This window comes from Dyadobacter sp. AC419 (assembly GCF_979253085.1).
This window is the reverse complement of sequence record NZ_CEEDCD010000020.1, coordinates 230,687-288,357: the sequence shown is the minus strand read 5'-3', so window position 1 is coordinate 288,357 and position 57,671 is coordinate 230,687. Positions and strand designations below refer to the sequence as shown.

48 protein-coding genes and 5 pseudogenes (1 of these 53 cut by a window edge) are annotated in these 57,671 nt (G+C 45.1%); 26 read left to right on the top strand and 27 right to left on the bottom strand.

The features are described 5' to 3' along the window. Positions 1 to 2,988, bottom strand: the 5' portion of a protein-coding gene (locus AC0IYG_RS18310) for a PAS domain-containing hybrid sensor histidine kinase/response regulator (protein ID WP_471712569.1). It extends 516 nt beyond the left edge of the window; only the first 2,988 of its 3,504 coding nucleotides appear in the window; the start codon lies at positions 2,986 to 2,988; its stop codon lies beyond the left edge, outside the window. Between the two features lie 244 nt (positions 2,989 to 3,232). Next, positions 3,233 to 3,409: a DUF6496 domain-containing protein gene (locus AC0IYG_RS18305; protein ID WP_471712568.1), complete on the bottom strand. Its 177-nt coding sequence runs from the start codon at positions 3,407 to 3,409 to the stop codon at positions 3,233 to 3,235. Between the two features lie 79 nt (positions 3,410 to 3,488). Here AC0IYG_RS18305 and AC0IYG_RS18300 point away from each other — a divergent pair, with 79 nt between their 5' ends. From AC0IYG_RS18300 to AC0IYG_RS18255, 10 genes are all read left to right on the top strand, one after another. Beyond that, complete coding sequence (locus AC0IYG_RS18300) at positions 3,489 to 4,835, top strand: amidohydrolase family protein (RefSeq protein WP_471712567.1); 1,347 nt, start codon at positions 3,489 to 3,491, stop codon at positions 4,833 to 4,835. A 23-nt stretch (positions 4,836 to 4,858) separates the two neighbouring features. Continuing rightward, entirely contained in the window at positions 4,859 to 5,236 is a 378-nt protein-coding gene (locus tag AC0IYG_RS18295; RefSeq protein WP_471712566.1) for a VOC family protein, read from the top strand. A 26-nt stretch (positions 5,237 to 5,262) separates the two neighbouring features. After that, positions 5,263 to 6,339: a hypothetical protein gene (locus AC0IYG_RS18290; RefSeq protein ID WP_471712565.1), complete on the top strand. Its 1,077-nt coding sequence runs from the start codon at positions 5,263 to 5,265 to the stop codon at positions 6,337 to 6,339. Continuing rightward, complete coding sequence (locus AC0IYG_RS18285) at positions 6,339 to 7,475, top strand: glycosyltransferase family 4 protein (RefSeq protein ID WP_471712564.1); 1,137 nt, start codon at positions 6,339 to 6,341, stop codon at positions 7,473 to 7,475. Before AC0IYG_RS18290 ends, AC0IYG_RS18285 begins: the two co-directional genes overlap by 1 nt. A gap of 36 nt (positions 7,476 to 7,511) precedes the next feature. Beyond that, positions 7,512 to 8,660: a glycosyltransferase gene (locus AC0IYG_RS18280; protein WP_471712563.1), complete on the top strand. Its 1,149-nt coding sequence runs from the start codon at positions 7,512 to 7,514 to the stop codon at positions 8,658 to 8,660. Positions 8,661 to 8,723: 63 nt separating this feature from the next. Next, entirely contained in the window at positions 8,724 to 9,650 is a 927-nt protein-coding gene (locus AC0IYG_RS18275) for a glycosyltransferase family 2 protein (protein ID WP_471712562.1), read from the top strand. Further along, positions 9,607 to 10,173, top strand: coding sequence for a WcaF family extracellular polysaccharide biosynthesis acetyltransferase (locus AC0IYG_RS18270; RefSeq protein WP_471712561.1), 567 nt, complete (start codon positions 9,607 to 9,609; stop codon positions 10,171 to 10,173). The genes AC0IYG_RS18275 and AC0IYG_RS18270 overlap by 44 nt, the downstream gene beginning before the upstream one ends. Further along, positions 10,170 to 10,913, top strand: coding sequence for a glycosyltransferase family 2 protein (locus AC0IYG_RS18265; protein WP_471712560.1), 744 nt, complete (start codon positions 10,170 to 10,172; stop codon positions 10,911 to 10,913). The genes AC0IYG_RS18270 and AC0IYG_RS18265 overlap by 4 nt, the downstream gene beginning before the upstream one ends. Positions 10,914 to 11,273: 360 nt before the next feature. Continuing rightward, positions 11,274 to 12,275 carry an MraY family glycosyltransferase gene (locus AC0IYG_RS18260; protein WP_471712559.1) on the top strand — a complete coding sequence of 334 codons (1,002 nt, stop codon included), beginning with the start codon at positions 11,274 to 11,276 and terminating at the stop codon, positions 12,273 to 12,275. A 94-nt stretch (positions 12,276 to 12,369) separates the two neighbouring features. Beyond that, entirely contained in the window at positions 12,370 to 14,640 is a 2,271-nt protein-coding gene (locus AC0IYG_RS18255; protein WP_471712558.1) for an NADP-dependent malic enzyme, read from the top strand. A gap of 60 nt (positions 14,641 to 14,700) precedes the next feature. Here the strand turns inward: AC0IYG_RS18255 and AC0IYG_RS18250 are convergent. Then, positions 14,701 to 16,576, bottom strand: a pseudogene (locus AC0IYG_RS18250) (glycoside hydrolase family 2 protein). A gap of 144 nt (positions 16,577 to 16,720) precedes the next feature. Here AC0IYG_RS18250 and AC0IYG_RS18245 point away from each other — a divergent pair. The 3 genes from AC0IYG_RS18245 to AC0IYG_RS18235 all read left to right on the top strand — a co-directional run bounded on the left by AC0IYG_RS18245 (position 16,721) and on the right by AC0IYG_RS18235 (position 19,002). Then, entirely contained in the window at positions 16,721 to 17,758 is a 1,038-nt protein-coding gene (locus tag AC0IYG_RS18245) for an isoaspartyl peptidase/L-asparaginase family protein (RefSeq protein ID WP_471712591.1), read from the top strand. A gap of 139 nt (positions 17,759 to 17,897) precedes the next feature. Beyond that, entirely contained in the window at positions 17,898 to 18,539 is a 642-nt protein-coding gene (locus tag AC0IYG_RS18240) for a hypothetical protein (protein WP_471712557.1), read from the top strand. 46 nt (positions 18,540 to 18,585) lie between these two features. Next, on the top strand, positions 18,586 to 19,002 hold the full coding sequence (locus tag AC0IYG_RS18235; RefSeq protein WP_471712556.1) for a T9SS type A sorting domain-containing protein: 417 nt from the start codon (positions 18,586 to 18,588) through the stop codon (positions 19,000 to 19,002). Between the two features lie 4 nt (positions 19,003 to 19,006). Here the strand turns inward: AC0IYG_RS18235 and AC0IYG_RS18230 are convergent, their stop codons facing one another. Continuing rightward, positions 19,007 to 19,930: an alpha/beta fold hydrolase gene (locus AC0IYG_RS18230; RefSeq protein ID WP_471712555.1), complete on the bottom strand. Its 924-nt coding sequence runs from the start codon at positions 19,928 to 19,930 to the stop codon at positions 19,007 to 19,009. 193 nt (positions 19,931 to 20,123) lie between these two features. Here AC0IYG_RS18230 and epsC point away from each other — a divergent pair, with 193 nt between their 5' ends. Continuing rightward, positions 20,124 to 20,954 (top strand): serine O-acetyltransferase EpsC, encoded by an 831-nt coding sequence (gene epsC, locus AC0IYG_RS18225; protein ID WP_471712554.1) that lies wholly within the window; start codon positions 20,124 to 20,126, stop codon positions 20,952 to 20,954. Here the strand turns inward: epsC and AC0IYG_RS18220 are convergent. Continuing rightward, positions 20,947 to 21,456, bottom strand: coding sequence for a TetR/AcrR family transcriptional regulator (locus tag AC0IYG_RS18220; protein WP_471712553.1), 510 nt, complete (start codon positions 21,454 to 21,456; stop codon positions 20,947 to 20,949). The genes epsC and AC0IYG_RS18220 overlap by 8 nt on opposite strands. A gap of 292 nt (positions 21,457 to 21,748) precedes the next feature. Next, positions 21,749 to 23,845, bottom strand: a complete 2,097-nt coding sequence (gene ppk1 / locus AC0IYG_RS18215; RefSeq protein ID WP_471712552.1) for a polyphosphate kinase 1 — start codon at positions 23,843 to 23,845, stop codon at positions 21,749 to 21,751. Positions 23,846 to 23,988: 143 nt separating this feature from the next. On the opposite strand from ppk1, the gene AC0IYG_RS18210 reads away from it, so the two are divergent. Further along, positions 23,989 to 25,011 (top strand): aldo/keto reductase, encoded by a 1,023-nt coding sequence (locus tag AC0IYG_RS18210; protein WP_471712551.1) that lies wholly within the window; start codon positions 23,989 to 23,991, stop codon positions 25,009 to 25,011. A 95-nt stretch (positions 25,012 to 25,106) separates the two neighbouring features. Here AC0IYG_RS18210 and pyrE read toward each other — a convergent pair whose 3' ends face one another. Beyond that, the gene (gene pyrE, locus AC0IYG_RS18205; protein ID WP_471712550.1) at positions 25,107 to 25,748 is read right to left on the bottom strand and encodes an orotate phosphoribosyltransferase; all 642 of its coding nucleotides are present in this window, start codon (positions 25,746 to 25,748) and stop codon (positions 25,107 to 25,109) included. A 2-nt stretch (positions 25,749 to 25,750) separates the two neighbouring features. Continuing rightward, positions 25,751 to 27,055: a hemolysin family protein gene (locus AC0IYG_RS18200; protein ID WP_471712549.1), complete on the bottom strand. Its 1,305-nt coding sequence runs from the start codon at positions 27,053 to 27,055 to the stop codon at positions 25,751 to 25,753. A gap of 101 nt (positions 27,056 to 27,156) precedes the next feature. Between AC0IYG_RS18200 and AC0IYG_RS18195 the strand changes: the two genes are divergently transcribed. After that, complete coding sequence (locus AC0IYG_RS18195; protein WP_471712548.1) at positions 27,157 to 27,846, top strand: NUDIX hydrolase; 690 nt, start codon at positions 27,157 to 27,159, stop codon at positions 27,844 to 27,846. Positions 27,847 to 27,872: 26 nt separating this feature from the next. Here the strand turns inward: AC0IYG_RS18195 and coaD are convergent, their stop codons facing one another. The 4 genes and pseudogenes from coaD to AC0IYG_RS18175 all read right to left on the bottom strand — a co-directional run bounded on the left by coaD (position 27,873) and on the right by AC0IYG_RS18175 (position 30,293). Further along, positions 27,873 to 28,355: a pantetheine-phosphate adenylyltransferase gene (coaD, locus tag AC0IYG_RS18190; protein WP_471712547.1), complete on the bottom strand. Its 483-nt coding sequence runs from the start codon at positions 28,353 to 28,355 to the stop codon at positions 27,873 to 27,875. Between the two features lie 19 nt (positions 28,356 to 28,374). Then, positions 28,375 to 29,280: a DUF3822 family protein gene (locus AC0IYG_RS18185; protein ID WP_471712546.1), complete on the bottom strand. Its 906-nt coding sequence runs from the start codon at positions 29,278 to 29,280 to the stop codon at positions 28,375 to 28,377. A 23-nt stretch (positions 29,281 to 29,303) separates the two neighbouring features. Further along, a complete protein-coding gene (locus tag AC0IYG_RS18180) occupies positions 29,304 to 29,804 on the bottom strand; it encodes an NUDIX domain-containing protein (RefSeq protein WP_471712545.1) in 501 nt (166 codons plus the stop codon). Positions 29,805 to 29,871: 67 nt separating this feature from the next. Further along, positions 29,872 to 30,293: pseudogene (locus AC0IYG_RS18175) on the bottom strand (CBS domain-containing protein). A gap of 163 nt (positions 30,294 to 30,456) precedes the next feature. On the opposite strand from AC0IYG_RS18175, the pseudogene AC0IYG_RS18170 reads away from it, so the two are divergent. Then, a pseudogene (locus AC0IYG_RS18170) lies at positions 30,457 to 31,966 on the top strand (ATP-dependent DNA helicase). 359 nt (positions 31,967 to 32,325) lie between these two features. On the opposite strand, the gene AC0IYG_RS18165 reads toward AC0IYG_RS18170, so the two are convergent. Continuing rightward, positions 32,326 to 33,309 carry an L-threonylcarbamoyladenylate synthase gene (locus tag AC0IYG_RS18165; RefSeq protein WP_471712590.1) on the bottom strand — a complete coding sequence of 328 codons (984 nt, stop codon included), beginning with the start codon at positions 33,307 to 33,309 and terminating at the stop codon, positions 32,326 to 32,328. Between the two features lie 151 nt (positions 33,310 to 33,460). Between AC0IYG_RS18165 and AC0IYG_RS18160 the strand changes: the two genes are divergently transcribed. The 3 genes from AC0IYG_RS18160 (at position 33,461) to AC0IYG_RS18150 (ending at position 37,705) form a co-directional block, all read left to right on the top strand. Further along, complete coding sequence (locus AC0IYG_RS18160) at positions 33,461 to 35,200, top strand: GMC family oxidoreductase (protein ID WP_471712544.1); 1,740 nt, start codon at positions 33,461 to 33,463, stop codon at positions 35,198 to 35,200. Positions 35,201 to 35,229: 29 nt separating this feature from the next. Continuing rightward, the gene (locus tag AC0IYG_RS18155; protein WP_471712543.1) at positions 35,230 to 35,865 is read left to right on the top strand and encodes a gluconate 2-dehydrogenase subunit 3 family protein; all 636 of its coding nucleotides are present in this window, start codon (positions 35,230 to 35,232) and stop codon (positions 35,863 to 35,865) included. Positions 35,866 to 36,034: 169 nt separating this feature from the next. Beyond that, complete coding sequence (locus AC0IYG_RS18150) at positions 36,035 to 37,705, top strand: hypothetical protein (protein WP_471712542.1); 1,671 nt, start codon at positions 36,035 to 36,037, stop codon at positions 37,703 to 37,705. Between the two features lie 61 nt (positions 37,706 to 37,766). On the opposite strand, the gene AC0IYG_RS18145 is transcribed toward AC0IYG_RS18150, so the two are convergent. From AC0IYG_RS18145 to folP, 5 genes are all read right to left on the bottom strand, one after another. Beyond that, positions 37,767 to 39,380 carry an ABC-F family ATP-binding cassette domain-containing protein gene (locus tag AC0IYG_RS18145; RefSeq protein WP_471712541.1) on the bottom strand — a complete coding sequence of 538 codons (1,614 nt, stop codon included), beginning with the start codon at positions 39,378 to 39,380 and terminating at the stop codon, positions 37,767 to 37,769. 132 nt (positions 39,381 to 39,512) lie between these two features. After that, positions 39,513 to 40,793 carry a lactonase family protein gene (locus tag AC0IYG_RS18140; protein ID WP_471712540.1) on the bottom strand — a complete coding sequence of 427 codons (1,281 nt, stop codon included), beginning with the start codon at positions 40,791 to 40,793 and terminating at the stop codon, positions 39,513 to 39,515. 172 nt (positions 40,794 to 40,965) lie between these two features. Next, positions 40,966 to 41,229 (bottom strand): 30S ribosomal protein S20, encoded by a 264-nt coding sequence (gene rpsT / locus AC0IYG_RS18135; protein ID WP_234602193.1) that lies wholly within the window; start codon positions 41,227 to 41,229, stop codon positions 40,966 to 40,968. Between the two features lie 107 nt (positions 41,230 to 41,336). After that, complete coding sequence (gene cdaA, locus AC0IYG_RS18130; protein ID WP_471712539.1) at positions 41,337 to 42,140, bottom strand: diadenylate cyclase CdaA; 804 nt, start codon at positions 42,138 to 42,140, stop codon at positions 41,337 to 41,339. A gap of 38 nt (positions 42,141 to 42,178) precedes the next feature. Then, complete coding sequence (gene folP, locus AC0IYG_RS18125) at positions 42,179 to 43,027, bottom strand: dihydropteroate synthase (protein WP_471712538.1); 849 nt, start codon at positions 43,025 to 43,027, stop codon at positions 42,179 to 42,181. Positions 43,028 to 43,111: 84 nt separating this feature from the next. Between folP and AC0IYG_RS18120 the strand changes: the two genes are divergently transcribed. From AC0IYG_RS18120 to AC0IYG_RS18110, 3 genes are read left to right on the top strand one after another with little or no spacing between them, the layout of a single operon-like run. Next, positions 43,112 to 43,657 (top strand): DUF1599 domain-containing protein, encoded by a 546-nt coding sequence (locus AC0IYG_RS18120; RefSeq protein ID WP_471712537.1) that lies wholly within the window; start codon positions 43,112 to 43,114, stop codon positions 43,655 to 43,657. A gap of 39 nt (positions 43,658 to 43,696) precedes the next feature. Beyond that, a complete protein-coding gene (locus tag AC0IYG_RS18115) occupies positions 43,697 to 44,788 on the top strand; it encodes a BT_3928 family protein (protein WP_471712536.1) in 1,092 nt (363 codons plus the stop codon). Between the two features lie 5 nt (positions 44,789 to 44,793). Then, positions 44,794 to 45,300, top strand: coding sequence for a shikimate kinase (locus AC0IYG_RS18110; RefSeq protein WP_471712535.1), 507 nt, complete (start codon positions 44,794 to 44,796; stop codon positions 45,298 to 45,300). 46 nt (positions 45,301 to 45,346) lie between these two features. Here the strand turns inward: AC0IYG_RS18110 and AC0IYG_RS18105 are convergent, their stop codons facing one another. From AC0IYG_RS18105 to AC0IYG_RS18095, 3 genes are all read right to left on the bottom strand, one after another. After that, positions 45,347 to 46,903 (bottom strand): hypothetical protein, encoded by a 1,557-nt coding sequence (locus AC0IYG_RS18105; protein WP_471712534.1) that lies wholly within the window; start codon positions 46,901 to 46,903, stop codon positions 45,347 to 45,349. Positions 46,904 to 47,011: 108 nt separating this feature from the next. Continuing rightward, a complete protein-coding gene (locus tag AC0IYG_RS18100) occupies positions 47,012 to 47,482 on the bottom strand; it encodes a hypothetical protein (RefSeq protein ID WP_471712533.1) in 471 nt (156 codons plus the stop codon). Then, positions 47,418 to 48,284: a hypothetical protein gene (locus AC0IYG_RS18095; RefSeq protein WP_471712532.1), complete on the bottom strand. Its 867-nt coding sequence runs from the start codon at positions 48,282 to 48,284 to the stop codon at positions 47,418 to 47,420. Before AC0IYG_RS18095 ends, AC0IYG_RS18100 begins: the two co-directional genes overlap by 65 nt. Positions 48,285 to 48,467: 183 nt before the next feature. On the opposite strand from AC0IYG_RS18095, the gene proS reads away from it, so the two are divergent. Continuing rightward, entirely contained in the window at positions 48,468 to 49,943 is a 1,476-nt protein-coding gene (proS, locus tag AC0IYG_RS18090; RefSeq protein WP_471712531.1) for a proline--tRNA ligase, read from the top strand. A 69-nt stretch (positions 49,944 to 50,012) separates the two neighbouring features. Next, a complete protein-coding gene (locus AC0IYG_RS18085; RefSeq protein WP_471712530.1) occupies positions 50,013 to 50,441 on the top strand; it encodes an FKBP-type peptidyl-prolyl cis-trans isomerase in 429 nt (142 codons plus the stop codon). A gap of 58 nt (positions 50,442 to 50,499) precedes the next feature. On the opposite strand, the gene AC0IYG_RS18080 is transcribed toward AC0IYG_RS18085, so the two are convergent. Next, positions 50,500 to 51,129: an AlbA family DNA-binding domain-containing protein gene (locus AC0IYG_RS18080; protein WP_471712529.1), complete on the bottom strand. Its 630-nt coding sequence runs from the start codon at positions 51,127 to 51,129 to the stop codon at positions 50,500 to 50,502. Positions 51,130 to 51,133: 4 nt separating this feature from the next. After that, complete coding sequence (gene dprA, locus AC0IYG_RS18075) at positions 51,134 to 52,258, bottom strand: DNA-processing protein DprA (protein ID WP_471712528.1); 1,125 nt, start codon at positions 52,256 to 52,258, stop codon at positions 51,134 to 51,136. A gap of 83 nt (positions 52,259 to 52,341) precedes the next feature. Here dprA and AC0IYG_RS18070 point away from each other — a divergent pair, with 83 nt between their 5' ends. Next, a complete protein-coding gene (locus tag AC0IYG_RS18070; protein WP_471712527.1) occupies positions 52,342 to 54,165 on the top strand; it encodes an alpha-amylase family glycosyl hydrolase in 1,824 nt (607 codons plus the stop codon). Between the two features lie 57 nt (positions 54,166 to 54,222). Here AC0IYG_RS18070 and lepB (AC0IYG_RS18065) read toward each other — a convergent pair whose 3' ends face one another. From lepB (AC0IYG_RS18065) to AC0IYG_RS18050, 4 genes and pseudogenes are all read right to left on the bottom strand, one after another. Then, on the bottom strand, positions 54,223 to 55,401 hold the full coding sequence (lepB, locus tag AC0IYG_RS18065) for a signal peptidase I (RefSeq protein ID WP_471712526.1): 1,179 nt from the start codon (positions 55,399 to 55,401) through the stop codon (positions 54,223 to 54,225). 139 nt (positions 55,402 to 55,540) lie between these two features. Beyond that, positions 55,541 to 56,678: pseudogene (lepB, locus tag AC0IYG_RS18060) on the bottom strand (signal peptidase I). A 27-nt stretch (positions 56,679 to 56,705) separates the two neighbouring features. Continuing rightward, positions 56,706 to 57,430, bottom strand: a pseudogene (dapB, locus tag AC0IYG_RS18055) (4-hydroxy-tetrahydrodipicolinate reductase). A 53-nt stretch (positions 57,431 to 57,483) separates the two neighbouring features. Then, the gene (locus AC0IYG_RS18050; RefSeq protein ID WP_471712589.1) at positions 57,484 to 57,609 is read right to left on the bottom strand and encodes a DUF5683 domain-containing protein; all 126 of its coding nucleotides are present in this window, start codon (positions 57,607 to 57,609) and stop codon (positions 57,484 to 57,486) included. Positions 57,610 to 57,671 lie beyond the last annotated feature (62 nt).

Here is a 57,671-nt window from a genome sequence, read left to right as displayed (position 1 = left end):
CAGAAAATGAGATACATTCAATCTTTCGGATGCGGTGGAGCGCACTTCCTCGTCAAAAGAATCATTTAACAAAACGACCGGCAGATTAGCGCCATTTCGATTTGATTCGCGAATCCGGCGAATCGTTTCTATGCCATTCAGTTCGGGCATTTCGCAGTCCATCAGTGCAAGATCGTAGGATTGTCCTGTCGCCAGTTTTTCCAAAGCAGCTGCCCCTCCCGAAACAAAATCGGACAGAATTCCTTTGTTTTCAAGCATTTCGGAAAGGATAATGCCATTATTCACATTGTCGTCAACAATCAGTATCCGTTTGATGTCATTTGTATTTTCCCAAATAAATTGTTCGCCGTCGGGGATAAGCTTGAATGTTACGTCAAAGAAGAATGTGCTGCCCGTTTCAGTTCTGCTGGTGAGCTGCAATTTGCTGTCCATCAATTCCAGCAGACTGTTTGAAATGGTAAGTCCAAGTCCCGTGCCTCCGAAACGCTTGGTGGTGGAGGAATCTTCCTGTGAGAATGCATCGAAAATCTTGCGCTGATTTCTTGGTTCGATGCCTATGCCGGTGTCCCGGACGGAAAATCTGAAAGTCGTTTCCTGCTCGCTAGGGCGTTCCAGAACGGCAATTTTGAGCTCGATTTCGCCATGCATTGTAAATTTGACAGCATTGCTCAGCAAGTTTGCCAAGATCTGTTTCAATCGCACCGAATCCGCCCAGACATAATGCGGAATGTCAGCCGGAATGTTCAGGAGCATTTCAAGATGTTTTTGCTGGGCCTGATAAGTGAGCATATCCGCCACTTGCCCGCATATGCTCAGCAAATCCGTCTTTTCGTAGCGAAGCTCTAATTTCCCAGCTTCTATTTTTGAAAAATCAAGAATGTCGTTGATGATTTCGAGCAGCGAATTGGCCGATTGGTAAACCATGGACATATATTGCTGCTGCGTTTCATCTAGGCCCGTTTTCATCAAAAGATCCGTGAAGCCGATCACACCATTCAGTGGCGTGCGGATTTCGTGGCTCATATTGGCCAAAAATTCAGATTTCAACTTGCTCGCCGATTCGGCTTGCTGGCGTGCTGTGAGCAGTTCAAGTTCGGCTTGCTTGCGCAATGTAATGTCCCGGATAACAGCCTGAATGATCTGAGAATCATTGATATTAATAAGATTCAAAAGCACTTCGGCCACAAAGCTTTCCCTTTTTTCTCCAAAGCGTTTGAAAACCCACTCAAAATTATGGCTTCCTTTTTCGTAAACAGCTTCTAAATTTTCTTTCGCCAGATCCCTCAGCTCCTCATAAGACGAGTAAGTTGCGGCCGCAAGATCTTCGTGCGTTTTGCCCACCAGCACATTCACCGAGTCCAGTCCGAACATTTTCAGTGCTGCCCGGTTGCAGTCCAGATAACCTTCGCGGTCAAAAAGCACAACTGCATCGCTTGTCGAATCATACAGGCTCCGAAACTTGGCTTCCGAGTTCATAATGGCTTCCTCGAAACGCTTGCTCCGCGTTATATCCTGGAAAGCACCGTAAATCCGCACACATTTGCCATGAACCATCTCCGCTTTTCCAATGGTCCGGATCCAGATCTCGTTTCCTTTTGCCGTGATAAGCTGTAATTCATGGTCCCAGGGCGTGCCGTTGCTCACCCCTTCCCTAACCGCCTCACGGATCAATTCTCTGCTGGCACCTTCTTTATAAAACGCAATGGCCTGGTCCACAATCGGCTGAAAATCCTCACTAACCTCATGAATTTCCCTTGTTATGGACGTCCATTGCAGATTTCCCGTTTCCAGATCATATTCCCACCCACCAATCCTGGCAGCGCTGTTCGTCTGTTCCAGCATGGCTTTCATGCGCTGGAGATCTTCGTCAGATTTCCGGCGCGATGTAATGTCACGCTCAATGGCTACGAAATTGGTGCACTGCCCTTTTTCATTGAAAACAGGCGTGATTTTCAAATCAACCCAATAGCGCTCGCCATTCTTTTTGTAACATAGCACTTCCGCTTGCACAAACCGATGTGCCCTGCATTCTTCATATATATGTGCAACGGTGGCCATATCCGTTTCCGGGCCGCATAACAGCTCAGTCGGATTCAATCCTTTTACTTCGCCACGCTTATGACCCGTTTGGTTTTCATAAGCCTTATTAACCCATGTGATCAGCCCTTTGCTGTCTGTAATAACAATGTAATCCGTAGTATTGGAGGCTACAATGGCCAGTTCTTTCAAGCGCTCGCGCGAGCGACGAAGTTCCGTAATGTTATGGCTTGTAAGAATTATATCTTTGCTTCCCGGATCAATGCTAGCGTTGGTGTTGCTCCACGACCATGTGCCGTTCCGGTGCAGGATGCGGTGTTCAATTCCGCCTTTTACCGGAATGTTCGTTTGCACCAACTGCATTAATGCGGCAGTGCAACCCGGCAGGTCATCGGGATGCACGTAATCTGTGAAGGAGCGGCCGAGCGTTTCCTGGATCGTATATCCATATACTTTTGACCAGCTCGGGGAAACGTACGTGAATATAAGCTGCGGCGTAAGTGTAAACAGAATGTCCTGCACATTGGAAACGAGCACGGACAAATCCTCTTCTGTTTTTAATTTTTGCGTAATATCATATCCAATGCAAAAAATCTCCTTTACACCGCCCATTCCGTCTGGCAGGCCTGTAAATTCCCAATGCGTTGTCTTGATTCCGGCGTGTTTGGACGTTTTTCGAAGAATTACGGCATTGGGCTTGCCTGGATTGGCAAAGCACATGTTGCCGACATTCACACACTTTTCAATGTCTTCAGGAACAACACCCATCAAGGACGACCTGCCAATTACCTCATGCCGTTCAATGCCATAAAAGTCGCAAAAGTGATCATTAACAAATGTATAGTTGCCAGCAAGGTCCGTTCGGACGACATACATGGCATTGCTGCTCATAAAACTCTGGAAAAGTTGAGAGTCGCTAGGGTAATTGTGTTCTGCTTTTTCCTCAGACATCTCTTTTCGTAAGGGATTGATGACCGAATTGATCCAATTTAAAGGTCAGCTTATCAGTAAATTATAACCGTACAAGATAGCTTTTATTTAATTATATCAAGACTTGAAATGAGCATGTTTGTATTACTTTTATTCTACGGCGCGAACAAGTTCTACAATTAGAAACAAATTTTAGGGGGATGATTGAACATAGTCCTTTTCCACATTGTGCCGTGGAAAAGGACTGATCATGATTACGAGGCACTTAGCTCTTTTTTTTCGGGACTTTGGCTCCTTCCTTTCTCGCTTCTGACAAACCGATTGCCACCGCTTGCTTCTTGGACGTTACTTTTTTGCCGGAACCTGTTTTGAGCGTGCCTTCTTTCTGCTCATGCATTGCTTCCTCAACCTTTTCACCAGCCTTTTTTGAATACTTTGCCATGTTTGAAAAATTTATGGGTGAAAACTTATATTTTGACCTCCAAAATTTGTTTTGTCATTGATACAAATCCTATTCCAATATGCTTACCAAATATGCCGTCGCATTAATGCTTTTTTTTCTTGGAATAGTCACTGGTTATCAGGCAAAAGCACAGCCGAAAGCGATTATTCTCAAAAATGCGACTGTTATAGACGGCACAGGCGCAGATCCGGTGCAAGGAACCGACATTCTGATTATGGACGGCCGCGTGGTTGCTGTGGAGACAAACATCATTTTAAAGGGCGCTGAGGAAATAGACCTGACCGGAAAAACGGTGATGCCTTCGCTGATCTGCGCGCACGCGCACGTGGGCACATTGAAAGGAACCACTTCTTCGGCAGACAATTATACAAGAGAAAACATTCTGAGGCAGCTTGTGAAATACCAGGATTACGGCGTGACGGCCGTGCTAGGAATGGGAACCGACCGTCCGCTTATTTTTAATGGTTTACGCGATTCAACGCTTGCGGGCCTGCTTCCGGGCGCAAGAATGTTTTCCGCAGGTTATGGTTTCAACACGCCCGATCCGAATCCCGGCTCGTGGATGAACTTACTTTTGCGTCCCGAAACGGCCGACGAAGTGCCCGCCATGCTGGACAAGCTCGTTCCACTCAAACCAACTGTTGTCAAAATTTGGGTCGATGACCATGGCGGCAATGCGCAAAAAATGAAACCGGAGATTTATCAGGCGATCGTTAAAGAGGCGCATAAGCGGAATATCCGGGTTGCCGCACATTTGTTTTATGTGGAAGATGCAAAGCTGCTCGTGGACGCCGGGCTGGACATTATCGCCCACAGCATTCGCGACAAGGAAGTGGACGAAGCCCTTTTGAACAAAATGAAAGAGAAAAATGTGATCTACATTCCGACCCTTTCGCTGGATGAATATCAGTTTGCATATGCGGGACAGCCGGCTTGGCTAAATGATGCTTTTTTCAAAAATTCACTCGAACCGGGTGTTTATGAAATGATCACCGATCCTGCTTACAACGAAAAGATCAAAAGTTCGCCGGATTATGAGCGCAATTTGGCAGCATTCAAAACGGCAACGGCGAACCTGAAAAAAATCTTTGATGCTGGCATAACAGTGGCATTAGGAACAGATTCCGGCGCTTTTCCGATCAGAACCCAAGGTTTTACGGAGCATTTGGAAATGGAATTAATGGTGCAGGCAGGACTGACTCCGATGCAGGCCATTGCAGTCTCCACGCAAAATGCTGCAAAGGCTTTGCTTCTAGACAGGGAATCGGGCACGCTGGCTCGTGGAAAAAAGGCAGATCTGATCATATTAGGCGCCAATCCGGCGGATGACATTACAAACACACGAAAAATTGAGGCTGTGTGGCGAAACGGGAAAAAAGTGAGCGCCGGCCCTCTTGCTAAATGATAAAAACAAACACTCCTTTACTTATGAAAATTGAATTTGAAAAATTGAACCACATTATGCTCTGCATTCCAGAAGGCAAGGAGGAAGACGCAAGGCATTTTTATGGACAAGTGCTGGGACTGCCGGAGTTGAAAGACCAGGGTTATGCACTTCCGAATGGCGCTATTTGGTTTCAAATGGGCGATATTGAGCTGCACATCCGGGCTGAAAAAGCAATGGAAACCTCGCAGCGACATCCAGCATTTGAAGTTAAAAACCTCGATGTAGCGCGGCAGCTTCTTGAAGAAAATGGCATCGAAATCCGGAACGACAGCCCTATCCCCGACCGCAAACGCTTCTCCTTCCGCGACCCGTTCGGCAACCGCATTGAGCTTATTGAAATGCTGCAACGCGACAAATAGGATTGCGTATAAATTGCAACTCCGCTTTGGAAAAAATCGAATTTGGAAAAAGTAATCCTAAATTTGCCTTGCATTTGCAGCGGACACAGCGTTTCTCCTTGATGTTAAAATATTTTTATAGGTTCTTAATCCTCGTTATTCTTCTGGCGGCGACAGCGGAAGTGGTTTTAAGATACAAATTTGGATTCTGTAATTCTCCGCTCTACGTTTCGGACCCTGATTTTGAGTATATCTATGCACCAAACCAGGATGTAAAAAGGTTTGGTTATGTGCTGCGTACCAACAGCTTATCCATGCGCAGCGAAGAAGTGCTTCCTTCCGACAGCATTGTAATCCTGCTCATTGGTGACTCGGTTGTAAACGGCGGGAGCCTCACGGACCAGGACAGCATTGCATCCACTTTGCTTGAAAAACGCTTCCTGAAAGATTACAACCAGCGCGTCCGTGTGCTTAACATTTCAGCGGGTTCGTGGGGGCCGGATAATATGGCGGCCTTTCTTAAAAGATACGGGACCTTCAAGGCGAGATTGCTTTGTTTGGTAACCAGCAGCCATGACGCGCACGATATTATGTCGCACCAAAGTCCGGTCGGGATTGATCCCGGGTGGCCGGATAAGCAATATAAGGTTGCACTTTACGAGCTTTGGGACCGTTATCGCTGGATTTTCTTTTATTATGTAAACACCTGGTTCTTCGCGCCGACTGTTGAGGAAAATCCTGAAAAAGCGCTTTTGGATTCAATCAAGAAGGATTCGGTGAAGAAAGAAAATTTGAATGATGCGGGAATCCGGAAGCCGGGACTGGTGTTTAATCCGGGTTACGAGCAGATTTACGACATTGCCAAAAAGGATTCGATTCCAATGTTCATTTACCTGCATCCGGAAACTTCCGAGCTTGAACTGGGCCATTTTAATGATCAGGGTGATGAAATAATGGCGTTTGCAAAGCAGCGCAATATCCGGCTCATCAACGAATTTAGTCTGGGCATCGATGCCAAATATTACAGAAAAATGGATGTTGTGCATTACAACAGCCAGGGTCAGCTTTTTTTGGCCAATAATCTTTATCCTTTGTTTCAGGAATATTTAAATCTTAAAAAGTAATGCGTGTCCTTGTTGTACACAATCAATTGTGGGCGCATTATAAGTCGCGGCTTTTCAGTGAAATACATGCTGCTTTCCAGGAAAAATACCCTGAAAGTGAGTTTTTGGTCTTGCAAATTGCGCTTTACGAAGCCAGCCGCAGCGTCATGCAAAGTGATGATACGATCACTTACGATTATCCTTACAAAGTCCTTTTCAACACGAGCCTCGATAAAGTGGACTGGAAAAGCAGTCGCAAAGCATTGTTTGCGGCTTTCGACGAGTTCAAACCAAATGTGCTCAATATCACTGGCTTCTACGATCCGGCACAAGTGCTTTTGATGTTTTACGCCAGGTTCAAAGGTGTAAAAGTGGTGCTTTCTTCTGAGTCATCTTCTGCTGATAACAGCCGATCTGCAGTTAAAGAATTCATTAAGAAAATCATCCTTAGCCGGGCAAATGCATTCTTTTGTTTTGGCAAAACATCTGCTGAATATCTGGAAACGCTGGGTGCGAGACAATCTGAAATTGCGGTCCGCAACGCAGCGGTGATCGACGAAGAAGTGATCCGGACGCAATACGACCTGGCTGAGCAAATTCATGTCGGTGCCACGCGGAAATTCGTTTACGTCGGCCGCCTTGCGCAGGAAAAAAACCTGCAAATGCTGATCAACGCATTTGCGAATATTGAAAGCGCAAAAACGGACCAGGAACCGTGGCAGCTGCTTCTGGTGGGCGATGGCCCGGAGCGGCCTTTGCTGGAAAAATTGGTCGCTGATAAAGGGTTAGGTGAACAAATAATATTTGCTGGCGGCCTGCCCTGGTATAAAGTGCCTCAATTTCTGGCGCAGAGCGACGTGCTGGTTTTGCCAAGCAAATCGGAGCCGTGGGGATTGGTGGTGAATGAAGCAATGGTTTGCGGAATGCCTGTTATTGTTTCAAAAACCTGCGGCTGCGTGGCGGATTTAGTAAAAAACGAGGTAAATGGTTTTACTTTTGACCCGAACCGGCAAGACGAACTGGAAGCGGCCATGCAGTTTTTTATACAAAATCCTGAAAATATATCGGCAATGGGAAAAGCGTCACTGAAATTGATTGCGCCTTTCTCGTCCAAGCAAGTTGCACGGCAAATGGCGGATTGTTACCATAACCTGTAACATGTTGGCCATAAACTTTATACACGAATCATCTGCATGCGAATCCTGAATATCTGCGCTTACACATGGGCCATAGGCGGTCCCGCGAGAATCATTTACGACCACACCACAGAAGTCCTCAGCCGCGGACACGAGGTTGATATTCTGAGTCCGATGACGCCGGGAGAGAAAATGTATCCGGTGCCGCAAGGCGCAAGGCTTATCGAATGTGCGCGGACGACGCCTGTCAGCAATGTATACAGGGAATTTTCCATCGATATGTATCGCTATTTGAAGCATCATGTTCACGAATATGACGTGGTGCATATGCATGGAATCTGGCATTTTGGAAGCCTGGCGCCGTTTTTAATTCCTAATAAGGCTGTGAAAGTGATCACCATTCACGGACTCCTGGACAAATGGGCCGTAGCGCACCACAAATGGAAAAAGGACATTGTGACGCTGCTTTACCAAAAACGCATTCTTGGTCAGGCCGATCTGATTCAGATTAACAATACGGACGAGGAAGCCGATGTGATCCGTTATCTGGGCCACCGGCCGAAAAATATGGTGATTGTTCCGAACGGAATGAAGCTGGATGAATATTCTAATCTGCCTGCAAAAGGAATTTTCCGCGCAAAACATAACATTACAGCCGATCAGCAGCTGGTGCTTTTTATGGGTCGGCTCAACATTAAAAAAGGACTTGATCTGCTTTTGCCCGCATTCAAAAAAGTTGAGCAGCAACTGCCGAATGCAATCCTGATCCTAGCCGGGCCGGATGACGGTTACCAACAGGAAACGGAAGCTTTTATCCGCAAAAACAACCTGGAAAAGCGGATTAAGCTCGTAGGAATGCTCACGGACACGGTGAAAAAAGAAGCTCTTTCCGACGCGGATCTCTTTGTGCTGCCCTCCTACTCAGAAGGTTTTTCCATAGCCGTGCTGGAAGCAATGACTTCGCGCGTGCCGACCATCGTATCCGATCGTGTGGGCTTTGGAGATTACATTAAGCGCTACGATGCGGCGTTTTTGACGCCGCTGAACAGCGATGGCGTTGCAAAAGGGCTTCTTAAAATATTACAAGATCGGTCATATGGCCAGGATATCGCAAATCGCGCCCACAAGATGGTAACTGAAAATTTTGACATCCGAGTGGTGGCCAATCAGTTATTGGAAGAATACAAGAAAGTTAAAAAAAAGTAATTATCTTTGGCCGGTTACATTAACCGAATTTTGGTAAGTCTCTGACTGTTTGCACACCCGGGTATGATTGATTTGTCCGTCATCATTTTAACACACAACGAATCCAAGCATATTGCGCGTTGCATCAAGAGCTTGCTTCTGGTGACTGATAAGATTTTCATTGTCGATTCATTTTCCACTGACGACACGGTTGCCATTGCGCAGAATCTCGGCGCAACTGTTATCCAGAATCCCTGGGTTTCGTATTCATTTCAATTCAATCACGGCATTCAGAACAATCCATTTAAAACCAAATGGCTGATGCGCATGGACGCCGACGAATACATTACGGCTGAACTTGCTGCGGAACTGCAAAGCAACCTGCAACAGACGGCAGAAGAAATTTCCGGCTTATATGTGAAGCGCCGCGTGATGTTCATGGACAAATGGATCCATCGGGGCGGCTATTATCCTATCTGGCTACTGCGGATCTGGCGTAACGGGCTTGGCGTTTGCGAAGAATTGTGGATGGACGAGCACATTAAGCTGAGCAGCGGAAAAACCGCACAACTGCAACACGATATTGTTGATCATAACCTTAATAATCTTACCTGGTGGACGCAAAAGCATAACAATTATGCAATACGCGAAGTCATTGATCTATTGAATATTAAATATAATTTTGATAGTAAGGAAACAGTTATTCCGAGCTTTTGGGGAAGTCAGGAACAGCGGACAAGGTTTTTAAAAATCAAGTATGCAAGCCTTCCTTTATTTTCGCGCCCGTTCATCTATTTTAGTTACCGCTATTTTTTCAAATTAGGTTTTCTGGATGGCATGAAAGGGCTGATATGGCATTTTTTGCAAGGCTTCTGGTATCGCTTCCTGGTGGACGCCAAGATCTACGAAGTTTACCACCGGGCGGGAAGAAATAAAGAGGATATTATTACACATTTCAGGACAGAATATGGAAAAGACGTTAAAAACCCAAACCGATCTGTCCCGGTATGACAACAGCTGGTACAAGCCAGGGAGTTTCTTGAAACAGTTGCTCTGGTATTTTACCAATCGTTTGTTCATCAATACATATTTGCCTTATCCAATGGCAGTTAAGCGTTTTGCCTTAACATTATTTGGTGCAAAAATTGGAAAAGGAACGGTGATTAAGCCGAAGGTTAACATTAAATATCCGTGGTTTTTGGAAATCGGAGCGCATACGTGGGTCGGTGAAAATGTGTGGATTGACAACCTCACTATGGTGAGAATAGAATCAAACGTTTGCCTTTCACAAGGGTGTCTGTTACTGACCGGCAACCACAACTTTACCACCAGCACGTTTGACCTGATCGTCAAGCCGATAACCATTGAGAACGGAGCGTGGATCGGCGCGCGGGCCACGGTTTGTCCTGGCGTCACAGTCCGGTCGCATGCGGTGCTGACCGTGGAATCGGTGGCGACGGGAGATCTGGAAGCCTTCGGGATTTACCAGGGAAATCCGGCTAAATTTGCTAAAACAAGAATTTTAACCCGTTGAAAGTAACAATCATCACCGTCGTCTACAATGGCGCCAAAACGATAAGGCATTGCATAGAGTCTGTGCTGAGCCAGGATTTCCCGGAAGTCGAGTACATTATTATTGATGGAAATTCGTCGGACGGAACGCAGGACATCGTGGAAGGTTACGGCAGTAAAATCAGCCGGTTTGTCAGCGAACGAGATGGCGGAATTTACGACGCGATGAACAAAGGCATACAATTAGCAACAGGTGATATAATAGGCATTCTGAATGCAGATGATTATTACGCTTACAATTCGGTGCTGAGCGACGTGGCTTTTGCGATGCAGGCGGATGACATTAAAGGTTGCTATGGAGATCTGGTTTATGTGGACGCTGACAATGAAGCGATTGTCAAACGACAGTGGATTTCCGGAAATTACAAGGCGGGTGCCTTTTTGAATGGCTGGATGCCTCCGCATCCTGCGTTTTTCGTCAAAAAGGAACTTTATGAGGAGTATGGGACGTTTCGCTTGGATTTAGGAAGTGCAGCTGATTACGAACTGATGCTGCGGTTCATTCATAAGGCGGGAATCAAAATCGCTTACGTTCCGAAGGTGTTGGTGAAGATGAGAACAGGAGGCGTGAGCAACAGCAACATTAAGAACAGGATTGCAGCGAACAGAAACGATCTGCGGGCGTGGAAGGAAAACAACTTAAAGCCTAGATTTTACACATTGTGGCTGAAACCGTTGCGGAAGATTTTACAGTTTCGATAAAATAGAAACAGAATGACACCGTCAAAACCACGCAATAATTATTTTGATTTACAGCTATTTAGCTATTTACAATATTGATTTTAATTACGACTTTTGGTTTGCCAGGTCAACTTACTACAACGTTAAATTACCTCACTTACATTGCAGGCACTATGGATTTAAGGCTACCTCTACAGATACTAAGCGAAGGTAACTTCAGCAATATAATACATCACGACGTATACCAATGCCTTCTTTCCTTTCTGATCGCTTGTTTTCTTTCTATCATCAGCATTCCGATCATTATTAATCTGTCAAATCTGTTGCATTTGACGGCTAAGCCCAGGTTTTAGAAGCTCACACGAAACAGAAACCCCTACTTTGGGAGGCATAGCGATATTTGCGGCAACGCTGATCGCTTATTTTTTATGGCCGCATTCTGAAAACATTCTCGATTCCAATCTGATCAGTCTCGCCATGACCGGCGTGATTATCCTGTTTTTCCTTGGAATTAAGGACGATATTCTGGCTGTTGACCCGACTAAAAAGCTGATTATCCAGATATTTGCCTCGCTGATCCTTGTTGCAATGGGAAATTTCAAAGTGGATAACTTTTATGGAATCTTCGGAATTCATGGCGTTTCAGACTTTATCAGCATTCCGCTGACCGTATTTATATTCATTGCTATCATTAACGCCATCAACCTGATCGACGGCATTGACGGACTTGCAGGCGGCATCAGCCTTATTGCTGGTCTTGGTTTCGGGCTTTGGTTTATCCTTAATGATCACTTCTCGTTTGGCTGTCTTGCATTTGCGATGTCGGGCTCATTACTCGGTTTTCTTCGTTTTAATTTTTCCAAAACGAGCAAAATCTTCATGGGAGATACCGGATCGCTGATTGTTGGTTATTTGCTATCCATCTTTTCTGTTGAATTCCTCTCGCTTAATGTGGGTTACCTGCACGATCCGAACGCATATTTCAATGCACCGATCATTGTAATGGTGCTGCTTATCGTTCCCATCTTCGATACGCTGCGTGTTTTTATCGTCCGGATTTTCAAGGGCGGTTCACCATTCGTTGCAGATCGCAATCACATGCATCACATCTTGATTGACAATGGTTTAAATCACTTCTGGGCCTCATTTGCATTGTGGATGGTGACGATCATGAACACCACGCTGTTTTTCGCATTTCATGGCAACATTACCAACACGGCTTCGATGTACATTTACATCGCCATGTTCGGTGCTTACATGGTTTTTGCCTACTTTCTCAAAAAGCGCAGCGTGGCCGTCAAGAAGAGAAAAAGCCTGGCCGAAAGTCCTTCATTTGAGAAAGAAGACGTGTCTGCTTCTGGCAAGATACTGAGGGATTTGTGAAAAACTAGGCTGAAAAACCGCTTTTAATACCTTCTCAAATTCATTGCGTTGCATTGAATGTTTGTACCTTAGCACGAAATAATCGTCAACAGGTATGAATAAAAAGATCAGAAAAGAAGACGCCTTATACTACCACTCAAAAGGCCGTCCTGGTAAAATCCAGGTAATCCCCACCAAAGAAACTAGCACCCAGCGTGACCTTTCCCTGGCTTATTCGCCGGGCGTTGCGGAACCTTGTCTGGAAATCGCAGCAAATGTCGAAGATGCTTATTTGTATACTGCAAAAGGCAATCTTGTGGCCGTTATCAGCAACGGAACAGCTGTGCTGGGACTCGGTGACATTGGGCCTGAGGCTTCTAAGCCGGTTATGGAAGGAAAAGGACTTCTGTTCAAGATATATGCAGACATTGATGTTTTTGACATTGAGCTGAATACAAAAGACGTCGACGAATTTGTCCGGACTGTCAAGATCCTTGAACCGACATTTGGCGGCGTTAACCTGGAAGACATTAAAGCGCCTGAATGCTTCGAGATCGAGGCGCGCCTCAAAAAAGAGCTCAACATTCCGGTCATGCATGATGACCAGCACGGAACGGCCATTATCAGTGCTGCCGCAATGCTTAACGCACTTGAACTGGTCGGAAAAGATATCAACGACATTCGTGTAGTCGTTTCAGGAGCAGGCGCTTCTGCCGTTTCCTGCACAAAATTATATCTTGCTTTGGGTGCCAATCCAAAGAACATTGCGATGTTCGATACCAAAGGCCACATTCATAATGGCCGCACGGATCTTACTGAGATGAAAAAGCAGTTTGCAACGGATGTTGCGTATGATTCGCTGGAAGATGCAATGGTTGGCGCTGATCTTTTCCTTGGACTTTCTACTGCTGACATTGTTTCAAAAGACATGGTAAAATCGATGGCGAAAGATCCGATCGTGCTTGCTATGGCCAATCCTAACCCCGAGATTCCTTATCCTGATGCCGTTGAAGCCAGGGAAGACGTCATTATGGCGACTGGCCGCTCGGATTACCCGAACCAGGTGAATAACGTGCTTGGGTTTCCTTATATATTCCGCGGCGCACTGGATGTGCGTGCAACGGAGATCAATGAAGCCATGAAACTGGCTGCGGTGCATGCATTGGCTGATCTTGCCAAGAAATCCGTTCCGGACATTGTGAATCTCGCTTATAATGAGACAAACATTGTTTTTGGTAAAAATTATATCATTCCAAAACCCGTTGACCCGCGTCTTTTGACAACCGTGGCTCCTGCGGTGGCAAAAGCTGCTATTGAAACGGGTGTTGCCAGAAAAGTCATCACCGATTGGGACGCTTACGAGCAGGAACTTTCGAGCAGACTGGGCCGCAATGAGCAGATTTCTCGAGTAATCCTGAATAAAGCGAAGCTGGCTCCGAAACGCGTTGTTTTCGCAGATGCAGAGAACATTCAGGTGCTTCGTGCTGCGCAACAGGTTCGTGACGAAGGCATTGCAATTCCTATTTTACTGGGAAGTAAAGAAACGATCGAGCATTTGATCAAAGAAAGCAAACTTGATCTGGGCGACGTTGCCATTGTAGATCCGCGTGCAGAGGAAAATGCAGCAACCATTGACCGCTATGCCCAGGCACTTTACGAAAAAAGACAACGAAAAGGATTAACGCCGATTGAAGCGCACCGGTCGATTTATTTCAGAAGCTATTTTGGCTCGATGATGGTCGAAACCGGCGAAGCAGATGCGCTTATATCCGGACTTACGCGCACTTATCCAGACACCATACGGCCAGCATTGCAAGTGATCGGTAAAGATCCCGGAGTGAACAAGGTTGCGGGTATGTACATTTTGCTTACCCCAAAAGGCCCGCTTTTCTTCTCCGACACAACGGTTAACCTTGACCCAACGGTTGATGAAATCGTGGAAATCACGGAGCTGACAGCGAAAGCAGTGGAACGCTTCAACATTCAACCTCGCATCGCATTGCTTACTTATGCCAATTACGGAAGTGCTAGCGGAACGGATGCTGAAAAAATGCGTGACGCAACGGCTATTCTGAAAAAGAGAAATCCTACAATGATTGTTGAAGGTGAAATGCAAGCACATTTGGCCTTCAATACGGCGTTGCTGAAAGAAAACCATCCATTCAGTGACCTCGCCGATGGCGGCGCTAACACGCTGATTTTCCCTAACTTATCGGCCAGCAACATTGCTTATAACTTGTTGAAAGAAGCGGCTGAACTTGAAACCATCGGGCCGATCCTGCTCGGAATGAAAAAACCGGTGCACGTGTTGCAGCTGGGAAGTTCGGTGAGGGAAATCGTGAATATGGTGGCGATCGCCGTTGTAGAAGCGCAGATGAAGAAGTAAGTTTTATAGCATTTAAAACAAAAGCGAGCGAATGTTGCCATTCGCTCGCTTTTGTTTTTGTTATGGTTTCAACTTCACCCAGTCACCATTGTAAAGTGGCGTGTGGATGGCTTTCAACTTAGCTTCCGGAAATTTGATCACTTTCCGGTCGTATGTCATTAAACCGTTTGTTTCAATTTCAACATCAGTTGTTTGCGTGTAGACTGCTGCTGATAAGCCTTTTTTGATCAAAGGCTCAAAACGCTTGATCAGGGTTTCGTAGCGGGCGTAAAGCTGTTCAGGATTTTTGAAACTTTGGTAACCCCAGTTGTCTTTCTGCTGCCACACGTGATTCTCGATCGGCAAGCCTAATCCGCCAAATTCACCGAGTACAATGATCTGCTTCGCACCGAAAATATCCGGTCTTGGCATAACTGGCTCAGGATAATTGTGCATGTCGATAATGTGGCCAACCGGATGAAAATTACCGCCGCTGGCACTGTTAACCAGTCTAGTTGGATCATATTGCATCGTCCAATTTGTAATTTCCTCCGTCTTAAACTGCCCCCAGGCTTCATTGAATGGCACCCAAACCACGATTGAAGGAAAATGGCGGTTCGCATCCATGATCGCTTTCCATTCCGTTTTATAGATATTTTCCGACTCAGGCGTCCGGTCTTTGTCTGTTTCTGCGCCGGTAATGCCCGGGCGCTGCTCCCAGTTATTGCCCATATCGCCGCTCGGCATATCCTGCCACACCAACAAGCCCAGCTCGTCACAATAGCGATACCAGCGCGCAGGCTCCACTTTTACGTGTTTCCTGATCATATTGAAACCCATTTCCTTTGTCTTCAATATATCAAATTTCAATGCTTCGTCTGTCGGCGCTGTGTAAAGTCCGTCTGGCCACCAACCTTGATCGAGCGGGCCATATTGGAACAAAAACTTGTTATTTAAAGCCATGCGCTGGATGCCATTTTCGTCCGGTTGCATAGAAATCTTACGCATAGCAAAATAGCTTTTCACTTCATCGACAACTTTTCCGTCGCGCGTTACAGCAATGGTCAGATCGTAAAGAAATGGATTCTCAGGCGACCACAATTTCGCATTGGCAATGTTAAGCACCGCTTTTTCTGTGGCTGCAATCTCTTGTTCAGCAACTTTATTGGAGCCGTCGAAAGCAGTGATTTTCACCTTATCCGTTGGCTGCGTGTTGCTTAATATTGCGGAAACGGTCAGCGTCTGCTTGTCGATGTCAGGCGTTTGTGTGAATTGCGCAATGTGCGTTGTCGGAACGGTTTCGATCCAGACGGTTTGCCAGATTCCGGTCACCGGCGTATACCAGATTGCATGCGGATTTTTGATTTGCTTGCCACGCGGCTGCGGCCCGTCGCTGCTCGGGTCCCACACCTTGACGCTGATTTCCTGCTGTTTTTTCTTTACTAAAAGGTCTGTAATGTCGAATGTAAACGGATCATATCCTCCCTGATGCGTGCCCGCAGGCATGCCATTCACAAACACGTCGCACTTCCAATCCACAGCACCGAAATGTATCAGAACGCGCTGATTTTTAAGTTTCGGAGCGAAATCAATGGTGCGTTGATACCAAAGCACACTGTCTTTTCCCACGGTCCTTCCTACCCCCGGACAATGCAGATTCCACGGCAAAAGGAACGAGGATTTTACCTTCAAATGAAGCAGGTTTCGTATCAGCATTTTGTTTTGGGACGATTGAATAATTCCAGAGTCCGTTGATATTGAACCAGTTCTGGCGAACCATCTGTGGTCGTGGATATTCGGGATGCACATTGGAAGCGACAACCTTTTCGGCCCAGGGCGTTACAATTTTGCCTTCCACATATTTCCAATCCGATTTCGCGTCAGGAGCTTTTTGAGCATAAGAATCTCCAATCCGGAAACAGGTCAGGATTCCCAGAATGAGCAGCACATTTTTCATTGGTTAAGCGGTTTTTTGAACAATAAATTAATTAAAGTCAAATTTAAAAGGTTTGACTCAAACCGCTCTAATTCCATTTTGATTAGCTTTGGAATAACTCACTCAAATTACGGATCTATGAAAAATTTGTTCACCCTGGCATGCATGCTTGTGATCACAGTCCCGGTGCTGGCGCAAGATTATGCGAATAAAATCACACTCGTGATACATGGAGGCGCAGGCACAATTACGCGTGCGAACATGACACCCGAAAAGGAAAAGGCATACAAAGAAGTCCTCAACATGGCTTTGCAAAAAGGTTATGGCGTTTTGAAACAAGGCGGCACAAGCGTGCAGGCGGTGGAGGCAACGATCAGGGTAATGGAGGATTCGCCTTTGTTTAACGCGGGGAAAGGGGCTGTTTTTACCAATGAAGGAAAAAATGAGCTGGACGCTTCCATTATGGAAGGAAAAACGCTGAAAGCAGGCGCCATTGCAGGTGTTACCACGATCCGGAATCCGATAAGCACGGCGATTGCTGTGATGGAAAAGTCACCGCATGTGATGATGACAGGGAAAGGCGCAGAAAAATTTGCCAAAGAACAAGGCTTGGACATTGTCGACCCATCCTATTTTTATACAGAATCACGCTTTAAAGCATTAGAACGTGCCAAAGCAGAGGAAAAGACTGAACTTGACCACGATGCTAAGGAAGAGCAAAAGGTTAAAAAAGCACCTAAAACAGGTCAGACAGAACGGGATGAGCTAATCTTTACGGAAGGCAAAAAATTCGGGACCGTTGGCTGTGTTGCTTTGGACCAGTTTGGCAACCTGGCAGCGGGCACCTCAACGGGCGGCATGACCAATAAAAAATACGGCCGTGTCGGCGATGCACCCATCATTGGCGCGGGCACTTATGCCAACAATGCAACATGTGCCGTTTCCGCAACTGGCCACGGCGAATTCTTTATCCGTTCGGTTGTCGCTTACGATATTTCAGCATTGATGGAATATAAAGGCTTGTCTCTGAACGACGCAGCCAACGAAGTGGTGATGAAAAAGCTTGTGGAGCGCGGCGGCGAGGGTGGCATTATTGCTTTGGACCGGAATGGAAATGTAGCGATGCCATTTAACAGCGAAGGCATGTATCGCGGCTACATTAAAAGTGACGGAAAAAGTGAAATTCTGATTTATAAAGACTGATTTTAACACAAATCCAAACCGGGTTGAAAGGCGGTTACAAAAACACAATTTAATGTGTTTGTTTCTTGCCCCGGCAATACAAAACAGACGGCTTTAAGCGTTTCCAATGTATAGCGTACTTTCAGCTTTCCCGATTTTTATGAAATCAATTTACAAGATATTCCTGCTCATTTTCCTGACCTCACCCCTTGCTTTTGCAACCCATATCAAAGGCGGTGAAATCATGGCGTCACATGTTTCCGGACAAAACTATAATATCAAAGTGAGGCTGTATTTTGACCTGGTAACGGGTGAACCGGCCGCAACCGCGCAGAGCAGCGTACTTGTTTGTTTCGGTGATGGAACGACCAAAGAAGTAAACCGTTCTGAAACGAAAACATTGCCCGGAGGAATACTCCTTTCCGATTACAATGTCAATTATACATACCCATCTTCGGGCACATTTCAAATCTCGGTTTCGCTTAATGCCAGGACGCCCAACATTCTGAATCTGCCGAATGCAGATAAAACGGACGCTTTTTTCTGGACTGTAATTAATACACAATTAGCGAATTCAACTCCTGTGCTTCCTAACCTGCTTTTTGAAGCGGGCGTTAAGCAAGTTTTCTCGGTGGACTTGAAACCAACAGTTAGAGACGCGGATAGCATTTCAATTAAGCTTCCAAAGTTGAGCAGACCTTCTCCCGGCACTTGCGGCGTTCGGATGCTGGACAACACTTATATGTATCCAAATGAAGTGAGCAGTTCGGGAACATTCAGAGGTGGTTCCGTCGGCGAATAAGCTGATATGGCAAGCTCCGGAAGTTCTTGGGAATTATATATTTGCGATGGTCGTATCCGAGTGGCGCGACGGCGTTGTGATCTCCGAATCATACCGGGAAGGTGTGATCAGCGTGATTGACAAACCGGGCCCAACCGTTGAAATTCCACCTTACGAATCCGCTGCTGATGGCGGTTTGATCACTTCAACGCCTAATGTTAAGTCGGTTGAGGTTTCGATGGCGATTGAGGCTTACCCGGTTCCTACCGAGAGTTTTGTAACGGTAAAAGCTTACAGTAAGACCCGCTCAATTGTCACATTGCAGCTGATTGATATCAAAGGAAGAATAGTTCGTGAGATTAAAACTTCCAGCCCTGTGATTTCGGTCCAGGAAGAATTTGATATGCGGAATCTGTCAAAAGGAGTTTATGTCATCAAGGCAGCAAACGACAAAGACGCCGTTTCTCAGAAGATCATTCGGTAATGCATTAATTACCAAGCTGACCATTGGTTGCAGAGAGGTCCGCAGATGAGATTTTGTTATCGAACAACTGCCCTCTCAGCAGCATTTCCTTGATCATCGATAAATGCGTGTAAGTGATCATATGCCCCGCATTGTGCAGAAAAATATATTGCGCGCGCTTACTCTTAATGTGTTTTTTGGCAAACTCAATATTTTCTGGGTCAGCAATCCAGTCATTTCCGCCCTGGATAACTGTTGTGGGCACATTCAGGTTATGCCAAACGGGCAAAAGCTTCCTTAACTCATCGGAATGGCTGTATTTCTCTGCTGTCGCTGTATTAAATTCACCCGGCAGAAAGAGCTGAATGAATGAGTTCCTGCCCCATTTAGAAAACCAGTAAAACTTCTCTTTTTCAGGATCAATTACGGGAGAAACCATAATCAGCTCCTTAACTTCCTCTGGACGCAATGAAACCAGCTTTGCAGCAATCGGAGCACCATAGGAGCGTCCTAACACAGTCACTTTTTCTTTGCTTTTATTCAAATGGAAAACGGGAAGCAATGCGTTGGCCTGGGTTGCAATGGAAGTCACATAACGGCGCTTTTTCTTCATTTTAAGCTTTGACTTCCCGTAACCCACTCTATCAACGGAAACAATGTGAAAGCGCTTTTGAAGATCTTCATCATCCATCAGATTCATATAGCCCCAAAGTGAGCCGGGTGCGCCGTGGATTAACAGAAGCATGGGCAATGTATCGGCTCCTACGCTGGCGACACATAATGCCAGTGTGTCGTTTTTGATAATGCGTTCTTCTGGTTTTACCTTCTTTGCAGCGTAATGTTTCCTGACCTGTTTGGCTGAAATTATGTAACGCGAAAAGCACGAACTTAACGAAGCCGATAAAAGCAAAACAAGAATTACAGATTGCAGGAATTTAAAACGTGGCATACCTTCAGGAATGTAACTGTATTGTATAACTTCACAGGATATTTCAATATACTACTATAACGAGACATTGAGTCAATTATCCTTCGTATTTTTAAAGAAATAGCCTGAATTAAATTTTTCCGGACATTTCTGTGTTGATACTAAAAATTGATGCCAGAAAACGATGGCCATGTAAGTCAAATTTCTACTCTTGATGACAACCACCCAACAAGAACTCTTCCTTCAGCGCCTGGCAGCGCATAAAGAAACATATCGCTACAAATTGCCTTCCCGACACGACGCAGGAAAGTTTATCCAGGACTTGATTAATTTTTTGTTTCCTATCAGTCAAGATTGCCCAAGCTGCCCGAATAAGGATTTGTCCGCGAAATATGCTGACTTACGCGACAGTTTGAACTGCATGCTGGAACCGTTGCTTCCGGAGCTGAATAAATCAAAGGAGCAGATCCTGGATGAGGTTTTCGCAGAAATTCCGGTGATTTATGAAAAGCTTTTGCTGGACGCCAAATCCATCACGGATAATGATCCTGCTTCGGTGAGCATTGAAGAAGTAATTTCGGTTTACCCCGGATTCATGGCCATTGCGACTTATCGTTTTGCCAATTCTTTCGCATTATGCGGCATTCCGCTTCTGCCCCGGATGTTAACTGAATTTGCGCATAGTCAGACGGGCATTGACATTCACCCGAATGCAACGATCGGCAATTCATTTTTCATTGATCACGGGACGGGCGTTGTGATTGGCGAAACCACGCACATCGGCAACAATGTTAAATTGTACCAAGGTGTAACATTGGGTGCGACGCATGTGTCCAAGTCGCTTGCATCACGCAAACGTCATCCGACTATTGAGGATAATGTGGTTGTTTATGCCAATGCAACTATTCTTGGCGGGGAAACCGTGATAGGCCACGATTCCATTATCGGCGGAAATGCCTGGCTGGTGCGAAGCGTACCCCCATTTTCGCAGGTTTATCACCAGAGCAAAATAGAGATACGCCAGGCTGCACCGTCCGTTACATAATACTTCTTATAAATCTGCGGACGCCTTCCATATACACGGGCTCAGCTTGCGGAAATGCATATCTGGGCTGTGTAGTCATGGTAATGCTGATAAAACCGTAAGTAAGGCACCACCATTCATAATAAGTCTTGGTCACCATTTCGCCTGACCGTGGACGCAAACTTGCGATCATTTCCCAAACGGGATTTCCCTTAATGCTCATGGCCTGGCCGTAAACATTTTTGGAATCGCAATATGCGCCTTCAAGATTGAACATGACCTGAAATACTTCGGGATTTTCTACTGCGAAGTTCCAGATGCGCTGCGCTACTTCTACAAGTTGCTTCTGGGGATTACTGAAGTGGCCTTTGATTTTGACAAATTCCGCTTGAAGAATATCAAAACCTTCCATACGGATCGCTTCCAGCAACTTGTCCTTGCTCTCAAAATATTCATAGAGAATTGGAGGGCTGTATTCGATCACTTCCAGCAATTTTACGGATTGAAACCGCTGTCCACCCATCCTGACGGGCTATCTCTTTTGCTGTTTTGACGATATCCGAACGTACCTGTATTTTGAGCCGTTCTCTTCGCTCTACTATTCCCATACTATAATGTTGATTTTATGATGGAGTCAGAATGATATGCATTCAAATATAGACATATAGACCTTACGGCTGAAGGAGATTTCCGGTCGTTTTGCCAAAATGAATGGCCATTTAATTTATTTTTTTGTTCAAACGTCGCTCATTAAATCTAACGGCGGATTATTAAATTTTAGTGATAAAAAATTTTTTTAAACGCCTGAAAATGTTTTATTCACCCCTTTTCGTGGGTCCGGCTTTCTCTATTTTTTCAATCAAACGATAGTTTGCATCCTGCGCCCGGATCTTCCCGCGGGAGTCGTCTGTGATTCTTAAATTATTCTGATAAAGATCGAGCCTGACCGATTTTTGGTTGTCATTTACATAGTTCCGCAACACCAGACGCATCTGGTTTTTGAGCGTTTCATCCAAAATCGGGAAGCACACATCAATGCGCCTGTGCAGGTTGCGGTGCGTCCAGTCGGAGGACGACAAATAAACCTCATCATTCCCGCGATTGGCGAAATGGAAAATCCGGGTGTTCTCTACATAACGATCTACATGCCTGCTAACGACCACATTATCACTGATCGAAGGCAGCCCTGAAATAAGTCCGCAGCTCTCGCTCACGATCACATGCACGGGCACACCCGCCTGACCGGCCTGGTAAATTTTATCGATCAGAATATGGTCTTGCAACTGGTTGATCTTAATGGTAACAAACGACTTTAAGCCCGCATTACAATTCGCAATTTCCCTGTCAATTAAATCCAGAAGTCTTTTCTGCAATGTAAACTGTGTTACAAACAGGTTATTAAAGGGTAAATATTTATACTTTTTGGGCTCGTCCTGGGTAGACAAATAACCAAATAGCAGTTCAAGTTCGTTGGTGAGTTCGCGGTGGCTGGTCAGCAATGCATGGTCAACAATTTCACGGCTTGTGAGCCTGTAAAATCCGCCGGTTCCCAGAAATGCGTAACGCTCCCACCCTTTCAGCACTTTACGCTTGATTAAGGCAATTTTGGCATGCACTTTCAGTCCCGGAACGCTTAAAATTATTTTCACGCCCGCATCCCGCATCTTCCGCGACCATTGCAAATTCTCCTGAATGTCCAGCTTGGTGTTGAGCTCGACATAAGTTGTAACCCGTTTACCATTACGTGCCGCGCTGATCAGTGAGTTCAGAATAAACGAATTGGGACTTATTTTGTAAAGCGAAACGTGAATTTCACGCACATGCGGGTCCACAGCTGCTTCATTGAAAAACCGCACGATCGGCTCGTACGAATGATACGGCAAGTGCAGCAGCTGATCGGCTTTTTGTATGGATTCGAAAACAGATGTTTTTTCGTCGAAGTCGGGATTTTGAATCGGTTTCTGATAGGGATAATCGAGCCTCCGCGACATTTGCGGAAACGTCATGAGATCCTGCATATAAATGTAATGTCCGCGCTCGTGAAATTCATTCATCGGAATCCCGGCTTTGCTAGCCAGATATTCACGCATGTAAAGCGGCATGCCCGATTCATAGAAATACTGAGCAGGCTGAACAAAATTGCGTTTTTCCAATTGTTTCAAAATGCGCTGTGCAATCTGCATCGGAAATTCGTCTTCGATTGCAAGTTCCGTGTCCTTCTCCACCCGTAATGCATAACTTTCAAGCACTTCGTAACCGGGAAAGAGCAACGGCATATTTTCGCGGATAATGTCTTCCATGAAAGCGACTTGGCGCTTTCCATCCAGTTCCGGCAATTCCAGAAACCTTCCGAAAGGTTCAGAAGGAATGTTAACCACCGCATACCAATCCTCTTCCGAATCTTCCTGGTGTTGCAACCTGACAATTAGGTATAATTGTTTTGACTCAAAAAACGGCATTTTAGAAGCGCGGCGGCTATCGAGGAAAACGGGTTGCAAATGCCTGAAAAGCTTGTCAACAAAGAATTTCCTCAGAAACGGCAGATGTTCAGCTGCAAATGACTGATGATAATACAAATGCACACCCTGCTCATTCAAAGCCGGAAGGATGCCGGAAAATAAAATGTCATTGAATTCCCTCAGTTGATTTTCAACAGTTTCATAAACGTGTTCAAGAAGCGAGTCAGGGAATAGATTAAGTTTGCTGCGGATATCATTACTCACCTCACCCATCGCCAGCAAGCTAGGCACGCGAGCCCGGAAAAACTCCTTGGTCTGATATGCGTAGATTCCCAAAAAACGAAGGCGCTCCCGAACCGGTACAGTTTCGTCGTTTGCTTCTAATAATAACCTGTAATTATTGGACAGCCAGCTGAGATTTGTATCGAAGTAGGGATAGGCAACGTCAATCATTGAATGAGGTAAAAAAGATTCGAATTTTGCTACAATATAAATACATTTGGTGGGTAAGGATCTAACTTTGCGGCACAAAGATTTAACGAAGTCAGGGAAGCGACCAACGTTATATCTTTAATTTAAAACCTAATTATAGTACTATGCAATATCAATTATTGGGCCGGTCTGGTTTGCGTGTTTCAGAAGTTTGCCTTGGCACAATGACCTTCGGAACTGAATGGGGATGGGGAGCGGATAAGCATGAAAGCTTTAAAATATTTGAAAATTTTGCTGGTGCAGGTGGTAATTTCATTGATACTGCCAACCGTTACACCGAGGGCTCTTCCGAAAAATATGTGGGCGAATTCATTGAAAGTGACCGTGATCACTTCGTGCTCGCCACGAAATTTACGCTTAAGGACCGCAATGACGATCTCAACTTTGCAGGTAACCACCGCAAGAACATGATGCGTTCAGTTCGGGCTAGCTTGAAAAGGCTTAACACAGAATACATTGACCTGCTTTGGGTGCATTTATGGGATAACACAACGCCCGTTGAAGAAGTAATGCGCGGACTTGACGACCTGGTTACCAGGGGATTGGTTCATTATGTGGGCATTTCGGACACGCCGGCGTGGGTTGTTTCGCAAGCTAACACAATCGCTGATTTTCGTGGCTGGAATGCATTCACTGCTATTCAGTTTGAATATTCGCTCATTCAGCGGACACCGGAGCGCGACTTGCTGCCGATGGCCAAAGCATTAGGCATCGCGGTTACGCCCTGGGGAACGATCGGAGGCGGCGCATTAACTGGAAAATATTTGCGTGGAGAAGCTGGTCGCGTGCCGGACAGCAGCATTCGCAGAAGCGACCATAGTAGCATTATAGCCCAAACTGTGGTGGATGTGGCTAATGAAATGGGCGTGACACCAGCGCAGGTTGCTATCAACTGGGCACGTCATCGCGATCAGGTGATGATCCCGATTATAGGCGCTTCAAGAGAAAAGCAACTGGTTGATTCGCTCGGTTGCCTTTCGTTCCGTTTGCCGCAGGAAATGCTCGACCGGCTGAATGAAGTAAGTAAGATTGAACTCGGATTCCCGCACGAATTCCTGAAATCAGAAGGAGTTAAGGAAGAAGCTTTCGGAGGCTTGTACGAAAAGCTGGATAATCATAGGAACTAGCTTTCGGCTTTCGGCCGTCAGCTTTCGGCGATCTAATATTGGCTGTCAGCATTGAAATGTTAATGAATGCTGACAGCCGAAAGCCGATTACCTTTTTACTTTCCCCAAGTTTCCGGCGCTACGCGCCATGCGCTTAGGCTTTCTAATTGGGAGGCATTAATGTAATTATGCTCTAATGCAGTTTCAATTAATGCATCGTAGTTACTGACGGTGCTCAACTTGACATTTTTCTCCTTGAAATTATTTTCTGCGACAGCGAATCCATAGGTGAATATTGCGACCATTCCCGCAACTTCAATGCCCGCTTCCCGCAGCACATCCACGACTTTTAACGAGCTTCCACCGGTTGAAATCAGATCTTCAATGATAATCACCGACTGACCTGGCTCCAAACGTCCTTCAATCTGGTTACCCATGCCGTGCTTTTTAGGCTCCGGGCGAACATATGCAAAAGGCAGTTCCAGCAAGTCTGCGACCAATGCACCTTGTGCAATCCCGCCTGTGGCAACACCCACAACTGCCTGCACATCCGGATATTCCTCCTTAATCAGCTTAGCAAGCGTTTTTTTGATAAAAGTTCTGGTGTCAGGATATGACAATGCAACGCGGTTATCACAATATATCGGTGAAAGCCAGCCTGAGCTCCACTGAAAAGGTTTTTCCGGGCTTAGCTTAATTGCTTTCGCTTCTAGCAGCAACTCTGCAATTCTCTTTGTAATGTCCTGGTTGTTCAGCATTGTTAATCTTCTGATTCTTCGTTTTTACTATGATTGATCACTAATAACTTGTCAATGCGACTGCGGTCCATGTCTATGACTTCGAATTCAAAATCTTTCCATTTGAATTTCTCACCGGTCGTCGGAATGTTTTCTAGAATGTGCAATACAAAACCGCCTAGCGTGTTGAAACCAACAAATTCTCGACGTTCTGCTTCCTGAATGTTGAGGTTGAAATATTGTATAAAATCATCAAACGGCAATTGCGCATCAATTAAAAAGCTTCCATCGTCTCTCCGGATCACTTCGGATGCTTCCTCAATGTCTTCTGAAATATCACCGACCAGTGCATCCATAATGTCGTGCATGGTCAGCACGCCGAGTAAGCCGCCATATTCGTCGACAATGATGCCGAAATACACACGCTGCTCTTTGAATTTGGCCAAAGCCTGATATGCACGGTTGCTTTCCGGCAAATAAACCGGATCTTTTACAATTGTATTCAAATCCGCCAGCTGCGCTTCAATGTCGGTGGCAATGAGATCTTTGACATAAACCAAACCCACCACATCATCCACGGCGCCGCGGCACACGGGATAAATCGAGTGCCTAGAATCAAAGATCTTCGCCTTATTCTCCTCAATGGAATCTTCCAGATCCAGCCATACAATCTCCTGGCGATTGGTCATCAGCGACGTCACTTTGCGATCGCCCAACTGGAAGACATTATGAACAATTTCCTGCTCAATTTCTTCAAAGACCCCTCCGGAAGTTCCTTCCTGAATAAGGCTCTTAATCTCTTCTTCCGTCACCGAGTTTTCACTTTGCTTAATGTTAAGCACCTTAATGATCAGATCACTTGAAATCCCAAGCAAGGCAATGAATGGCGCCGTTGCTTTTGAAAGCAAATTCATAGGCGTCGCCATGAATTTCGAAATCGCTTCCGGGTTGGCCATTCCAATCCTTTTTGGAACAAGCTCTCCCAAAACCAGCGAGAGATAAGTGATGAAAACCAGCACAGTCCCAACGGCCAGCGAGTGTGCATATGGCGCGATAAACGGAATGGTTGAAATGTATTTTTCAAAATCGCTGGTGATATTGTCACCGCTATACATACCCGTCAAAAGTCCGATCAGTGTAATCCCGATCTGAACGGTTGATAAAAAGCGGGTTGGTGAATTGGCTAAATTAAGGGCTGCTTTTGCACTGGAATCACCATTTTTTGCAGCAGCTTCGAGACGTGATTTGCGGGAAGAAACAAGTGCGATCTCAGACATGGAAAAGATACCATTGAGCAGCACAAGAAGTAAAATTATCAGGAGTTCCAAGAACTGTATATTTGATACAATCACAAATTTATCAATAATAATCACTGTCTAAACTAAACTCTTTACTTAATTTTGGCATCGATTCACGTACCATTTGAAAAATGATCATTTTTTTTGACGACCGTCCATTCAGAATTGTACGGACCAATCAGCTTTCGGCTGCAGAGACTTCGGGTTTCGATCACATTGTCGATCTACGACTTGAAAAGCTGCAAAAGAAGATGTTAACCGGCCATGTGCTGTTTCTCAACACCACCGCGGCCTCAGCGATTCAGGTGATCGAACTGCTGGAAAAATCATTGCCTGCGGACATGTTGTCCATCACAATGGCAACAAGAGAAAAATCAGAAGTCGAAGAAAGGATTAAGGGAATTTACAAAGTCATTAAAGCAGCAGGCGGAGTCGTGGTGAAAGACGGGAAGTGGCTGTTTATGTTCCGCAGAAAGAAATGGGACCTTCCAAAAGGAAAGCTGGACAAAGGCGAGAATTCAAAAACGGCTGCTATTCGCGAAATTGAGGAGGAAACGGGTGTTAAGGCATTGGTAAGGGATAAAATCTGTACAACCTGGCACACATACAGCCTGAACAACAACCGGATTTTGAAGCGCACGAAATGGTATCTTTTCGATTGCATCGACGATTCAAAAATGCAGCCGCAAGCCGAAGAACAGATTGAGAAACTGGGTTGGTATAGCCAGTCAGAAGCAAAGTCGATCTTGATAAATTCTTACAGCTCAATCCGCTACGTCGTTGACAGCCTTAATAAGACACACGATACAAAACCGCAATAATATCGAAATACATTACTTCCTTAAACTCAACCTTCCTGGTTGAGTTTATTTAATTCAGAAAGCGAATAAGGCAGAAAATCGTCCACGGGTTGCCCATATCGGTGCAAGTCGCGGATAATGCTCGAACTGATCGGTGCCAGCATGGGCGAAGTGATCAGAAAAACGGTTTCTATTTCGGCGTAGAGATATCTGTTGACCTGGGAAATGCCGTTTTCGTACTCAAAATCGGTGGTGTTACGCAAACCGCGCAAAAGGAAAGTTGCCCCGAGCTCGCGGGCAGTATGTGCGGTAAGGTCGTCGTAAGTAACCACTTTCACATTCCTTTCATCAGAAAATGTCTTTTCGATCATTTCCTTCATCACATCCAGCGGAAAATAGCGCTTTTTGGTTGCGTTATTCCCGATGCCAATCACTACTTCATCAAAAAGCCGTAAGCCGCGTACAACAATGTCTTCGTGTCCTTTTGTAAATGGATCAAACGATCCTGGAAATAGTGCTATACGCTTCATAAAAGCAGGATTTTGCAGATTAAGATGATACGAGGTAGGTGTTGAACAGTCCGAAATAACGATGCCCGGGAACGTCCGCGCATTGCCTGCTGTATTTCAGGGTTGTCGGACCGTTACCGATCTGCAAATTGGGGAAAAATCGCGAAAGCTCCGTATATACATCGGACGAAGATGATATTTCGCCATAACAAAGCACCTTCATTTCTTCCGGCAGAAAGTTCAACTGGCTCAATGTGAACAAGATGATGTATGCCAATTCCTGCATTTTGGAAAACCGGAAACGGTTGCAAAGAATCAGCTTCTGACTTTCTGTTACAATTAATGTGAAGTAATCTTTCTCAAAATAAATGGAAGCCATTCTCAGTTGCTGGTGTTCCAGATGGCTCACCAATGCACCGATTATCAGCGGGCTTGTGAGATGGTAAAACGTGATCTGGGACGAACCAAAGTGGTTAATCATCCAGTCATACCAGATTTGCGGCACGCTGAACACATTATGCGCATGAATCAGCGGCAAGTCATGATAAAGCACTTTTTCATCTTTCGGAACGGGGTTACCCAAGGCAAATGCCAGATAATCCGCTGCGCTTTCGCCCTCAAAAATCAGGTTGGGAATCAGACTGAACGCATGCGAATTGATAGCAATCCGGACATTTTTCCAGCTATGCGAAGACCAGAGCAAATGTCCTGTAAAAACCTTTTTAAGCCTTTCAAAAATTTCATTAGGGTTCAGCACGGTCTCAAAGTTGTAATCTTCGAGCCAGATGCATTCCATATTTTCGTCCCGGATAATGCAAAACCGGATGCGCCGCTCGTCCACCTCAATGCACAATGTACACAAGGGAATGCTTGACACGTCGAATGAGTTATCGCCTACAAGCAGCGTAGGAATAATTTCAATGACCTGGTTTTCAGAATTTGCCACAATATCAGGGTAAAGTTAAAAATCTAATTATGCTTTAGATGAGACAGAAATTTTTCGAGATCAAAGATCTGCTCCAAAGATCGTACCCGGGAGAAAAGGCTGTGAAATGCATTTGGCGGAAGCGACTGAATCTCTTCCAGACGCAGCATGCTCACTTCTTCAATGATCTGATTTTCAGAAGAGATTTCGGGATCTATTCCTTTACTTACCATTCCGTCAACTGATTTTATCTCAAAAAACAGTTCAATAGCATGAAGCGGTGGCTGCACATGTTCATTCACAAACAGGAAGTTCCCAATCGTTGCGTTCAGCCCTGTCTCTTCTTTGAACTCTCTTATCAGCGCTTGCTCAGCAGTTTCCCCAAATACAATTCCACCACCCGGTGGGCTCCAAAATGACTGATCTTTGCCATACAATGAATGATTGACCAACAAGATCTGACCGCCAGCAATATAGATGCCGCTCACGCGCACACGCACATTACCTGCATACAGGTTCGTTAATTCATCATTTAATGTCTGCAAGACCGCTTATTTTTGGAGCGGCAAAGATAACCAAGCTGAGATAATTGGCAAGTGTTATTTGTCAGGCTCAGGAATAAGGACTTCCTGAAATGTAGCTTTCCAGCGAGTTGATATGCTGTTTTTGCTCGTGGATAATGGCTGATACAATGTCATTGATAGAAATGATGCCGATCAGCTTACCGTCTTGATTAACAGGCAAATGTCGGATGTGTTTGTCAGACATGATCTGCATACATTCCTCAATTTTCTGATCAGTTTCCACGGTAATAACCTTGTTTGTCATAACCTCTCTGATGCGCGTATCGCGCGAACCCCTTCCTGAAGAATAACCTTTCTGGCATAATCCCTTTCGGAAAAGATACCGATCAATTCATTATCTTCAAGAACCAAAACTGCACCAATGTTTTTCGCGGCCATGAGTTCGAGGGCCTCAAACACCGTGTTATCCTGCGTTACCGACCAAAGCGCATTGACAGGCTTGTTGCCCATTACATGTTGTACTAGCATAGATGTTTGGGGTTTTGGAGTGTATAAGATAAAATCCGGAGTCTAATATATGCAAATACAACTTTAAAATCCAATTTAATCTAAGTATATTTTTGTAACTGATACGCACTTTGAGTTTGCTATTTGTTGCGTTAGTTTTGGCATTATGGAAACAGATAAGATTTTACCTTCTCAATTATTACGCAAGCGTTTTCCGTTCAAACCCACCGAAGGCCAGCTCCGATTTTTCGAGCAAACCAATGATTTTTTAGTCGAAGAAAAAGGGGCTGGAATGTTATCGCGACTGTTTTTTATTGAAAGGATATGCCGGAACCGGGAAGACGACGATCATCAGCACATTGATCAAGGTTTTGAAAAATTATGGCTATAAATCAATTCTGCTCGCCCCGACCGGTCGCGCAGCGAAAGTAATGTCAGGTTATTCTGAAAAAGTCGCGTTAACGATCCATAAAAAAATCTATAAACAAACTGCCGATTCATTTTCGGGCAACCTGACATTCCAGCGCCAGAAAAATTACCACGACAACACGCTTTTCATCGTTGATGAAGCATCCATGATCACGGACGACGCTGATTTTGGAAATAAAAGTCTTTTGGCCGATCTGATTGAATTCGTTTTTGAAGATCCGGGCAACAAGCTGATGCTTGTTGGCGACGTCGCGCAGCTTCCGCCGGTGGGGAAGGAACTGAGCCCTGCATTGGATGGAGAATATTTGGAAAAGACATTCTATATGTCTGTTTTTCAGGAAGAATTGAAGGAAGTTATGCGGCAGGACGAGCGATCGGGGATCCTGTTTAATGCCACATTACTAAGAAACCAACTGGTCGCAGAAAAGCCTGAAATTCAGATCACAACACGCTCGTATCGGGATGTTTTCAAGATGACCGGCGAAAGACTGGAAGAAGGTCTTCGCTATGCTTATGATAAATACGGCCAGGAAAACTCCATTATTCTGACGCGTTCGAATAAATCAGCGGTTCAGTATAATGAATACATTCGCCGGACGATCAATTTCTCTGAGGAAGAACTGGACGCCGGTGATCGCCTGATGGTTGTCCGCAATAATTACAACATTCTGGACGAGATTGCCCGCTGGTTTCATTGCAAACGGTGATTTTGTTGAACTGCTTAAAATCCGTAAAACCCAGGAAATGCACGGCTTTCGCTTCGCAGATGTGACATTAAGGATGACGGATTATGAAAAGCAGCCTGAATTTGACGCCAAAATTTTCCTCGACACGTTGCATTCCTCCTCTCCTTCCCTATCCTCAGAAGACAACAAAAAGCTGTACGAGAGCGTCCAAAAGGACTATTTTGACATTAAATCGCAAAAGGAAACAATGGAGGCTTGGCGGAAAGATCCGTTTTCAGGCGGCATTACAAGGCACCTTCGCCTACGCGCTGCTCCACAGCGGCGCCCACCACCCACAGCGCAAGGCGGCCAATGGAGTTCAGTGTTTATAGATCAGGGCTATTTACCTGATGAACAGATCAATGCAGAACTTCATCCTGCTGGCTTTACACCGCCATCACAAGGGCAACCGACGAGGTTTTCCTCATGGTATTTCCACCAGCACTTTTTCAAGTAAAAATGCCGGAGCGGTGCAAAAAATACGTCGGGCTCCCCCCTGTTGCATCCCTCCGGGATTTATGATTTGCGTTCGTCGCATGTTTTTGCTACCAGTATCGCGTCGCGCTGCGACTGCTATTCGTTGCTATTGCTGGCATCGGACAATTATGAACAGACTATGCAATGCCAGAGTAATGAAATCTTGGTACCAAGCGAAGGCACAATGCCAAAGGCATGCAATCTTGGTAAAAACACAACAGTAAATGGAAATGCCAGAGGCATGCAAGTCATTGGTAGCAACAATCATCACTCGAACAAATGACCAAATGCCGGAGGCATGTAACACGGCGAATCACGCTTCCATCACGTCCCGGCCGTGAATTGCCATTTAACATTCTTCGCCCGTTTTCTCTACCAATACTGCGTCGCGCTGCGACTTGCTCCTAACCTTTGGCCGCGGCCCTTTGTAGGCGATCGTTTATCGCCAAACCTAACCCATTCATAGGAACAAACTCCGCGTAGATTTGCTCAATGGGCAATGTATCCAACTCTCGTAGATAGGCGAACAAATTATGTGCGGCTTCTTTCATATCCCCGCTTAAACTTAATATGCGTTGATTTTTCCGGTCAACATTTTCTAAATATTGGTCAAAAAGCAAATAGCCGGTTGCTATGTTTTCTCCCGCCGAAAAATTTTCCCTCAAATCTAAATAAAGGGGTTTCCTGGGCGCGTAGTGGCTTTTCAACATTCCCGGCGCCTTCGGATTGGATGAAGAATGCGGCATCAGCCTGACTTTTCCGACGATTGCTTCAATGTCATCAACAGCCAAACCTCCTAACCGATAAACAACCGGCTCATCATTTTCAAACCCTACAATCGTAGATTCAATGCCCACTTCGCTTTCACCACCATCTAAAATGTAAGGAATTTTCTCACCCAATTGCGCATTTACGTGTGCTGCGTTCGTTGGACTAATGTAACCAAATGGATTGGCACTCGGCGCCGCCAATGGGAAAGGCAATGATTGCAGTAAGTCAAGAAGCAAAGGGTGATTTGGGACACGGACGGCAACATTGTCCAGGCCGGATGTCACAAGATCGGGGATGATCGGTTTCTTCGGCAGCAGCAATGTAAGCGGTCCGGGCCAGAATTTTGATGCCAAAAGCCTCGCATTTTCCGGAAATTCTGAAACGTATGCTTCAACCTTTTCGATTGTATCCGTATGGATAATCAGCGGGTCAAATGAAGGGCGGTTTTTGACCTCAAAAATCGATAGTACTGCACTATCAATCAATGCGTTACCGGCCAATCCATACACCGTTTCGGTAGGAATGGCCACAAGCTCTCCTTTTAGGAGAAATTCTTTTGCTGCCTCAATATCTCTGTCCGGTAATCGCCAAGTTGCTTGCTGGTTTTGAAAATGCAAAAGTACGGCGATCAATGTTAAGAGCAAACTGCCGGCTAAGTCATTTAGATTGTTTTTAAATAACCTCTAAATCTGACATTGCGGATTACTGGTATAGATTCCGTGTTTATATTTATTGATTAAATAGCATTTCTAAACTACCTTTTTTACTATGTTTCAAATCAAAGAACAACCTGCCGTTTTCGACGTCTGTATCATTGGCTCAGGAGCGGGAGGTGGAATGGCGGCGCTTCAACTTGCCCAACAAGGAGCCAAAGTGGCCCTTTTAGAGGCAGGTGGATATTTCGATCCTGCTGATCCTAAATATATTACGCAGCTGAAATGGCCATACGAGTCACCACGCCGCGGCGCATCCAACCACCGTCCATTTGGCGACTTTGATGCTGCATGGGGAGGTTGGGAAATTGAGGGCGAACCTTACACACGCAAGAACGGAACGCAATTTGACTGGTTCAGATCGCGGATGCTGGGCGGCCGGACTAACCACTGGGGCCGCATTTCGCTGCGTTTCGGACCGAAAGATTTTAAAAGAAAAAGCATCGACGGGCTCGGTGACGACTGGCCGATCGGTTACGACGATGTAAAACCATATTACGATAAGGTTGATAAACTGATCGGTGTTTTCGGAACGATTGAAAATATGGATAATGAGCCGGACGGCATTTTCCTTCCTCCGCCTAAGCCACGTTTGCACGAGCTTTTCCTTAAACAAGCTGGTAAAAAAGCCAACATTCCGGTCATTCCTTCCAGGCTTTCTATCTTAACCAAGCCTATTAATGATCAGCGCGGTGTTTGCTTCTATTGCAGCCAATGCTCACGCGGATGCCAGGCATACGCGGATTTCTCATCTTCTTCTGTGCTTTGTATTCCGGCAGTAAAAACGGGGAATGTGACGTTAATCAACAACGCGATGGCTCGCGAAGTGCTTACAGATCAGGTTACTGGCCTTGCAACTGGCGTTTCTTATGTGGATCGCGAGAAACTTACAGAACATACGATTAAGGCGAAAGTGGTTGTTCTTGCTGCAAGCGCAGGAGAATCTGCACGGCTTTTGCTGAACTCTAAATCAGACAGACATCCTGCCGGACTTGCTAATTCTAGTGGCGTTGTTGGTAAATATCTGCACGATTCTACGGGTGCTTCCCGTGGCGCATTCCTTCCGCATTTGATGGACAGAAAGCGCTATAATGAGGACGGAGTTGGTGGAATGCACGTTTACACGCCTTGGTGGCTTGATAACAAAAAACTCGATTTCCCAAGAGGTTACCACATTGAATACGGCGGCGGAATGGGCATGCCTAGCTACGGATTTGGTGCGGGGATCGAAAATATGAACGGAAAATATCCGACCGCTGCGGGTGTTACAAAACCTGCGGGTGGCTACGGTGCTTCATTGAAAGAAGATTATCGTCGTTTTTACGGTGCTTATGTAGGAATGGCTGGCCGCGGCGAGGCAGTTCCTAGCATTGAAAATTACTGCGAAATCGATCCGAATGTGGTTGATAAATACGGTATTCCTGTTTTGCGGTTCCACTACAAATGGTCTGATTACGAGATTAAGCAGGCGAAACACATGCATGATACTTTTGAAGAGATCATTCATGCACTAGGCGGTGTTGCAAGTGGTTCAAAACCAGGCGCTGACACAAATTACGGCATTGCAGCTCCCGGTCGAATCATTCACGAAGTAGGAACCGTCCGCATGGGCAATGATCCGAAAACGTCTGCTTTGAACAAGTTCTCGCAAGCGCACGATGCAAAAAATGTATTCGTGGTGGACGGCGGTTCATTTGTTTCTCAGGCTGATAAAAACCCAACCTGGACCATTCTTGCGCTTTCTATGAGAGCATCAGAATACATTGTGGATCAGGTTAAACAGAAAAATATCTAATTATTTGAACACAGTTTCAAATCATAACTATGAAACGTAGAGATTCATTAAAAGCATTAACGCTCAGCTCATTAGGTATCACTGCACTCAATCCGCAGATTGCCATGGCTGAACAAAGAGAGCTGGAAACCCAGATGCCACCGGAAACCCCCATTAAGGTGCCTGGCGGAAGGTTGAAAGAAGAAGCGATCCGTGACGCAAAATTGATGCAGCAAAAATTCCTGACTGCGCCTGAAATGGCAACGATCAAGGTTTTGGTGGACATCATTATTCCTGCGGACGATAAAGGTGGAAGCGCAACGCAAGCTGGCGTTCCCGACTTTATTGAGTTCATCGCCAAAGACATGCCGCAAAACCAGGTTCCATTGCGTGGCGGTCTCAAATGGCTTGACCTTGAATCCAATAAGCGATTCAAGAAGGTTTTTACATTGCTCACAAAGGCGCAACAATTGCAGATCGTAGATGACATTGCTTACCCTGAAAAGGCGAAACCAATGTACAGCCAGGGCGTTGCATTCTTCAACCTCATGCGCAACCTGACGGCATCAGGTTACTACACTTCTAAAATCGGCATTGCTGATCTGGGTTATGTGGGCAACACGCCGAATGTGTGGGAAGGTGTTCCGGCCGATGTTTTGAAACAATATGGTCTGAGCTACGAATAAAAACACAAGTTTCAGATTGAAACCCTGATTGCCGCGAGCAATCAGGGTTTCTTTTTTGCCGGGGAATAATTGACAATATCCGGCTGGTAAACGGAATCGTGTCAATGTAATCTTAATGATTTAGTTAGCAGCAAGCGCACACACACGCTTTCATCATAACTGCTAAATCATGCCCTCCCTCACCTCCCACCATCTGTTTGTCAAATTCATTTGGCTAATGGTTTTCATCGTCATTGCCGTATTCTGGACCACAGTCTATTATTATGCCTACAATTTTCCTTATTATGATGACTTTCAATCCATTGTAACATTCCTAGGCGATTACATCAAATCGGACAATGCGTGGAAAAAGCTCGCCTTATTCTTTGAACAAAATTTCGAGCATCGCGTCGTGCTTGCCAAGTTGCTAACACTTGCAGTTTTCCTGGTTACTGGGCAATTGAACATGAAAGTGCTGATCATTCTCGGAGACCTCAGCCTTCTCGGAATGCTCTTCTTAATGTCAAGATTTTTCGCAAAAAAGCAGATTTCGCTGCTTGGGTTTTTCGCCGTCGTGTGTTTGCTTTTTCAGGTGCAGCATTATGAAGACACGATTTCGTGGGCGACATGCAGCCTTCAACATGCCCCTTGCCTGTTTTTTTCTATGTGGAGTTTTTATGTGGCGCTCACTTCCCGGAAAGTATTTTGGAGCAGCTTACTGGCACTAATCGCACTCTTCACGAGTGCCAATGGCCTCTCTGCAATCTTGATTGTGATCCTGATCACATCATTTTCAAATATTCCTAAATCACACAAATGGGCTCAAACAGGGTCATTATCAGCAATTACTGCTTTGCATTTGCTAACGATGGAAATATACTCGGGTTCTATCCTGAATCATGTTTTTAACAACATTGGTGTCAAATCACTCTTATTGTTATCATTCGTAGGGCAGATCGTGGATACAAATTTCACAAACAGTTTGGTGCCCAGTGTGGCGTTAGGATGCGTCTTTCTCTTTCCTATTGCGATCATTTTCAAAACGATTTTGACAAACAGAACTGGTGACATTACCACAGTGCAGTGGTTCAGCTTTGCCGGGATTATGACGCTTCTTTTTGCTGGCTTTCTTATTGTGTTTGCAAGGGGCGAAACACCCGATTTTGTTGGATACAGAATGGATCGTTATAAAATTTATTCTGCGTTTTTCGCCATCTTCTCGGTTAGCTTTTATGATCGATACTGGACATTGAATAAGGCTGGTTCAATACTAAAAATTGCGGTGGCAGCTGTTGCATTGCTCTTTTGCATCAGTTCCTATTATATTTATTTTGGTAAAATCACCCATTTAAAAAGAGAGATTAGTGCAAATGAGCTGAATTACGATTGGAGCAAAACCATTTACTATCCTGTCATCTATGAACGTGAAAGCCTGGCAGCGGAAATGGATTTTGCTCAAAGCTCATTCATGCGCTCGAAAAATACGCGGCTGGTTGATCTGGTAAGCAAGGTGGATTGGAGCAAAAGTGAAGCGAGTCGCTGTGCGGAGATCGTTAACATGCCGGATCGCTTTGTGATTAGTAATGTTAGAGAAGATCAAAACGCACATCAGGCGGAAGAAATTTATATCGTAGCCACGGATCCGATCGATCACAATCCAAGATATTTATGTGTTGCCGCCAATAATTACCTCCGCTCGGTCAAGATGTTCTATTCTTCCTTTAAAAAGTCCGTAGGTTCTGAATTCACGTCAACGATTTACAAAAGGAAGCTTCAATGCGGCAGTTATGATCTGCATTTGGTTTCTGTCACGGACGGAAAGTTCGTCAAGACAAATAAAATAGGAAGCATTACATTATAATTTAGGACAAAAAAATGCCGCTCATTTTCATAAGCGGCATTTTAGACATTCATTCTATCTCTTAATAAAGCTTTTGACGCTGCTGTTTCACCGTTTCGTCTTTCAGGAATTCATCATATGTCATCAGTTTATCCAAAATTCCTTTTGGCCCGATTTCAATGATCCTGTTCGCTATCGTATGAACGAACTGGTGGTCATGGGAATAGAACAAAAGACATCCTGAAAAATCGATCAAACCATTGTTCAATGCCGTAATGGATTCGAGGTCAAGGTGGTTGGTTGGGTCGTCTAACACCAATGCATTAGCACCGGAAAGCATTGTTCTGGAAAGCATACAACGCACTTTTTCACCTCCTGAAAGGACTTTCGCTTTCTTCAAAGATTCTTCTCCTGAGAAAAGCATTCTTCCCAAAAATCCACGGATAAAGCTTTCATCTTTTTCTTCTGAGTATTGACGTAGCCAGTCAACGAGATTGAGATCTACATCAAAAAACTGTGTCGGATCTTTGGGGAAATAAGATTTCGTAATGGTTACTCCCCAGGTGTAAGAGCCTTTATCGGCTTTTTGATTTTCACTGATAATGTCAAAAAAAGTGCTGATCGCCATCACATTGCGGCTTACAAATGCAATTTTATCGCCCTTATTAACATTGAAGCTCAGATTATCAAAAAGCTTCGTGCCGTCATCAGCGGTTTTGGCCAATCCTTCAACCCTTAATAATTGGTCACCCACCTCGCGCTCCGATTTGAAGGCGATATAAGGATATTTCCGGGACGACGGCTTAATGTCATCAATCGTCAGCTTATCCAAAAGTTTTGCACGAGAAGTTGCCTGCTTGGATTTAGAAGCATTTGCGCTGAACCTTCGGATAAAATCTTCCAATTCCTTACGCTTGTCCTCCGACTTCTTGTTCTGGTCCTGGCGCTGCTTCAAAGCCAGCTGGCTCGATTCATACCAGAATGAATAGTTACCGGAGAACATCTGCACTTTACTGAAATCAATGTCCACAACGTGCGTACAAACCTCATCCAGGAAGTGCCTGTCGTGGGAAACGACAATGACTGTGTTTTTAAAATCAGCGAGGAAGTTTTCAAGCCAAAGCACCGTTTCAACGTCAAGGTTGTTGGTAGGCTCATCCAGAAGCAGCACATCCGGATTTCCAAAAAGTGCCTGTGCAAGCAAAACGCGCACCTTGTCATTGGCATTAAGATCGCCCATGTTGGCAGTGTGCTGCTCCTCGGAAAGGCCTAAGCCGCTCAGTAATTGTGCAGCTTCGGTTTCCGCTTCCCAGCCATTCAAATCAGCAAATTCTGCTTCAAGGTCAGCTGCTTTTTCACCATCGGCATCGGTAAATTCCTCCTTTTCATAGATCGCCTCACGCTCCTTCATGATCTTGTAAAGGCGCTCATGACCTAAGATCACCGTATCCATTACTGTATATGCATCAAATTCGAATTGATCCTGCTTAAGGAAGGTCATCCTTTCGCCTGGATTCATCGATACATTTCCTGTTTGCGGTTCTATTTCACCTGAAAGGATCTTCAAAAATGTTGATTTCCCGGCGCCATTTGCACCAATCACACCATAACAGTTGCCAGGAACAAACTTTATATTAACCTCGTCGAATAATACCCTTTTACCGTATCGCAATGATACGTTCTGAACCGTAATCATCTTAAAATAAATTTTTTATGAATGAGACCGCAAAACTACGAAATTCAGACTGAATTCGCATGTTGAAGCAACTAAAACAAACGAAGCGGGCTGGTTAAAACCAGCCCGCTTCAACGAAAACGCAATATTTGATCAAGGAATAACGCGCAATGTATGTGCGCCTTTGCCCACACTCACACGAGCACCCTGCTTCTTAAGGGTAGGTGCGTCACCTTTGGTAACAGTCCAGAATTCCACACCGCCATTGCCCATTCCATATTCGACATATTCAAACACAGAAACGGCAATGTTAGATCCGTCTTTATCGAAAACGACGCTCTGCGGATAAATGCCTTCAAATGGATAATCAGCTACTTTTGTCAATGCACCGGTTGTTGGCGTAACCTTATAAAGCGTTAATGCCGCACCCGATCCCGCCCCAGCTTCTGTCCATGGAGCACCGCTTTTACCAGCGTTTACGGTTACAAGCATGGAGCCGTCCGGACTGATCGCGAATGAACCAGTGTTTGTTCCGGCGGGCACGTGCGCAGCAACTTTATGTTCAGTTGCGCCGTCCATTGAGAAGTCAACAACAAGGATCTCGCCATCTCCTGCGCCTTTACCAGGTGCAGCCGACTTGGTATCCAATACAAAATAATGCTTGCCATCCGCAGAGAACTTACCAAATGATGGCTCCGTCCCTACTGTAACGGGCTTACCAACCAGTTCAACATTTTTCAGCTTTCCAGCTTCCCGGATCACTTTATATAGTCCGACTTCATTTGAATTATCGAGCGTAAAAGCAATGAAATCGCCCGATGGATGCCATGAAATGTCAATGATTTTATTTGTTGTATCAATCGCTGCGGGCAAATTCAAGAACCGCGCAGGCTTGCCATCAGGTCCGGCTTCAATGAATACAAGCTCCTTTCCGACTTCATTAGTAGTCAGGATCAGTTCATTCTTATTGACGTCAATGGCATTCGGTTTTTTCCCAACCGGGAAGCCAAACTTGGCTTTTGGAGCAGCCAGATTGGTAATGTCGACAACGAACAGTTTTTCGCCGCCCGGAAAATCCTTGGAAGGTTCTTTGTATTCAGTTACGCCATCCTCGGGACGCAGCCGGCTGTCGAGCACATATGCAAGCCCACCGGAAGCGGGAACTGCGAGGGTTTTGACAGAGGCAAGCACAGAATTGGAAACCAATGCACTGCCGACGCCCTTGCTGCCTCTTTCAATTGGGAATTTGATTGTCGTTAACTGATCTTTTGCCGTATTGTCCCTTAATAGCTTACCATCAACAAGTGCCGATGCTGCCAAATCAGCATCCGAAACTACAACCAGACCACGGGCATTGAAGTTAATGGGCACCTGGGCGTTCGCTGTGACGGATCCCAATGCTGCCAAACCAGCGAATAATGCGACTTTTTTCATAGAAAAGAATTTAAGTTATAGGTGGTTTAATTTATATAGGGTTGTTATACCAAAAGAAACCTTGTGAAGCATTTTAGCCTCACAAGGTTTCCCGATCAATATGCAATATACAATAAAAAAAGAAAACCCCGATAACCAGGTTATCAGGGTCAAAATCTTCATTCGAAAAAAATTATGCTGCTACTGCAATTGAATTAACCAATCTGGCCAATTTAGATTTTTGGTTAGAAGCTTTTTTCTTATGGATGATGTTTTTCTTTGCTAAACGATCCAACATTGAAGATACAGTTTTGTAAACTTCAACAGCTACTGCCTTATCAGTCGTTTCACGCAATTTCTTTATGTACGAACGTGTAGTTTTGTGTTGGTAGCGATTACGCAAACGCTTTGTTTCGTTAGCGCGGATTCTTTTTAATGCTGATTTATGGTTTGCCATTTTATAATGATAGTTTTTCTATTCTTAATTTCGGTTTGCAAAAATAGAAATTGCTTGCTAAAATGCCAAACTTAGTGTAAAATATATTTATCAAATAGATACGTTACCTACTTCGGCATACGTTGCACATCGGAATTCAGATACTCTTCAATGCGATTTTCAAGTTCCGAATAAGGAATGCTGCTGTGCAACTCACCTTCGACTGCCAGTGAAATTTTACCTGTCTGCTCCGAAATAACAATTACGATCGCGTCCGTTGCTTCGCTCATGCCCATTGCTGCACGGTGGCGAAAACCCAATGAAGAAGGAACATCCACGCCATCTGCAACCGGCAATACGCATCTCGCCGCTTTTAAAACGCCATCCACGATCACAACCGCTCCATCATGCAGCTCACTGTATTGATTAAAAAGCGATACTAACAACGGCTTTGAAACGCGTGCATCAAGCAATTCTCCGGTTTCAACATATTTACTAAGATCATCTCGCTTATTGATTACGATCAATGCGCCAGTAAAATTGGAAGCGATGGTTTTGGAAGCGTCAACGATTTCCCTAAGGTTTTTGCCCTTTAAATCAAGCACTGAATTACCCATTACTTTTTTAAGCAAACCATTATTGGTGTAGATCGTCGATTTGCCAATAATGAGCAGAAAGCGGCGGATCTCCTGCTGAAAAATCACGATTAATGCCACGGCTCCGACGCCCATGAAATATTGAAGGATTGCGGTGAGCAGCCCAAGTCCCAGCCCTTTTACTACCAGATAAAAAACATATACAAACAAATAACCCAGAAAAACCCGGCTTGCAATGCTCCCACGGACAAGTGTATAAACCTGATAAAGAAGAACAGAAACTAAGAAAACATCGAGGACGTCGGCCCAATTAATGTTCAGAAAACCCACACGCATAAGAAAATCAATATTATTTCGCGACTAAATTACTATTTTTAATTTATACTGGAAGTTGCTAACCACAGTTTTACAACCTCCACGGCAGGCCGGACATCGTGCACTCTCAGTATGCCTGCGCCTCGCTCAACTGCCATGGTGTTCAACACGGAAGTGCCATTTAATGCTTCGTCAGCCGATATTTCAAGCGTTTTATAAATTGTTGCTTTCCTCGAAATCCCAACAAGCAGCGGACATCCCAGCAAGTGAAACTCCTTCAAATGCTGCATGAGTTTAAAGTTCTGTCCAATGTTTTTAGCGAATCCAAAGCCGGGATCTATAATAATGTCCGCGACTCCTTTCGACCTTAATATCTCAGCTTTTTGCTTCAAATCTTTTAAAATTTCAGGCACGAGCTGCTGATATTGGGTCATCTGATTCATGGTTTGCGGTGTTCCCCGCATGTGCATCAGCACGTAAGGAACTTTGAGCGCAGCGACCACATCAAACATTTCTTCGTCCAGCCCTCCTCCGGAAACATCATTAATGATATGTGCCCCGTTCCCAATTGCGCGTTTCGCCACCTGAGAACGAAAAGTATCAATAGATATGATTGCGTCGGGAAAATACTTATTGAGTGGCGTGATGGCCCATTCCACCCGATCGGCCTCTTCATCGGTGCTAACATCCTTTGCGCCAGGCCTTGTGGAGTAGCCGCCAACATCCAGCATGGTGGCTCCTTGTTCAATCATTTGTCCTGCCTTATCAAGCAGCTCATCCTGCGATCCCATTCTGCTTCCCGCAAAAAATGAATCCGGCGTCGCATTCAGGATTCCCATCACCGCAGGCTTGGACAGATCCAGCAGCTTGCCCCGGATGTTGAGCGTTTTTTTGTTAACTTGCGACATAGAATTTTGTATTAAACAGGCAAATCAATGATTGTCAAATCATTTCATTTTCTTGCCTTCAAAGCAGTAAACTAACATTAAGCAGTGAAATCCACAGAATCGGAATATCAGGAAATCATTCAGTATTGCCAAGATCTTTTCGCAAAAAAAAATAAAGATTACGGAACATCCTGGCGCATTTTAAGGCTTCCGTCCCTCACCGACCAGATATTTATCAAGGCACAGCGCATTCGCACAATTCAGGAAAAAGGCGTGCAGAAAGTGAATGAAGATGTTTCTTCCGAATTCATTGGCATCATTAATTACTGCGTGATGGCGCTGATCCAAATCGCTTCTATTGAGCAAAATCAGGAAATCGACGACGCAGAACTTACTGCATTATATAATATGCAGGTGAACGAAGTGAAGGAATTGCTGTTTAATAAAAATCACGATTATGGTGAAGCCTGGCGCGACATGCGCGTGAGCTCCATGACCGACATTATTTTGATGAAGTTGCTGAGGATCAAACAAATCGAAGATAACCAGGGACAAACGCTTGTTTCAGAGGGTGTTAAGGCCGGATATCAGGACATTATCAATTATTCTGTTTTTTGTTTGATCAAATCAAATGCGTTGCAAACCAATTGATCTCCCGACTTTGTCATTGGCATTCCTAAAACTTTTGAAATGAAAATCCTTGCTCAGATTTCGCGTGTAATCGTTGGCTTGCTGTTTATTTTTTCAGGATTAATCAAGCTGAATGATCCGGTTGGGACGCAGTATAAACTGGAAGAATATTTTGAGGTTTTTGCAACCGATCTGCCTCAGTTTCACGATTTCTTCATGGCGCTTGTTCCGCTGGCGCTATACTTTTCAGTTTTCCTGTGCACTGCGGAAGTTGTGCTGGGAATCGCGCTTTTGGTGGGTTACAAGCCGAGAACAATTTCATGGTTTTTGCTGGCGATCATCGTTTTCTTTACATTCCTGACATTTTATTCAGCTTATTTTAATAAAGTTACAGATTGCGGATGTTTCGGTGCAGCCATTAAGCTCACGCCCTGGACATCATTCGGAAAAGACCTTTTCCTGCTGGCGCTCATTATCATCATTGTCATTTACCGAAAGAAATTTCAACCCTTGCCAACCGGCATTATCGTCGTGATTTCGACCATTGCGTCGCTCGGCATTGCCGTTTATGCATTGCGCCATTTGCCTATTCTGGATTTACTTCCTTACCGCGTTGGTGCTAACATTCCGGCACAATTGAAGCCTTCCGAGCCGCTGCGTTATTTGTATGTTTTTGAAAAAGACGGCAAAGAGTTTGAATACGAAAAATACCCAAGCGACACGACTTTAAAGTTCAAAGAAATGCTTGTGCTGAATGAAGATGCAAAGCCAAAGATTACGGATTACAAAGTCTGGAATGATGCCGGTGATTTTACGGAAGGCACTTTTGAAGGAACCAAGCTTTTCCTGATAATTAAGAACTTCGCAGACATTAACACCGCTGCTTTGCCGGACATTAACAAGTTGATCAATAGTGTTAAAGGAAAAGGCATTGAACCCATAATCCTGACTTCGGGCAACAGTGAAGAAATCGTCAAATTCTTATCTGCACATCAGCTGAATGCACCTTACTATTACGTGGATGCAACTGTGCTCAAAACCATTTCGAGATCCAATCCCGGCTTATGGCTTTTGAAAAACGGCACCGTGATGGGTAAATGGCATTATAACGACACGCCGACAACGGAGGAAGTAATTGATTTGGTAAAATGATTGGAATGAAGAATGTGATATTGGTCGGCATGATGTCCTCCGGCAAATCAACATTGGGTAAAAAGCTGGCCAGATTGCTTGGTTACCGCTTTTTTGATTTGGATAAATTAATTGAAAAAGATCAGGGAATGGATATCCCTTCCTTATTTTCTCAAAAAGGCGAATCTTATTTTCGTGAAGTTGAAAGTCGCGTTTTGAAGGAATTAGGCGTTGAAAAAGGCATTGTGCTTGCGTCAGGCGGCGGAACACCCTGCTTTCACAACAATATGGAATTCATCAAAGAAATGGGTGTGAGTGTATTCCTGGACGTCCCGGCTGCCAATCTTGCCAGACGGATTCGTAACCACGGAAAAGACGACCGACCAGTGCTTTCAGGTGCTGAATCACTGGAAGTTACATTGCAAAATAAAATTGATGAGCGACTGCCTTTTTATCAACAAGCCGATATTTCTGTGAAGGGAGAAATTGAGGCGCAGCACTTACATGAAATGCTACAACCATTGATACAATAAAAAAAGCCTGCACGATGCAGGCTTTTTTTATTGCGTTGAAACAATTCTAGAAGTTGAAGCCGAATGTAAGGGCGAAGTTCATTGGCTTATGCGTGATCTCAACCGAAGCATAATCCGCAGCATTGGCCAAAGTGTAAGGCGTGTAACTAGATTTGAATGTGCTTAATGTGCCTGACAAATCCGCAAAGAACCGGCTTTTGCGTATCCCGACACCTGCCGAGAAAAGCAATTTTTGTCTGTTAATGCCATCATTTCTTGAATATGGATCGCCAATATAAGCGGCTCCCAAACGTGCACGGAACAAATTGGCACGAAACTCACCTCCCAGCCGGAAATTATAAGTGCTTTTGAAAGTGTCTTTAATCTCAGCCCTTGTGTTATCCTTAAACGACTGGTTATCATCGCTATTCAGGTAACTCGTGCGAGCGCGCATCATGGCGTAATCCTGATATTCAATTGTTCCGGTGATAAAACCCTTGTCCTGAATAAAAACGGTTGCACCAAAATTGGCTTTCAACGGGCTAGTGAGCGAGTATACAAAATCGTTCGGGGCGATCGGGAGCGACAAGTAAGGCGGCTGAATCAAATCGCCATCCGGTCCGGTCACGAGATCGTCCACATACTCAGCATTCACATTCTGCGTGAATGTCTCCTTAATTGAGCTAAATGTTGGACTGGTAATCACCCCGCCAAGTTGGACAATCGGGTTGATTTTGTAAATCACACCCAATGCAAAATTGACGCCGTTTCCGGTGACCGTAAGCGCTTCGTTTTGTTGCGTGTAAAGCAGCTCAGGACTTTCAATATAAGTATCACGGAAAGTCCGGTCGTACGTGTAACGCAATCTGCTGAACCCAAAATTGGCTCCAACGAATAACTTATCATTGTAATTCCCAGCGTAGGCCAATGTCCATTGCGTATTAGCGCCCGTGGCCGTGTAAGATCCAGCCTGATCGACAACACTGTTCCGATCAAGTGCGTTGTAAGGAGGGCCAGAGTTGCTCGTCGGATTGATGAGATACATTTGATAGTAAGCTGCCGGAAGTGAGTAAGCGATGGGTCCTCCGCCGCTCGCTGGATTGCTCTCGAAATCGGTTTCAAGCTGCTTCGTGGTCACAGCATCCGCATTCGCAGATTCAACAACATTATCAAGAAAGGCACTTTTGTCATTCACACCTGTGAAGTTGTAATGATCACGAAATGATTGTTGACGGGAAAAAGAAATGCCTAATGACGAACGCTTCCACTTCCGTTGAAATCCGGGCTGACTTGAAATAACCAGCGATGCCTGTGCAATGTTCAAGTTGCCCCGATTCGCTGAATTATTCTCTCCCAAATAATTGGTTTTCGTATTGGTTGGCGTAACGCCTGGCGTAAATGTAAATTCTGACCTGTTGTAAAAACCAAGTCCGGCTGGATTCCCGTGTATGGCGCTTGGATCTCCGCCCAAAGCTACGTGATTGCCGCCGAGCGCCTGGAAACGTGCGGATCCAGTTTGATCGCTTTCTGAATATCTTAAAGCGTCGGTTGCGTACTGGCCATATGTTGATGAAGAAGCTAAAATGGAGCAAAACAAACTGCCCCAAATAAAATGTTTTGTCATAACATTAATCAAAAATGGACTTTAAATTCAAATATTTATTAAACGAAGACCCTGCAAAATTATGACATTTTGCAGGGTCTGAAATTTATATAAAAGCCACTTGGCTTATTATCTTGGTCCTCTTGAAGATGAGCGAGTTGCTCCACCTCCGCCACCACCACCGCTGCTTGCAGGAGCGCTGTAACTTCTGGACGGTGCACTGTAAGTTGGTGCGCTGTAAGTCCGTTGCTGAGGCGCATTGTAAGTTCTTGGCGCGCTGTACGATTCAGAACTTCTGGTGCTAGGGGATGAATAAGAACGCGATGGCGTTGAATAATCTGAACTGCTTCTTGATGGTGCACTGTAAGTGTTACCACCCGATCCTCTGGAAGATCTTGGCGTAGCATAGCTTCCGGATGTTCCACCGTCAGAATTTGCTGAGCGAGGACGTGAGTAATAAACATTGTTTCCTTCACTTCCGCCTCTGCTGTAAGATTCTGCCGCTGTTCTGCCACCTGCGTCTGCAACGCCTCCTCTATCTGTAAGATCTTGAAGATCTTGGAGAAGAGTAAGTTTCGTTAGCTGAAACTGCTCTGCCATTTGCTGCGCTTCTTCCCGATCTGTCTCCGGAAGTTGAACGTGGAGAAGAAACGTTTCCGCCATTGTAACGGCTGTTGTTTCTTGAACTTGTTCCTGCTACAACACGTGGTCCGGCTGTTCTGGTTAAGCCTCTGCTTTCATAATTGTTAACAACAACCACCGGACGGCTGTACGCCCATGGATTGTAGCCGTAGCCACCTCCGTAAAAGCTGTCATAACCGTAACCATACATGCTGTTGTAACCCCATGGAGAGTAACCGAATCCGTTGTATCCAAATGGATCATAACCGTAGCCATACATACTGCCCATTCCCCAAGGAGAATAACCTAGCATTGAGCCCATTCCGTAACCCATTCCAAGGCCCATGTAAGGACGAATCCTGCCGTAACCCAATTGGAAACCGACACTCATCATACTTCCCGGCCAATAAGAACCAAGGCCGCCGAAGCCGTATGGATTTGCGAATGCTTGCGCACCGCGGTCATAACCGTCAGCAAATCCTGCATTATATCCTGGATCTGGTGAAAGCGCTCTTTTTACGCTGCGGGATGAAAGATACGATTCGTCGTAATAGTCACTCGTACCCTCGCCTGCGTTGCCTGTGTAGGCGTAGTCAGGATTATCTGAACGGGAAAGATCTTGATCTGCACCCTGGTCTGCGGTCACAACGCCAGGGCCTGTATTGTTGCCATAAAGGTCATCATACCCGCCTGATTGTGAAACATATTGATTAGTGGTACATCCCCAAGCTCCCAGCAACACTAGCAAAGAAAGATATTTTGCTTTATTGATCATCGTCATGGCCTATAAGGATTAAAATGTTTGATGCTAATATAATATAAAATTTCGTTCCTAACTACTAAGTAAACGTGCGTTACAATACATTAATTCCAAAGTTAACATAAAAAACTATCTTTGCAACGCTTGAAAAAGCCGCAAGGAAATAACGAAATACTCCTTTTCATTTACAAAATAATCCTAAGAATGAGTAAAGCCTTACCAACCCGAAGTGAAAATTACTCCGAATGGTACAATGAGTTAGTTAAAAGGGCCGATTTGGCCGAAAATTCTGCTGTAAGAGGCTGTATGGTGATTAAACCTTATGGTTATTCAATATGGGAGAAGATGCAGCGCGCATTGGACGATATGTTCAAAGAAACAGGGCATACCAATGCTTACTTTCCGCTGTTCATCCCCAAATCCTATCTGAGCAAAGAGGCGTCACATGTGGAAGGTTTTGCCAAGGAGTGTGCGGTTGTGACCCATTACAGACTGAAAAACGATCCCAATGGAAAAGGAGTCATCGTGGATCCGGAAGCGAAACTGGAAGAGGAGCTGATCGTTCGTCCGACTTCTGAAACCGTCATTTGGAGCACTTATAAAAACTGGATCCAGTCTTACCGCGATCTTCCGTTGCTGATCAACCAATGGGCAAATGTGGTCCGCTGGGAAATGCGCACACGCCTTTTCCTGAGAACTGCTGAGTTTTTGTGGCAGGAAGGACACACGGCGCACGCGACTTCTGCTGAGGCCATTGCAGAAACAGAACAAATGCTTGACGTGTATGCGCAATTTGCTGAGGAATGGATGGCTATGCCCGTTGTTAAAGGCGTAAAAACAGCCAACGAACGCTTTGCAGGAGCGGTAAACACTTATTGCATTGAAGCATTGATGCAGGATGGAAAAGCTTTACAGGCCGGCACTTCTCACTTTTTGGGACAAAATTTTGCGACTGCTTTTGACGTGAAATTTCAGGATAAGGATGGCAAGCTGGAATATGTTTGGGGAACTTCCTGGGGCGTAAGCACACGTTTGATGGGTGCTTTGATTATGGCACATTCGGATGACAGCGGACTGGTGTTGCCTCCAAAACTGGCGCCTATCCAGGTGGTGATCGTTCCGATTTATAAAAATGACGAACAGCTGGCTTTGATTTCTGAGAAGGCCGGTGAAATTACGAAGCAGCTTAAAAAGTTGGGCATCAGCGTGAAATTTGATAACAGCGATGCATACAAGCCAGGCTATAAATTTGCCGAATATGAATTGAAAGGTGTTCCGGTAAGACTTGCTATGGGTGCCCGCGATTTGGAAAACGGAACTGTGGAAGTGGCGCGGCGCGACACCAAAACCAAGGAAACAGTATCTTTGGACGGCATTGCAGAATTCATCCAATCGCTTCTCGACAACATTCAGGAATCGATTTATAACAAGGCGCTTGCATTCCGTGACGAGAACACCTCGAAAGTGGATTCGTTTGAAGAATTTAATCAGGTGCTTGATGGCAAGGGCGGGTTTATTCTGGCGCATTGGGATGGCACTTCCGAGACCGAAGAAAAGATCAAGGAAGAGACAAAAGCCACAATCCGCTGCATTCCGTTGAATCAAGAGCAGGAATCCGGTGTTTGTATTTATTCAGGTAAGCCTTCGGCGGGAAGAGTTGTTTTCGCCCGGGCATATTAATTTAGTAATCCGAACGCAGCGTAACCTTTGCTGTAAGTAAGATATGTTTAACCATTTACATATAATAAGATGAAGCAGGCGCAGGCAGGAGACAATGTACAAGTTCATTACAAAGGAACTTTGACAGACGGACAACTTTTTGATTCTTCGGAAGGACGTGATCCGCTCAATTTCACATTAGGAAGCGGCCAGGTGATCAAAGGTTTCGATGACGGCGTAACGGGCATGGAGATCGGTGATAAAAAAACCATTCACATCCCGAATGCAGAAGCATACGGCCCTGTGAACGAAGATATGGTGATCAATTTTGAGCGGTCACAAATCCCTGCTGACATTCCTTTGGAAGTGGGCGGCACGCTGAACATGCACCAGGATGGCGGACAGGTTATTCCTGTTGTTGTAAAAGAGGTTACTGAGCAATATGTGATCCTTGATGCGAACCATCCACTGGCAGGTCAGGATCTGATCTTTGAATTGGAACTTGTGGGCATTAATTAATAATAGCGCAATAAAAAAAGGCTGGTTATGGTGCTTCGTGCACATGACCAGCCTTTTTTTATTTTGCCCATTTCAAGCTAAATGCTTCGGGCTTATTTTTCGAGATCTTCAAAAGCACTTGCTTTTCGGCCAGATCATGCAGCATTCGTTCTGCCCTTTTCTCCGAAATGTTGATCATTCTTGAAAAAGATTTTGCGGTAATGGCATCCTGCTCTCGAAGATAAGTGATCAATGTTTTCACATGTCTCGAAGCCAGCAGTTTATCCAGATCCGCATCAGGTTCCCCTTGCATCAGCAACCTCGGAATCGGAATGCTTTTGTCCTTCGCCCGAATGTAAATGATGCGCAGATCCTTCTCATTAACCGCATAATGTGGCTTGTCCGCACTTTCGTCAACACTAACTTGCAGCACTTTTGATCCATCGATCAGCACAGATTTAATGTGGATCGTGACGCTTGGTTCAATCAGTCTGGAAGTTGCGGTTTCCAATTTTTTAAGCTCATGAAGTTCTGATTGCACACCCGATATCGCACCCGAGTCCGCGATGCCGATCAGCAAATTACCACCCGAGGTGTTTGCAAAAGACACGATTGTTTTTGCAATTTTGAATGCGCTGTCGATCGTTCTTTTGAATTCGGTGGTCAGCCCCTCCCCTTCCTTAATAATCTGAATAAGACTTTTACTCATGCATTTAAATTAATCCATACTTTTTGCCGGGCAGCGACCGGACCATTCCCTGAAATTCAAGATTCAACAATAAAGCCGCCAGCTTGTTAAAATGCATCCCGGACTGCCACGAAAGCTCGTCGATCTGCATGGTGCCTTTTTGCCTGAGCAGCGATAATATCTGCCCTTCATCCTGGGTAAAACCTTCAAAATTGGTCTGCATCTGAACGGCCGGCGCCATCTTAGGTTCCTCAGCTTGCAAATGCCAGCCCATTGCCGTAGCCATATCTTCCACGGAAGTAAAAATTGACGCCTTATTATCCCGTATCAGAAAATTACAGCCCTCCGAATGCACGCTGCCGAGCATTCCGGGAACTGCATAAACATCGCGGTGATAATTTTGGGCAAATTCAACGGTAATCAAACTTCCCCCTTTTCGCGCCGACTCTACAACAATAGTAACATCGCTAAGGCCTGCAATGATTCGGTTTCGCGCAGGAAATCTCATAAAATCCGGTTTGGTCGCCAATGCATTTTCAGTTACCAGCCCGCCATTTTCTAACATTTCGCTCGCTGTGCGCTTGTGCGCAGAAGGATAAATGACGTCGAGGCCGCTTGCCATAACGCCAATTGTCGGCAAATTGTGTTTGAGGCAAGCACGGTGCGCAGATATGTCAACGCCATAGGCCAGCCCGCTGACGACCAGTGTTCCGTAGGGTTCCAATTCCTTAATAATGGTTTCGGTAACCGATTTGCCATAATCACTGACCTCCCGCGTTCCTACAATGCCGACACTTCGGCTGGCATTGAAATCAAAGTTCCCGCGGGAATAAAGGACAATCGGTGAATCGTATAAAGATTTGAGTCGGGCGGGATAAGTGCTGTCCGTGAAAAAGTGAAGATTGGTCCCCGTGCTGGTGCAGCTTGTATATTCTTGCTCGGCAAGTTCAAGTGCTTCTTTCCTCAAAATGGCCCTTACGACCTTGTCGCCAACGCCCGGAATGCTGATGAGCTTTCTGTAATCGGCTTGAAAAACTTTGTCAGCTCCTCCGCACTGACCAATGAGCTGCCGTACTGTTACGGCCCCTACGCCTGTTGTGTGGATCAACGCAAGCGCGCAGATCTTTTCCTGCTCTGTTAACTCGGACATGATAGTGTGTTTTTAGTGGCATGCGATTTGCCTATATACGTAATGAAGATATATCAAAAAAAATAATAATCCTCTAAGGGAATATGGATAATTTACAGACCGCTGAAACAGAACAAGTTCAGAATTTTGAAGGAATGGGGGCCACTTGCTACCCCGAAGGCGTTTATTATAGAGTATGGGCACCACATGCAGAATCAGTTTCTGTGGTTGGAAGTTTTAATGATTGGAAAGAAGATGCAAATCCACTGCAACCAGAAGAAAATGGCCATTGGGGTGCATTAGTTGAAAATTCAAAAGAAGGCGACGAATATAAATTTGTTTTACAAACGCCTGCCGGCACATTGCATAGAAACGACCCTTATGCGCTGCAAATGACCAATTCTGCGGGAAATTGCATTGTTTACAATCACGCAAGTTTCGATTGGCAGGATGTTTCATATCAAATCCCAAGCTGGCACGAACTCGTAATTTATGAGCTTCACGTAGGCACTTTCAATGCGAAGGATAAAGACCAGATCGGCACATTATATACGGCAATTGAGAAAATTCCTTACTTGAAAGAAATGGGATTTAACGCTGTTGAATTAATGCCCTGTTCTGAGTTTCCAGGATCGCGTTCGTGGGGATATAATCCCGCAAACCCATTTGCAATTGAATCAGATTACGGCGGACCTGACGGGTTAAAAGCATTCGTTAAAGCGGCTCACGAAGCTGGTTTGGCGGTTATTCTGGATGTGGTTTACAATCACTTTGGACCATCAGACCTCGATATCTGGCAATTTGACGGTTGGCAGGAAAACGACGGCGGCGGCATTTACTTTTACAATGACTGGCGTGCAGAAACGCCCTGGGGCAGCACCCGACCAGATTACGGACGCGGCGAAGTAAGACAATACATTCATAACAATGCGATGATGTGGCTGCGCGAATATCGCGTGGATGGCTTGCGCATGGACATGGTGCCTTATATCAGAAATGTGAAAGCGGATGGGAATCCGGGCAACGACATACCAGAAGGCATTTCGTTAATGCAATGGATCAACACAGATATTCGTGAACAATTCCCTAACCGCATCACCATTGCGGAGGATATGCATTCATTGGACTTTATCACGAATGCAGTTGCTGACGGCGGACTGGGTTACGGATCACAGTGGGATGCGAAATTTGTCCATACGATCCGTGATGCGATCATTACGCAAAATGACCAAGACCGCGATATGAATGCGGTGGTGGAAGCGATTTCAAAACGCTATAATGGTGATGCTTTCCAACGCATTATTTACACAGAATCGCATGACGAGGTTTCCAATGGCCAGGCGCGTGTTGCGGAAGAGATTGCCGATGGGGACGTTAATAACTGGTATTCCAAAAAACGCGCGGCATTAGGCGTGGCGCTTGTGTTGACTTCTCCGGGTATTCCGATGATTTTCCAAGGACAGCCTTTACTGGAAGACAAATGGTTCTCCGACAGCGATCCTATCGATTGGACAAGACTTGAAAAATTCAGTGGCTTTGCCAATCTGCACCGCGATATGATTCATTTGCGTCGCAACTGGTTCGGCGTAACCCGCGGCTTACAAGGCCAGAATGCTGAGATCATCCGCGTGGATAATGAAAAGAAAGTGATCATTATGCACCGCTGGGTGGATGGAGGGCCAAAAGACAGCGTGGTGGTTGTGCTTAATTTCTCAACCGAAACATTCCACGACTACAAAGTTGGCTTCCCAAGAGCTGGGAAATGGAATCTTCGCTTCAATAGCGATAATGAGCAATATGATCCGGAATTCTCGCATCTGGGTGTTTTCGATGTGGAAACGATGGATGGTGAATTTGATAATCTGCCTGTTCACGCTGCATTGCAGATCCCGCCTTATACGGCATTGATCTTCTCGCAAGAGGACTAACATAGCAAGTTTATAGTAAATGAAAAGGCATCCGGGAATATCCCGGATGCCTTTTCATTATTGGATAATCCGGAAAATCCGGTCCCAGCGAATTTTATTAAAGAAACTGACCGGGTTGGGATCCAGCGACATCCACACGAAAACTGCTTTTCCAACAATGTGATCTTTGGGAACAAAACCCCAGTAACGCGAATCGGCCGAATTATGCCGGTTATCACCCATCATGAAATAATAGTCCTGTTTGAATGTGTAAGTCGTCAGCGGTTTCCCGTGTTGCAGGATTTTTCCGTTGGCGATTGAAATCCCATCGTTGTGATCGTAATTCTTGATTACTTCTCCATAAAGGGCAACATTGTTTTCTGTAAGTGAAACCGCCTGCCCTTTTTTCGGCACCACAATCGGTCCATAATTATCCTTATTCCAATACAAAACGTCCGAAGCAGGAAAAAGATAAGGCTCTTTCAAACCCTTACCCGACAAAATCGGCTCCACTCTTTTGACAAAATCCAATGTTTTAAGTTTGTCAACAAGCGTCGCTGTGGTTTTTACAATGTAGCCAAACTCATCATTAGCCTGGATCGTGTCACTGAATGTTTCCGTGAATTGTGAAAAATCGGTGATGCCGTTTTTAAGAAAAACATTCTGCTCATTTACCGGCGTTGTTGTAGACACAAAGTATTCCTGCTGCATGCGTGGCGCATTCACTTGCGCTGTGCCATTGATATAAACCTGCCCGGCGCGCACTTCCAGCTTCTCGCCAGCAATGGCAACACATCTTTTAATGTAATTAGAACGCAGGTCTAGCGGGTGCGGATGCAGGTCGGGCAAAACGGTGCTGTATTTTGTATATGCGTCCGGATGCTCAACGGGAAGGTTGAAAACGACCACGTCGCCACGCTTCACATCCGTAAAGCCGGGAAGCCGATATTGCGGCAGCTGAATCCAATCCAGATAAGCAGGAATGCTCGTGCCCCAGATCGTCTGGTGCGTCAGCGGCACTTGCAGCGGCGTCACGGGCGTGGTGGTTCCGTAATGAAGTCTGCTTACAAACAAGTAATCCCCCACGAGCAGCGAGTTTTCCATAGAAGGAGTTGGAATAACGAATGCGCTGAAAACCAGCCAGCGGATCAGGACAGCGGCAACAACGGCGAACAGCACGGAGTCAAACCATTCACGAATTGCAGATTTTTTTGTTTCGGTGTGTGTGGGCTTTTGAGGTGACAAAGTTAGCGGCATGGCCAAGCAGGGATTAATTCAAGGCAATATAGCGCTAAACAAAATAATATACGAACAACTATATAATGTTTATTTATATATAATATGCAAAAAGAGAGGAGATGCGGTGCATCTCCTCTCTTCCTCGGTTGTGAAAATATTAATTGATCACACGGAACAAACGGCTCCACCGGATTTTGCTGAAAAAGCTGCTCGGGTTCGGATCAATCGACATCCATACAAATACGGCTTTTCCAACAATGTGATCCATTGGAACAAAACCCCAATAACGCGAATCTGCTGAGTTATGGCGGTTATCACCCATCATGAAGTAATAATCTTGCTTAAATGTATAGCTGGTAATCGCCTTACCCGCAACTTTTATTCCCTTTTCCTCCAAAACGACATCTTCCAAACCTTCGTAATTTTTGATAACGGGTCCGTAAGTAGCAATGTTCTCCGGAGTAAGCTGAACAGTTGCGCCTTCTTTCGGCACAACGATCGGTCCGTAATTATCGCGGTTCCATTTGAATAGCGATGAGTTTGGGTAAAGCATTGGCTCACTAATGTCCTTTGGTGATTTTACCAATGTGATGTTTTTTACAAAATCATAACTCTTCAATTTTGCTGCAATTTCAACGGTTGTGAAAACCAAATAGCCCATTTGGTCATTCGCAGGAATCGTATCATTAAAGCTTTCCGTGTAAGCATTGTATTCAGAAATGCCGTTTTCTTTGAAAACCTTTTCCTCATTAACCGCAGTTGTAGTCGCGACGAAATATTCATTTTCCATCCTGACTGGATTTTCAACTGCAACGCCGTTGGCATAAACCTGCAAGTCCCTCACTTCAAGCTTGTCACCGGGAATGCCCATGCAGCGCTTAATGTAATTCGTTTTCAAATCAACCGGGTGCTGTAACTCAGGCGGATAGTTGAATACGACAACATCACCGCGCTTCACTTCGCTAAACCCTGGCAACCTGGTATTGAGGCAACTGGATTGCATCCGAATAAGATGGAATGTTGGTTCCCCAGATCGTCTGATGCGTCAATGGAACTTGCAATGGCGTTTTTGGAGTCCGCGTTCCATAATGCAGCTTACTCACAAAAAGGAAATCGCCCACCAAAAGGCTGTTCTCCATCGAAGGCGTCGGGATTGTAAATGCTTCAAAAAAGAGCCATCTGATCAATGTGGCAGCAACAACAGCAAAAAGTATGGAATCAAACCATTCCCTTACCGGCGACTTTTTCTTGTGCGTATCCACGGTGCGGGAGGTCATTTCTTTATTAATAGCCATGCTAAGTTCTAATTGATAGTTAAGAGTTTAATCCAGATTTTTAAGGAGGTCATTCATTCCGAATACACCGGTGCGGCCTGGCAACCATTCGGCAGAAACAAATGCCCCCAATGCAAATCCAGCGCGGTTATGTGCTGTGTGTGAAATTTCAATGGTGTCAACTTCTGATTCGTAACGCACAATATGCGTCCCGGGCACCTCACCCATCCGCTCAGATTTGATCTGAATGAAACCTTCTTCCTCATATGGAGCCAGCTTCCAGCCTTGTACATCTTCCATTTCAGCTGCTATGCCTTCTGCAAGCGTAATGGCGGTGCCGCTTGGCGCATCCAGCTTATGAATGTGGTGAATTTCTGTCATGGACTTTTGGTAACCTTGTCCATTCATGAGTCGTGCGAGCTGGCGGTTGAGCCGGAAGAAAAGATTTACGCCAATGCTGTAATTGCTGGCATAGAAGAAAGCACCATTCTGTTCAAGACAAAGATCTTCGATTTCGGCGCGGTGTTCGAGCCAGCCGGTGGTGCCGCTGAGCAACGGGCCAGCCTTTTTTCAAACAATAGGTGATATTGTGATACACGCAGCTTCGGGGGCACTGAATTCAATGGCAACATCTACATCCGCAGGTTTGAGCACATCCATCTCCGAACGGTTTCCGTATGCTGAATTTTCCCTACGATTGAATGTCCTCTTTCAAGCGCAATCCGCTCGATCGTTTTGCCCATTTTGCCATACCCCAACAATAAAATCCTCATTAAGCTAAAATTTGATTCTGTATTAAATTTCTATTTCACGTTAAAAACCAGTCTTAAACCTGGTGTCGGCGTCCGCATTGCGGGTTGCATCCGAGCTTCGGTTCAATGCGCAGAGTCAAATCCTCAGACAAATCCAATGTCTTTAAATGTGCCGCAACATTGGCTTCAATGATGGACAATGTGTAAAATAAGTCCGGAAGCAATCAGCGAAAAACCACGGTTTCTTCTCCAATAATTCTTT

Excerpts from the sequence above, each read along its gene's own strand:
- AC0IYG_RS18150 (WP_471712542.1), top strand. The coding sequence starts at position 36,035 with ATGCCCTCCCTCACCTCCCACCATCTGTTTGTCAAATTCATTTGGCTA.
- AC0IYG_RS18145 (WP_471712541.1), bottom strand. The coding sequence starts at position 39,380 with ATGATTACGGTTCAGAACGTATCATTGCGATACGGTAAAAGGGTATTA.
- AC0IYG_RS18080 (WP_471712529.1), bottom strand. The coding sequence starts at position 51,129 with ATGAGTAAAAGTCTTATTCAGATTATTAAGGAAGGGGAGGGGCTGACC.
- AC0IYG_RS18070 (WP_471712527.1), top strand. The coding sequence starts at position 52,342 with ATGGATAATTTACAGACCGCTGAAACAGAACAAGTTCAGAATTTTGAA.
- AC0IYG_RS18155 (WP_471712543.1), top strand. The coding sequence starts at position 35,230 with ATGAAACGTAGAGATTCATTAAAAGCATTAACGCTCAGCTCATTAGGT.
- AC0IYG_RS18240 (WP_471712557.1), top strand. The coding sequence starts at position 17,898 with ATGAAATCAATTTACAAGATATTCCTGCTCATTTTCCTGACCTCACCC.
- AC0IYG_RS18160 (WP_471712544.1), top strand. The coding sequence starts at position 33,461 with ATGTTTCAAATCAAAGAACAACCTGCCGTTTTCGACGTCTGTATCATT.
- AC0IYG_RS18140 (WP_471712540.1), bottom strand. The coding sequence starts at position 40,793 with ATGAAAAAAGTCGCATTATTCGCTGGTTTGGCAGCATTGGGATCCGTC.
- AC0IYG_RS18235 (WP_471712556.1), top strand. The coding sequence starts at position 18,586 with ATGGTCGTATCCGAGTGGCGCGACGGCGTTGTGATCTCCGAATCATAC.
- AC0IYG_RS18295 (WP_471712566.1), top strand. The coding sequence starts at position 4,859 with ATGAAAATTGAATTTGAAAAATTGAACCACATTATGCTCTGCATTCCA.
- rpsT (WP_234602193.1), bottom strand. The coding sequence starts at position 41,229 with ATGGCAAACCATAAATCAGCATTAAAAAGAATCCGCGCTAACGAAACA.
- AC0IYG_RS18280 (WP_471712563.1), top strand. The coding sequence starts at position 7,512 with ATGCGAATCCTGAATATCTGCGCTTACACATGGGCCATAGGCGGTCCC.
- dprA (WP_471712528.1), bottom strand. The coding sequence starts at position 52,258 with ATGTCCGAGTTAACAGAGCAGGAAAAGATCTGCGCGCTTGCGTTGATC.
- folP (WP_471712538.1), bottom strand. The coding sequence starts at position 43,027 with ATGTCGCAAGTTAACAAAAAAACGCTCAACATCCGGGGCAAGCTGCTG.
- AC0IYG_RS18095 (WP_471712532.1), bottom strand. The coding sequence starts at position 48,284 with ATGACGATGATCAATAAAGCAAAATATCTTTCTTTGCTAGTGTTGCTG.
- AC0IYG_RS18195 (WP_471712548.1), top strand. The coding sequence starts at position 27,157 with ATGATCATTTTTTTTGACGACCGTCCATTCAGAATTGTACGGACCAAT.
- ppk1 (WP_471712552.1), bottom strand. The coding sequence starts at position 23,845 with ATGATTGACGTTGCCTATCCCTACTTCGATACAAATCTCAGCTGGCTG.
- coaD (WP_471712547.1), bottom strand. The coding sequence starts at position 28,355 with ATGAAGCGTATAGCACTATTTCCAGGATCGTTTGATCCATTTACAAAA.
- AC0IYG_RS18230 (WP_471712555.1), bottom strand. The coding sequence starts at position 19,930 with ATGCCACGTTTTAAATTCCTGCAATCTGTAATTCTTGTTTTGCTTTTA.
- AC0IYG_RS18275 (WP_471712562.1), top strand. The coding sequence starts at position 8,724 with ATGATTGATTTGTCCGTCATCATTTTAACACACAACGAATCCAAGCAT.
- AC0IYG_RS18085 (WP_471712530.1), top strand. The coding sequence starts at position 50,013 with ATGAAGCAGGCGCAGGCAGGAGACAATGTACAAGTTCATTACAAAGGA.
- AC0IYG_RS18115 (WP_471712536.1), top strand. The coding sequence starts at position 43,697 with ATGAAAATCCTTGCTCAGATTTCGCGTGTAATCGTTGGCTTGCTGTTT.
- AC0IYG_RS18305 (WP_471712568.1), bottom strand. The coding sequence starts at position 3,409 with ATGGCAAAGTATTCAAAAAAGGCTGGTGAAAAGGTTGAGGAAGCAATG.
- AC0IYG_RS18285 (WP_471712564.1), top strand. The coding sequence starts at position 6,339 with ATGCGTGTCCTTGTTGTACACAATCAATTGTGGGCGCATTATAAGTCG.
- AC0IYG_RS18105 (WP_471712534.1), bottom strand. The coding sequence starts at position 46,903 with ATGACAAAACATTTTATTTGGGGCAGTTTGTTTTGCTCCATTTTAGCT.
- AC0IYG_RS18220 (WP_471712553.1), bottom strand. The coding sequence starts at position 21,456 with ATGGGTGGACAGCGGTTTCAATCCGTAAAATTGCTGGAAGTGATCGAA.
- AC0IYG_RS18100 (WP_471712533.1), bottom strand. The coding sequence starts at position 47,482 with ATGGCAGAGCAGTTTCAGCTAACGAAACTTACTCTTCTCCAAGATCTT.
- AC0IYG_RS18245 (WP_471712591.1), top strand. The coding sequence starts at position 16,721 with ATGCTTGTGATCACAGTCCCGGTGCTGGCGCAAGATTATGCGAATAAA.
- AC0IYG_RS18110 (WP_471712535.1), top strand. The coding sequence starts at position 44,794 with ATGAAGAATGTGATATTGGTCGGCATGATGTCCTCCGGCAAATCAACA.
- epsC (WP_471712554.1), top strand. The coding sequence starts at position 20,124 with ATGACAACCACCCAACAAGAACTCTTCCTTCAGCGCCTGGCAGCGCAT.
- lepB (WP_471712526.1), bottom strand. The coding sequence starts at position 55,401 with ATGCCGCTAACTTTGTCACCTCAAAAGCCCACACACACCGAAACAAAA.
- pyrE (WP_471712550.1), bottom strand. The coding sequence starts at position 25,748 with ATGCTGAACAACCAGGACATTACAAAGAGAATTGCAGAGTTGCTGCTA.
- proS (WP_471712531.1), top strand. The coding sequence starts at position 48,468 with ATGAGTAAAGCCTTACCAACCCGAAGTGAAAATTACTCCGAATGGTAC.
- cdaA (WP_471712539.1), bottom strand. The coding sequence starts at position 42,140 with ATGCGTGTGGGTTTTCTGAACATTAATTGGGCCGACGTCCTCGATGTT.
- AC0IYG_RS18255 (WP_471712558.1), top strand. The coding sequence starts at position 12,370 with ATGAATAAAAAGATCAGAAAAGAAGACGCCTTATACTACCACTCAAAA.
- AC0IYG_RS18270 (WP_471712561.1), top strand. The coding sequence starts at position 9,607 with ATGGAAAAGACGTTAAAAACCCAAACCGATCTGTCCCGGTATGACAAC.
- AC0IYG_RS18210 (WP_471712551.1), top strand. The coding sequence starts at position 23,989 with ATGCAATATCAATTATTGGGCCGGTCTGGTTTGCGTGTTTCAGAAGTT.
- AC0IYG_RS18300 (WP_471712567.1), top strand. The coding sequence starts at position 3,489 with ATGCTTACCAAATATGCCGTCGCATTAATGCTTTTTTTTCTTGGAATA.